We start from the raw sequence: 57,671 nt of genomic DNA on the forward strand, positions 1-57,671 counted from the left end.
TCCTATTGGTCCCTGTGGTCCCTGGTTCCCATCCGGTCCCTGGTTTCCGTCGGGTCCTTGTAACCCTACCGGTCCTTGTGGTCCCTGGTTTCCGTCAGGTCCTTGGTTTCCATCAGGTCCTTGTGGTCCTTGGTTCCCATCCGGTCCCTGGTTCCCGTCAGGTCCTTGTGGCCCCTGGTTTCCTATTGGCCCTTGCGGCCCCTGGTTCCCATCGGGTCCCTGGTTCCCGTCGGGTCCCTGGTTCCCGTCAGGTCCTTGTGGCCCCTGGTTTCCTATTGGCCCTTGCGGCCCCTGGTTCCCATCGGGTCCTTGATTTCCTATTGGTCCTTGCGGTCCCTGGTTCCCATCAGGTCCTTGGTTCCCATCGGGTCCTTGGTTTCCGTCAGGTCCTTGGTTCCCGTCGGGTCCCTGGTTTCCGTCAGGTCCTTGGTTTCCTATTGGTCCTTGTGGCCCCTGGTTTCCATCAGGTCCTTGATTACCGTCGGGTCCTTGGTTCCCGTCCGGTCCTTGATTTCCTATTGGTCCTTGTGGTCCCTGGTTCCCATCGAGTCCCTGGTTCCCGTCGGGTCCCTGGTTCCCATCGGGTCCCTGGTTCCCATCGGGTCCCTGGTTCCCATCGGGTCCTTGGTTCCCGTCAGGCCCCTGGTTACCGTCGGGTCCCTGGTTTCCGTCAGGTCCTTGATTTCCTATTGGCCCTTGTGGTCCCTGGTTCCCATCGGGTCCTTGATTTCCTATTGGTCCTTGTGGTCCCTGGTTCCCATCGGGTCCCTGGTTTCCATCCGGTCCCTGGTTCCCATCGGGTCCTTGGTTTCCATCGGGTCCCTGGTTCCCATCGGGTCCCTGGTTTCCGTCCGGCCCCTGGTTCCCATCGGGTCCCTGGTTTCCATCCGGTCCCTGGTTCCCATCGGGTCCTTGGTTTCCGTCCGGCCCCTGGTTTCCTATTGGTCCTTGCGGTCCTTGGTTCCCATCCGGTCCCTGGTTTCCATCCGGTCCTTGATTTCCTATTGGCCCTTGCGGTCCCTGGTTCCCATCAGGTCCTTGGTTCCCGTCCGGCCCTTGGTTCCCATCGGGTCCCTGGTTCCCATCAGGCCCTTGGTTCCCGTCAGGTCCCTGGTTTCCATCAGGTCCCTGGTTCCCATCAGGTCCTTGGTTCCCGTCCGGCCCTTGGTTCCCATCGGGTCCTTGGTTTCCGTCAGGCCCCTGTGGTCCCTGGTTTCCATCCGGTCCTTGGGGTCCTTGAAGTCCTGTTAAATCTGGTGAAGTGTAAACTGTTCCATTATCGTAATTGATGGAAAATGTACCATCTCCGTTGTCCACAAAAGTGAAGCCCACCAGATTGGAAGAAGTGCAAAGGTTTATCCATTGTGCTCCATTGTAGTAATGCACACAAGATGTTTCGATATTATATATCAAAGCACCATGCAATGGATCAATACTTTGCATTTGTGCCGATGTCAGGCGAGTTAAAACTAATGCTTTATCTGAACTTTCGAGTTCAATAATAGAGGCTGGATCAATTGTATTTGGATTGGATCCAACTTTGACCTGTGAGAAGATGAAAATGGGGCAAAGAAGTACAATGAGGTAAAAAAGAGACTTCAATTTCATTACGACCTAGATTTGATAACTTGTTAAAAATACCAGTGAGGTCGATGAAGTGCCAGTTTATGTTGTGTAGTTGCTTTTTAATGTTGCAAACAACGGTAAATGGTCCGCTAAGACATTATATTTAAGTTAATTACGCGAAATAAAAAAGAAGTAAATTCCTACAAAGTTATCTATCTAGAAACAAAAAACCTTGATATTCAAGTTCTAAATCATCTAGGATAACCAAATAATAATACACACCTTCTGGAAGGCCAATGTCTTGGCTCAAAATAAAGTTGCCCGTATTGGATTCGCCCCTGAATTCATCAACATAGTTGATTTGCTCAAATACCTTTTGACCAAAACGATTAAATAGTCTTAAACTGTTATTGGGTGATTCCGACATACCATCAATGATTAGAACGTCATTTACACCGTCTCCATTTGGACTCAAAAAATAGTTGCCTAGAGTAGGATTGTTGACTGAGAAGGTATCCGTGGGCAGGGGAATGGTTCCAAATGTAATCGCCGCAAATTCACTTGGAACAAAGGTATCAGAGGTAACAAAGCCTTGGGATAGATCACCGCTAAGAGCGCTGTTTCCGATTATAACCCATTGGTTAGCTGATTTACTCCATCCAACAACAATGATAGCAGCAACAGTAGCATTTGGAATAGCAGCTAGATCACTTCGCTCATTCCAACTGATGGTTACTCTTGACGGGATATCACTTTGAACAATCCAAAATTCCTTATCCGTAACAGTACCAATATCCCTGACCTTTTGACCAGTATTGAAATTTTGCGTAATTGAAAATGGGTCGGAGGGGTTTTCAAAAAAATATGCACAAACCGCTAAAGGAGTTATTGCATCAGAATCCAAAATCAAAGGACGTAATTGATCACGGTCACCAACCGGAAAGGAGAAAAAATCCCTATTGGTCGTTGCCGCAAAACCAGAAACTTTGGAAGCATCGCTTTCCCCGACAAAAAAACCGGTATCCACAAAATTAAGATTGATGGTTTGGTTATTCTGGGGTGTAAGTACGTTACCATCGATAAAGTTGGTATTGTTAAGCACATTGATCGATGTCCGCAGAAAAACATTGCTTGGTACCATAATCTCGGCATCGTTGAATGTTGGAGCAATGTTACCTGAAACTTGAATGACCGTGTTCCCATAAAACCCGACCAAACCCTGATTTTGGTCAAAAGCGGAATCATTGATTAAATTCGTATGGAAACCAATATTGCCGTTATCGTGGATACGGATATTACCGCTATTATATAGGGCGGGTTGGGCTTGGAGTATGCCCATGACAAGGAAAAATGATATGTATAGAAGTTTTTTCAAAGCTAAAAATCTGTAACCGTGAAATACCATTCTGAATCGATTGCTGTTCCTAAAGAATTAGTTATCTGAACGGTAAAATTGTTATTTGCTTGAGTAACAACTTCAATGGTTGCATTTGCTCCTGCATTCAGTAATGTAAGTTGAATTACATAATCTGCTGAAGATGCATTTGAAGAAAAATTTACTTGATAATTACCTGTTCCTAATGGTGTTATGGAGGTTATTCCATTTGAATTTGTAAGGGTAGAGCTATTCGCCTTTCCAATGGCATGATATAGAGTAATGGGGTTAGCCCATTCTACAGTTGTGCCAGTATTATTTGTTCTTAAAATCTGATTGGATGTTCCCTGTTGAATTTTGGCAGGTGTCACGTTAGCATCCAATATCTTGACTGTGGTAACAGCGTTGTTTGCAATAACGGTAGCACTGGTTGGTCCAGTTACATCTCCGGCAAGGTTGTCAACCGAGAATGTGGTCCCGGTGAGGCTTAGCCCCGTTCCGGCGGCATAGGTGGTATCATCGTCGCCGTCATCGATATCTGCGGGTATGTTGGTGATGTTGGCCCAGTCGGGCGCAATGTTGGCGTTGTCAACCGAGAATGTGGTCCCGGTGAGGCTTAGCCCCGTTCCGGCGGCATAGGTGGTATCATCGTCGCCGTCATCGATATCTGCGGGTATGTTGGTGATGTTGGCCCAGTCGGGCGCAATGTTGGCGTTGTCAACCGAGAATGTGGTCCCGGTGAGGCTTAGCCCCGTTCCGGCGGCATAGGTGGTATCATCGTCGCCGTCATCGATATCTGCGGGTATGTTGGTGATGTTGGCCCAGTCGGGCGCAATATTGGCGTTGTCAACCGAGAATGTGGTCCCGGTGAGGCTTAGCCCCGTTCCGGCGGCATAGGTGGTATCATCGTCGCCGTCAGCCAATCCAAGAGGTACGTTGATTAAAGTTGTAAAGTCTCCATCGTAAAAAGCCCCTCCATCTGTCCCGCTTGCCACAATTAGATTTCCGGTATCGCCACTAACAATTGTCTGTGTTGAAGCTAGGATTTCTGAATCCACATATGCCATCGTAGCAGCATCCTGAGGGTCGGTTGGGTCCACAACATTGATTAATTTATTTGTTCCAAGGTTAACGTCTGCTGTCGCAGCACCAAACCCACTTAGTGGAATATTGGCTTTGTCGAGCTTAACATTGGTAACCCCATTATCAGCAATTTGCACGCCGTTTACAGCATCTACTTCTATTGTTGCACCATCAACATTGACTTCAAGGTCCATGGCCACAAGGGCGGCATCGTTTTGAACCCCAGTAATGGATCCGTTGCTCGATGTTACATCTTCTCCCAAATTTGCTGCAAGACTTGCTGCATCTTGCCATTCAGGGTCTCCCGCAGCGTCTGTTCCCAAAATCCTATTCGCTTCGGCCAGTCCAGCTGTCCCAATTTTATTTGTGTCTACGGCATCGTCTGCGATATCAGGTCTTGTAATTTGACCATCTTGAACTTTGTCACTGGTTATAGCATCGGCAGCTAATTTGATATTGGTCACGGCCAAATTTGCAATGTCATCCGTACCGACAGCTCCGTCTTGGATTTTATCCGTAGTAACTGCATCGGTAGCCAATTCAGCATTGTCTATACCTCCATCACTTACATCAAGGGTGTAAGGGTCCACTTCTGTGCCTATACCGTTTCGTACCAATGAACCTCCGACGGTCGCGTCCAAAACTTCGTTACCGATTTCGCCGTCCACTTCTGTTACCACAAGGCCCGTTTCGTCCACCAATATCCATTCATTACCGTTCCACTGCAAAACCTCGCCGGTATTTTCTCCATCGGCAAGTTTGTCCAATGTGACCGTCGCATCTTGCAATAATCCACCTGTTATGGAGCTGGGCTGAATATGTACATCACCATTTATGGAAGTCGGAACGATGTTGTCACCCGTGATAAGATTTACCTCAAAATTATAGTTCTCATCAGTTTGGGTCACCACAACAGTACTATCCCTTGAGAATTGATTGAAAACGGCCTCAGTGCTTACTGTGAATGAATTGTCGAATGCCTCACAAATGTTTATCCAATCCGTCCCATTGTAATAATGAACACATTGTTGGTCAATGTTATACACAAGGGCCCCACGAAGTGGAGTTATGGTATTCATTTGAGCATCGGTGACTCTGGTGATTACGAGAACCCTGGAAGTACTTTCCAACTCAAGTACCGAAGACGGGTCTAAAGTTTGTGGATTATCACCAATTTTTATCTGTCCTTTTAAGGAGGTGATCATGAGTAGGCCAATGATCAAATGTACAATTTGCTTTTTCACAGTGTTTGTTATTTGAGGATTTCCAAACGTAAACAGCAAAACTACCTTAATGTTTGGATTATTCTAATAATTACCGTCAAAATACCCTAGTTCAAAGGTGAATGGAAAGGACCTTGGCAGGGATGAGCGGATAGAATTAACAAAAGTTTAGAACCTCATTATTTTTTTATGTGGGCTTCAAGAGTTTTCTTTAACTTCAACTAAACCTTTTCGTATATGAAAAACCTCACATTGATATTGTTTTTTGCGCTGTTCGCAACGGTTACCATTGCCCAGGAAACCAGACAGGCTCTTCGTGGCAAGGTTCTTTACAGGGGAACTAATGTGCCGAATGAGAACGTGATCAATGCGACTGCGGAAACGGCTACGATTACCAATGAGAATGGGGAGTTTTTGATAATGGTCAAAGAAGATGATCAATTGGTTTTTACAGCTGTGAATTATCAGCTTGAGGTAGTTAAAATTACTCCTGAAATTCTACGAAACAATAGACTTGTCGTTGAAGTGACGGAGAAGGTTACAGAACTTGATGAAGTAGTTGTAAGTCCCGAGAACCAAGAGAAGTTTTTGGAAATGCAAAATGAGGATTTCAAAGGGTTTGAATATGAAATAGACCGAGGCACGGAGGTTGAAAACATTGCGATGTCGAGAGCAGAGCGAGGTATGCGCGATGGGTTAAATATTGCAAACGTTTTCAAGCTTCTTTACAAATCGCTAGCGAAGAAGAAGGACGACGAGGGGGCAAACAACACCTTGAAGGTAAGTGAAGTACTAAGACATGTCTATGATGATGAGTTTTTTGTTGTTGACCTTAAACTTCCCCAAGATCAAATCGATGCTTTTCTCTTGTATTGTGATGACAAGGTTCCTTCAAAAACCTTATTGCGAAAAGAGAATGAATTTCAGTTGATTGATTTTTTGGTTACCCACAGCAAAACGTATTTGACGGAGTTGAATGAGGAATAAATTACTTTTTCCACTATTTAGTTTATTGGTCTTTACTGGGTTTGCGCAGCAAACAACCACAAAAATGCTGCAGGGTAGAGTTTATAGTTCGGATAAGGATGTTGTTGGAGTAGTGGTGCAGAACATTAGTTCAACCCGAGCCGTGATTACCGATGTAAATGGTAACTTTTCCATTCCTGTAAAGCGCAGCGACACACTTGTTTTTTCCGCAGTTCAATTCAAAAGAAAAATAGTGATAATAAATGAAGTGCTTTTCAATACCAGCTTCATATCCGTTCCTTTGGAAGAGTTTGTGAACGAATTGGAGGAAGTTGTGGTCAGACCCTATAATTTATCGGGGGACTTGAACCAAGATTTGGATGGCTTACAGCTTGAAAAAGATGTCAGCGCCGAAGCGCTTGGACTGCCGAATGCGCATGCAAAAATCCCAACTCAAAGTGAACGTAAATTACAACAAGCTTCATTTGGAAAGTTTAATGTTGGAATGATTCTCACTCCTCCACTGGATCCCATTATAAATGCGATTACCGGTCGAACCAAAATGCTCAAGAATAGGGTGAAAGTTGATGGAACTTATGCCCGAACCCAACGTGTTCAAGGTTTTTATGTGGATTCACTGTTTGTGACAACCTTGAAGATTCCTTTCGAAAAAATAGATGATTTTATGTATTTCTGTGAGGTGGATGAAGATTTTCAGACCGTGGTCAACTCCAAGGACAAACTGAAAATATGGGATTTTATGGTGGTAAAGAGCAGGATATATAGAGAAAATAACAATATCGATTGATGGTATTTGGCATATAGTTTGTTTTATCTATATAAGATATTGAAAATATCACTTGGCTTCGGTTACTTTTTTTAACATTTAAAACGTAACATAAATTGAATAACAAGGTCTATTACCATATAACAAACTTGAAAATGGGCAAGAAAGTTGCTTTTGTGCTTTTAGCTTTACTTTCACTTTCCTTCACTACCTCGCATAAATTCTATGTGAGCGTTACCAATATGGTTTATTCTGAAAAGGATGCGGCTTTTCAAATTACAAGTCGCATTTTTATTGATGACCTGGAGCAGGTACTCGAGGAGCGCTATGGTATAAAGGCAAAACTTGCTACGGACCAAGAATCCAAAATAGCGGATGAGTATATCGAAAAATATTTCAAGACAAAATTCGCCATCGAGTTCAACAACAAAAACGTTGCATATTCCTTTTTAGGTAAGCGCTACGACAACGATGTGGTAATCTGCTATTTGGAGCTTACGAATGTGAATCTTGCCGATTTAAAAACCATAACCGTTCAAAATGAAATACTGACCGATTTGTTTGAAGAGCAACAAAATATTGTGCATATCAAATGGGAAGGACATAAGAAGAGTTTTGTCCTAATCCGAGAGAATAATAAAGGAATGTTAAACTTATAACTTATCCTTAACAATTGGTTGAAAAAACCTATTTTTCACTGTTTAAAATCAAAAATAAAATGTTCAAAATCAAGTATTATTTTGCTTCCATGCTGTTCCTTTTTGGTGCTCTGGCCATAGCCCAAGAAGAAGGTAAGGAAGAACGCGAGCCTGGCCACTATAATCAGAGTAAGTTCAAACAATTATACGAGGAGTTCGCTACCCCCAATACCTATCGTTCTGCATCTGGAGCGCCAGGTCCAGACTACTATCAGCAGCGGGCAGACTATGTCATGAATATTGAACTTGATGATAAGAACGCCAAAATCTATGGCGAGGAGACTATCACTTATTATAACAATTCACCTGACAATCTCGAATTTTTGTGGGTGCAATTGGATCAAAACGTACGTGCTAAGGACTCAAAATCACCTTTAAGGAATGGTAACGGTGTAAACTTTGCATACACGGCCAGTAATTTTGCCAGCACTTACATTCAAGAACCGTTCGATGGTGGTTTCAATATTGACTTTGTAAAGGATGCCAACGGTCGACCTTTATCCTATACCATCAACCAAACCATGATGCGTATAAACATCCCAAAGCCACTTAAAAGCGGTGAGCAAATTTCGTTTTCCATCAAATGGTGGTACAACGTTCCAGACCACACGGTAAATAGAGCTCGTTCAGGTTATGAATATTTTGCCAAAGATGGGAACAGGGCGTATGTGATTGCGCAATTCTTCCCAAGAATGGCAGTATATAGTGATGTAGAGGGATGGCAAAACCATCAATTCTGGGGAAGTGGTGAGTTTGCCCTTCCGTTTGGTAATTATGATGTAAACATCACCGTTCCTGCGGATCATATTTTGGATGCTACTGGAGAACTTCAGAACAGGGATGATGTTTTCTCCAAAGAGATGATGAAGCGTTACAAGCAGGCTAAAAAGGCGTATGACAAACCTGTGTTGATCGTAACTCAAGAAGAGGCTGAAGCTGCCGAAAAAGGCTTCTCAGAAAAGAAAAAAACATGGAGATTTAAGGCAACCAATGTCCGTGACTATGGTTTTGCCACTTCCAGAAAGTTTATTTGGGACATGCAGGCCGTCAAAATTGGCGGGAAAGATGTAATGGCCGTTTCTATGTATCCCAAGGAAGGAAATCCACTATGGGAAGAACAGTCTACAAAAGCGGTTGTTCAGACCTTGAAGACCTATTCAAAGCACACTTTTGACTACCCATATCACAAGGCAATTTCAGTTCATGCCAAACAACAAGGTATGGAGTATCCAATGATTTGCTGGAACTACGGTCGTCCAAATGAGGATGGTACGTATTCCGATAGAACCAAATATGGTATGATCAGTGTTATTATCCATGAAGTAGGCCATAACTACTTTCCAATGATCGTTAATTCCGATGAGCGTCAGTGGGGATGGATGGACGAAGGCTTGGACACTTTTATGCAATATTTGACCGAGCAAGAATTTGGTAAGAACTACCCAGAGGTCATCGCACCAAATGATAAATACCCATCTCGAAGAGGTGAAGCTGCTAAAATAGTTCCTTACATGGCCGGAGACCAAAGCTATATTGCTCCAATCATGTCCAATCCTGAAAATGTCTATCAACTGGGACCAAATGCGTATGGTAAACCGGCTACTGCTCTGAACATCCTAAGGGAAACTGTGATGGGAGAGGAGTTGTTCGACCATGCATTTAAAACCTATGCGCAGCGTTGGAAGTTTAAGCACCCTACTCCTGAAGATTTCTTTAGAACGATGGAAGATGCTTCTGCTGTTGACCTTGATTGGTACTGGAGAGGTTGGTTCTATACCACTGACTATGTCGATATAGGCGTAAAAGGTGTCAAGAAATATTATGTTTCCAACAAGCCTACGAAGCAAATGGAAGAATATATGGCCAGTAGAAACCTAACGGAAGCTGATTTGCCTCCATTGGTATATTTGGCTGAGGAAGATAGTGAGGACTATGATGCCGAACTAAAAGGAAAGTCTCCAACAGAGTCTTCCCAGAACTTAAAGGAGTTTATGATGGACAACATGACCGAAGCAGAAAGAGCCCAAGTCAAAGAGCCCAAGTATTTCTACGAGATCACTTTTGACAAACCAGGTGGTATTCCAATGCCTTTGATTGTTGAATACACTTATGCAGACGGAAGCAAGGAAAACATTACTTATCCTGCCGAGATCTGGAGAAAGAACGATGCTGAGGTAAAACGAGTACTTTCTTCACAAAAGGAACTTGTAGGTATTGTGGTAGATCCAAAATTGGAGACTGCGGATATCGATACGGCCAACAATTCTTGGCCAATGAAGGACGAGAAATCTGACTTTGATAAGTTCAAGGAAAATATCAAAGGAAAATAATTAAGATAAAAGCAAAAAAAAGCCCTGTGATTTCACAGGGCTTTTTTTATTTACCAATCACTTCTCATTATATTTGTTCCATGCATTTTCTATTCATAAGCGGAGCCGAAATCTTTTTTATCCTCTTTATAGTGGTTATGGTATTCGGCGCAGATAAAATTCCGGGAATCGCGAAAGGTCTGGGCAAGGGTATGCGCCAGCTACGCGATGCTACGGACGATATAAAGCGTGAAATCCAGAAAAGTGCTGAAAAACAGGGTATCGATACCGACTTCACAAAAGATATCCGTAATGAACTGAACGAAGTAAAGAAGAACGTAGATGAAGTTACTGGTGCCGTTAAAAGGAGTACCAAGTAACCATGTTCGAAAAATTACTTCAATGGGACCAGGATACGTTTATTTATCTCAATGCCCTAGGTACGGCAAAGTTTGACGCCTTTTGGGTAACGGTTACCGAAATTAAAAGCTGGATTCCACTTTTTCTTTTGTTTTTTCTACTGTTTGTGATCAAATTTCCTCGGAAAAAAACCCTTATTCGAGTAAGCTTTGTTTCCTTATTGGCCTTATTTATCACCTTTTTGACGCAAATCATCAAAAATTGGGTGGAAAGGCCCAGGCCCTGTAATGATGAAAGCATAAACTCCTTTATTCGAATATTAAAGACCCCAACGGATTACAGTTTTTTTTCAGGCCATGCGTCAAGTTCTTTTGCAATTGCCCTCTTGGTCTATTTGTTGCTAAGGGAAAAGGCAAGATGGACATGGGTCTTCTTCCTATGGCCCTTACTGTTTTCGTACAGTAGAATATATGTTGGAGTCCACTATCCTTTGGATATTATTGTAGGTGCTCTTGTGGGTACGCTTATCGCATTGCTGTTCTATAGAATACATCAAAGAATTACAGCACGCGACATAGAGTTAGGCCATCTCTAATAGGTAGAATCACTGTTTCTACGCGAGAGTCATTTTTGAGTTTTTGATTATAGTCCAAAAGAGCTGCCGTAGCTTTGTCCGATTTGGCAATCGGTTCTACGACCTTTCCGGACCAGAGTACATTATCTGAAAGAATAATGCTTCCAGATGCTGTCTTTTGGATTGCAGCTTCAAAATAGGCGTCATAGTTTACCTTTTGCGCATCAATAAAGACCAAATCAAAACAAATATCCAATGAGGGAATAATATCCACCGCATCACCGGTATGCTGGATAATTTGGTCCCCAAAACCACTTCTGTCAAAATAAGTTCGTTGCATCTGATGAAGCTCCTCATTAATCTCTATAGTATGAAGTTCTCCATCCTTTTGCAGCCCTTCGGCCAAACAAATGGCTGAATAGCCAGTATATGTGCCTATTTCAAGGACGTTTTTAGGATTTATCAATTTAGAGAGCAGACTTAGCACCCGTCCCTGAAAATGACCGGTAATCATTCTGGGTTGAATTACTTTTAAATGAGTTTCCCGGGTTAACTCAGTCAACAAAGGTGGTTCCGTCTCCGAATTTTCAACAATGTAATTTTCCAATAAAGGGGAAAGGAAATGCATGCGTAAATTTTCGTAAAAATATAGAAAAGAACTACATTGGATTCTGATTTATTCAATGGTTTGATATGGCACATGCAGATTTTATCTTAAGAGAAGCGATTCCCGAGGATTTGCCTGTTCTCCTTCATTTTGAACAAGAACTGATAAAGGCTGAAAGACCCTTCGATGTAACCATCCGGGAAGACCCTGTGAGCTACTACGATATTGGGGCAATGATTCCAGATGATGATTCGTGCGTGGTGGTTGTGGAATGCGATGGAAAAATCGTGGCATCGGGTTACGCGCAAACACGACGTGCCCGACATTATTTAGATCATGAATACTACTCCTATTTGGGGTTTATGTTCACCCTCCCGGAATATCGGGGCAGGGGATTAAATTCCAAAATTATTAATTCGCTTAGGGATTGGTCCACCAAAAAAGGACTTCAGGAAATGCGCCTCACCGTCTATGATGAAAATGATCCAGCCATAAAGGCCTATGAAAAAGTGGGCTTTAAAAAGCATATTATCGAAATGCGGTTGGAATAATTTGGCCAGAAGGAGTAGCTTTACCAACATTCATTTGAAACCATTCTACATATGACATTTCAGAATTCCTTGGAATTTGCACAACAGTTAGATAACCAAGATGCCTTGTCCACATACCGGGATGAATTTCACTATCCCAAAGTAAACGGAAAGGAGGTTATTTATTTCACCGGAAATTCTTTGGGTTTACAACCAAAAAGAACCCAAAAATTTGTCAGTGATGTTATGCAGGATTGGAAGGAACTTGCCGTGGAGGGGCACTTCTATGCCGAAAAACCATGGTGGGACTATCACGAGCGTCTTTCTAAAGGATTGGCCAAAGTTGTTGGTGCAAAACCAGAGGAGATCTCGGTAATGAATACGCTTACCGTAAACCTTCATTTATTGATGGTGTCTTTTTACCGACCTTCAAAAAAAAGGTATAAGATTCTTTGTGAAGAGAAAGCTTTTCCTTCAGATCAGTATATGTTACAAAGCCAGGTTAGGTTTCATAGATATGATCCCGAAGATGCCATTGTTGAGGTTAAAAAGAGAGCGGGTGAGCACTTTTGGAGAAAGGAAGATATCCTTCAAAAAATTGAAGAACTAGGGGATGAACTTGCCTTGGTGCTCATCGGAGGAGTAAACTACTACAACGGTCAGGTATTCGATATGCAGTCCATAACCCAAGCTGGAAGATCGGTTGGTGCATTTGTGGGCTGGGATTTGGCCCATGCAGCTGGAAATGTAGCTTTGGACCTCCACAAATGGAATGTAGACTTTGCCGCTTGGTGTAGTTATAAATACATGAACAGTGGCCCGGGTAACGCATCCGGTGTTTTTGTACATGAAAGACATCTTGGCAAAAAAGACCTTCCCCGATTTGAGGGCTGGTGGGGGACGAAAAAAGAAACCCGGTTTTTGATGAAACCAGAATTCGACCCCATTGGGACGGCAGATGCGTGGCAATTGAGCAATCCGCCAATACTTTCAATTGCGCCTTATTTAGCTTCATTGGAACTGTTTGATGAAGTGGGAATGGAAGCCCTCATCAAAAAACAACAAAAAATTGTGGCCTATCTTGAGTTCATACTCCACGAAATTGATAAGGAGGTGGCAAGTTCCTTTGAAATTATTACACCAGAAGAAAGAGGTTGTCAACTCTCGGTGTTTTTACATGGAGAGGGTAGGGCCTTGTTCGATTACTTAATGAAAAATGGTGTTATCACCGATTGGCGGGAACCCAATGTTATCCGATTGGCTCCGGCGCCCTTTTACTGTTCGTTTACCGACATGTATAATTTTGGGCAGATTCTAAAGCAGGGTATCCTAAACAAGTGATTGACCGTATTTTGACTTCAAATAGGAACTCGGAGTCACACCTTGGTATTTTTTGAACTGTTTGGTGAAATAGGAAGCGTCATTGAACCCTGAATTGTACATGACCCCAGTGATCATGGTGTTGTTTTCATTGAATGCCTCAACAGCTTTTTCTATTCGGTACTCGTTTACAAAGTCGATGAACCGTCTATGGGTCATTTTTTTAAAGAATCGACAAAAAGAGTTAGCGGTGTAGCCTAATTGAGCGGAAATATCGGTTACTGAAATGTTCTTTGAATAGTTACTGTTTACATATTCAAAAATTTCTTCCAAGCGATCTATTTCATTTTTTTTGTACTTATTCACGAGATAGGTATCAAATAAGCTTACATACGATTTACACTTACTTAAATAGTCTAAAATCGAAAGCAGGTTGATTAGTTTGCCCTGATTATCCAAAGCATCAAATTCTTTAAAATTATCCCATAACTCATCTTTGGTGGCCGAATCGTAAACGATAACTTGCCGGGACTTTTGAATTAAATGCTTGATACCGGAGAGTTCTGGGAATACTCTTAATTTATCTGCCAAAAACTCTTTTCTAAACTGGATGACTACCTCCAGATTGTCCTCAAAATCCTTATTGCCAAAATCCGCATGTGGAATATTTCCACCCAAAAAAACCAAAGTACCATTGGTATAGGTCATTTTTTTAGGGCCAATGTTCAAACATCCGTTTCCGTTTTTCACAAATACCAATTCGTATTCTGGATGGATATGCCAACCCGCAGATTCGCAATAGCTGGAGTTGTTGTAACTCTCAACTTTTAGTGAGCTATCGGTTTTTAGATTGATCGCTTCCAATATAGGTTTCATATAGTAAAATTACCTTGTTTTAACCGAATATGATCCATAATTGAATAAAATGACTTATTTCTTGAATAAACTATCTTATGAATAATTGGTCGATCCTTAGTTATTTTGTGCTGATAATATGCCTTGTCAATGAAATCGTTACTGTTAATTCTTTCCAACCCACGGTATTTTGCACCAGCATTTGTTTTTACAAGCCTTAATATTTGGTTCGGTACATGGGCAATATATATACCATCCGTAAAGGAAAAACTTGGGATAGATAAAGCTGATCTTGGAATCGCAATTTTTTGTCTTTCCCTAGGTGTTTTTACCATTTTCCCACTTGCTCCAAAGATCATTAACAAACTTGGAGTAGGAAAAGCCACTTGGTATAGTGTCTTATTGTGCAGCTTCGCGGCTCTTTTTCCTTTGATGGCCCCGAACTACTACCTGTTGATGGCTTCCTTATACGTTTTTGGTTTGGCAAATGGACTCACCGATATCGCAATGAACACATTGGTGACCGAAATCGAGAAAGAGGACAAAGAGAATTTTATGTCTGCAGCCCATGGATTTTTCAGTTTGGGAGGTGTCATAGCCGGATTGGGTAGTTTCCTTATCCCGTTTATTGGAAGCCCAGCTTTACATATGGGCGTGACCGTGGTCTTGGTTTTTGCGATAAACTTGTATTTCCATAAAAATTACATCACAATTACTTCACCACCGGTTGATCAGGAGGAGTTTAGTCTAAAACTTTTGAAACCCCTGTTTTTATTGGGAATTATTGCTTTCGTTACTATGGGAAGTGAGGGAGCTATTGTGGATTGGAGCGGACTTTATCTCAAAGAGATAACATTGGCTCCCGAAGCTCTGATCGGTTCTGGATTTTTGGCATTTTCAGTGGCCATGACCTTGGGTCGTTTTTTGGGCGACGGTATCAGTGCAAAAATAGGATCCATCAACATTGTTGTTTTGGGGTCGATTATTGCAATTTTGGGATATGTACTGGTCCTATCCCAATTTACGCTATTGGCCATAATCGGATTTGCACTGAGCGGACTGGGATTCTCTGTGATTATCCCCGAGCTTTTTCGTATCGGCGGCAATGTCCAAGGTGTTGATTCTGCCAAAGGGGTTTCCTTTATTGCTGGTACGGGTTATTTGGGCTTTTTAATGGGCCCTGTCATATTGGGATTTGTTGCCGAGGAATTCACCTTAACGCATAGCTTTTACTCCCTCTTGGGTTGCGTGCTTTTGGTGTTGCTGGTGACATTCTTTCTAAAAAGAGGCAAATCCTAATGGATGACTACAGCTACTGAACTTTTAAATTGGTGAAATTCAAACTAAAGGAACCTTCCGCCTTTTTATGGTCTTGGGCAAGTTGCAATCCACCCATTTCAACATAGTCTTCCCAAGTGGTTACCGTTGAAGGTTCGGCTTGATTTTCCTTTCTGAAAACCCATTCCCGAAGGATGTAATCATCCCCAAAATAAAAATCATAGGCATCACCAGGTGTATATCCACCCTCATTGCCATATACAATGGTCAATTTTTGCATTTGTTTTTTGCTGATTGGCGCTTCTTCTTCTTGTAAATGCTCTGAAGTATAGTTGTTGGCATCCCATATAAGGTTGAACGGTGCCAAGATCCAATAACGGTCGTTGATAAATCCTGCATTTGCCTTGGTAGCAACGCTATCCATAGATTTTCTATGATAGACCAAGGTGTCATTTGCTGTAATCGCGGTCACCTCGTTGGTTTTAGGTTTCCAGACCCAAGTACGTTCAAAATGTGTACTGTCGCGATCTACGTTGAAGGTAAATGTAATTTCATTGACTGATTTCCAATTGTCATAGCCGTGGGCATGGGCAATTTTTTCCGCTATGGTTTGCTTAGGTGTTTCGTCTTTTTCAGCCTTTTTGGGTTCTGTCTTGCAGCTGATAAAAACGAAAAAAGAAGATAGTATGAAAAGGGAGATTGTCTTCATGGTACATTTTTTTTCAAATGTAATTTGATTTTAATTTATATTCAGGGATAATTCTGTTTCATTTTTAACCGATTCCGTAACCACAATCCATTTCGAGTGACTTTTCTCAAAAGGCTGTTTCTAATTCTTATAAATAACCTCGATAAGAAATCATTGGAAACAGACGACCCTTATGCCCATTTATCGGATGAGGAACTGGTGAAAAAGATTGTGGCCAACAACAATCCTTTACTGTTTGGCAAGCTGTACGACCGTTATGCAAAAATGGTGTATAACAAGTGCTATGGATTTGCAAGATCAGAGGATGAAGCTGAGGATCTTACACAAGACGTTTTCTTGCAGTTGTTCATAAAGTTGAAGATGTTCAAGGGAAAATCCAAGTTTTCAACTTGGCTATACTCCTTTACCTATAACTTCTGTGTAAACTATGTGAATAGGAACAAGCAGCGGAAAATGAGCGATAAATCAATTCCTGTGGAAGATTCTGAGTATAAGTTGACCGCCGAAGTGCCTGACGATAGTCTTTTTGAAATGAAGACAAATAAGTTAAAGGAGGCTTTGGAACTGGTTTCTCCAGAAGACAAGTCCATTTTGTTATTGAAATATCAAGATGGCGCTTCGATAAAAGATCTTGTTACCCTTATGGAAATAGGGGAGAGCGCAGTAAAGATGCGATTGAAAAGAGCAAAAGAAAAACTATTGGAAATCTATAACACCTTACCATAGATGGCAAAGAAGAAAAGAAATCCATTTAGAGAGTTGGAAGCCTCCTTGAAGGAGGTCCCACCTGGAATGAAGAAAAAGGTAATGAACGACATTGCGGCGGCAAAGTTGATTCTTGATCTGGCATCATTGTTTTCTTTCAATGTAGGCTCTGCGCTGCGGAAACTCTTTAGAACCTTGGGAAATAATTAATCTGAACACTTAAAAAACTAAACATATGGAAACTATAACTGAATGGAAAGACTTGACTTTCGACTCCCTTACCACCATGGGAAGGGACATAGCCATGGCATTGCCCAAAATCTTCGGAGCCCTTATTGTTCTTTTGATCGGATGGTTAGTGACCAAGATTATCCTCTTTATCCTTGGTAAGATTCTAAAATTGGCCAAAGCGGATGCGCTAAGTGAAAAAATCAACGACATGGATCTTTTTGGCAAAGGAGATTTTAAAATTGATATCATAAAGGTCATTCTAGGATTTGTAAAATGGTTTTTACTCCTGGTGTTCTTGATTGTTGCTGCAGATATTTTAAGTTGGGAGATCATTTCCACCGAAATAGGAAATCTGCTGCGCTATTTACCAAGATTGTTCAGCGCATTGGCCTTGATGATGATCGGACTTTATATTGGCAACTTTGTGAAGAAAACGGTCAAAAAACTGTTCGACTCCCTTGAATTTGGTGGATCCAATTTGGTGAGCAATATGCTGTTCTACATTATTGTGATCTTCATTTCGATTACAGCATTGAATCAGGCGGGAATAGATACTTCCATTATTACCAATAATATCACCATGATTTTAGGTGCGTTCTTACTGGCCTTTGCCCTTGGGCTTGGTTTGGGTTCTAGGGACGTAATTACAGATCTTTTAAGATCTTTTTATACCCGCAGAACCTATGCTGTTGGGGATAAGGTTGTTATCTCTGGGCATACAGGGACCATTGAGGCCATCGAAAACAATTCATTGACCTTGGTGACCAAAGATGGAAAGTATGTAATACCCATTAAAGATGTGGTGTCTGAAAAGGTAGAGATAAAGTCCTGATAACTTTATTTTGATGAAGAGAACGGGCTGTGCTCAGAACTTCTTTGGAATTTGATTAATTTTGAAACTTTCAAAAGCTAAAGAATGAGTTCAAAAAAAGGAAAGGTACAAGAGTTGGTCCAAGAGAAATTACTGGAAGAGCGCAAGGTGTTTTTATGGGGAATGGTTGATGATGATTCAGCAAAGCACGTTATAGACCGCTTGCTCTATTTGGATCTGCAAAACAACGAGGAAATTCAATTGATAATCAACAGTCCAGGAGGATATGTGACTTCAGGTTTTGCAATCTACGATACCATAAAACAGATTAAAAGCCCTGTTTCCACGGTTTGTTCAGGTTTGGCAGCTTCTATGGGTTCAATTTTATTGTCGGTAGGAGAAAAAGGCAGACGCTTTATACAGCCACACGCCCGTGTAATGATTCACCAACCGAGTGGTGGTGCACAGGGACAGGCTTCCAATATTGAGATTCAAGCCAAGGAAATCATTAAGACCAAAGAGTTGGGAGCTAAGATTTTAGCCGAAAATTGCGGACAGGATTACGACAAGATCATGAAAGATTTTGATCGTGATTACTGGATGGGAGCTGAAGAATCCATCGAGTACGGTATCGTGGACGGAATTCTAGAATAAGCATTTAGGTATAGGCTAAAAAGGGAAAAAGTCCTTCATAATTTTATGAAGGACTTTTTGCATATATATGGACGCCGAAGCGGAATATTTTCTATATATATGGCAATCATGATGCCAAAAGTCCGGGACAATATGTTAAAAAATGTGAAAACGTGTTGAAGGAGTCCAATTTTGTTAGATTCCATACAAAAAAGCAATTGTTTCAGTAGGTATTTGCTGTGGACTTGAAGAAGTGAATAGGACTTTATTGCTTACTTTTATTGTTTAACACCAATTGGCCCGCGGGCACCTATGAAACAGACTTCCAAAAATATTGCCATCATCGGTTCCGGGTTGGTGGGTTCACTTCTAGCAGTTTATTTAAGAAAGCAAGGACATGCCGTCACGGTATTTGACCGTAGACCAGATATCAGAACTGTTGAATTCTCGGGACGTTCCATCAATTTGGCCATGAGCAATAGAGGTTGGAGGGCACTTCGTGAGGTCGGTTTGGAAGATAATATTAAGGAAATAGCCATTCCTTTGGAAAAAAGGGCAATGCATGTCAATGAAAAGCCTGTTTACTTTCAAAAATATGGTAAGGATGGGGAGGCGATTTGGTCCATTTCCCGAGGTGTTTTAAATCGTCGGATGATTTATTTGGCAGAAAAGGCCGGAGCCGATTTCCGATTCAACGAGAAGGTTTGGGATATTGATTTGCCCGAAGGCAGACTATATACTGGAGATTCCGAAAAGGGGGAGTGGAAAGCATATCAATATGATCTAATTTTTGGTTGTGACGGTGCTTTTTCACGAGTTCGACATAAAATGCAGCGACGTAGTAGATTCGATTATTCCCAAAGTTTTATTGATGTCGGCTACAAAGAGCTTACTATCCCACCAAATGAGGATGGTTCCCACAAGCTGGAGAAAAATTCATTTCACATTTGGCCCAGGGGCAAGTTTATGCTCATTGCCATGCCCAATATAGATGGAAGTTTCACCTGTACGCTGTTTTTGCCCTTTGAAGGTCCAGTTTCATTTCAAAGCATAACCACTAAAAAAGAGGCAGAAACCTTTTTTAAGACCTATTTCCCAAATGTAAGGAAGGAAATAGAAAATCTTACCAAGGACTTTTTCAAAAATCCAACAAGTGCCATGGTAACCATGAAGTGCTACCCATGGACTTATTGGAATAAAGTAGCTTTGGTAGGTGATTCGGCCCACGCGATAGTTCCTTTTTACGGACAGGGAATGAATGCTGGTTTTGAGGATATTTTTGTGTTGAACGGCTTAATGGAGACCTATGGGGATGATTGGGATACTATCTTCTCTGAATATCAAAAACAACGCAAACCCAATGCAGATGCCATTGCGGAACTGAGCTATCGAAATTTTATGGAGATGAGCAGTAAAACTGCGGACCAGCAGTTTTTGCTTCAGAAAAAAATAGAAAAGAGATTCTCCGCAAAACATCCGGACAAATGGATTCCGGTCTACAGTAGGGTCACGTTTTCTGACAGGCCATATGCTGAAGCTTTGGCGATAGGGGATATGCAGGAAAAGATTATGCGGGAAGTAATGCAACTGCCCGACATTGAGAAGAAATGGGATTCGGAAGAAGTGGAAGCTAAAATATTGTCCTTGCTATAAGCATTAAAAGCGGTCGGGGGACCGCTTCTAACGCTGTGAGCAACAAACACTATGCAGATAAGGCTAAATTATCTGATTGTTGGACGGTACTTCGTTTGTTACTCAAAAAATAGGTTGTAAACAAAATGGCCAAACAAACCACTGCGGGGGCACCATTACCATATTTGGAAACATAATGGGCAATAATCGCGAATACCAAGTTTAGGATAAATCCTCCGTAAGCCCATTCCAAAAGCCTTTTACTTTTGTTGTAAATGATTATGGATAGTCCCAAAAATTGGGCAATGGCCAACGGTTTGACCAAATGTTCAGGGTAACCAAGTTTGGCATATTCCTGTACCATAACTTCATAGTAAAACAAATGCTTGTAAAGCGAGGCTAAGATCATCAATGAAAATAACCCCAAAAAAATGTAATAAGTAGTGTACTGTCTTTTCATGGCATTATTATTTAAGATTTGCGTACTTCAAGCTAGCATAATAACAAGGATTAATGCTGCATCTGAAGATGGGTGAAAAGAATCTGTAGGCAAATGGGTAAGTAATGCGGACGAGCTGAAATCTTACCCTTGGCATTGGGTTTCGAGGATAATTTAATCCCTTAAAACAAAAAAGCCACCTTTAAGGTGGCTTGTATTTTTTGTAAGCAATTCTTTAAATCTTGGAAAATAATTTTTGCATTTTGTCCTGCTCCTCTTCTGCAAGAAGGGGATCTACCAAGATTCTTCCACTGTGCTCATCAGTAATGATTTTTTTGCGGGAAGCTATCTCAACTTGAACCTGCGGTGGAATGGTGAAGAAAGAACCTCCGGAGGCACCACGCTCAACAGGAACAACAGCCAAACCGTTTTTAACGTTATGTCTGATTCGCTTATAAGCTTGGATTAAACGATCTTCGATTTTCTCCTCGAACTCTTCGGATTTCTTCAAAAGGGCTTTTTCTTCTTTTTCGGTCTCCGCAAGAATGGCATCCAATTCACCTTTTTTGTGCTTCAAGTGCCCTTCGCGCTCAGATAATTTCTCCTTGGTTTCGGAAATCACCTCTTTTTTCTGCTCTATTTGCGCCTTGAACTCCTTGATATTCTTTTCAGCCAATTGAATTTCAAGTTCTTGAAACTCGATTTCCTTGCTCAAGGAATTAAATTCACGGCTGTTTCTTACATTTTTTTGCTGTTCCGCATATTTTTTCATCAATGCCTTGGACTCTTCGATGAGGTTCTTTTTGGCAGCAATTTCAAAATTTACCGTTTCAACGTCAGTCTTTAATTTGTCCATACGGGTTTTAAGACCAAGTACCTCATCTTCCAAATCTTGTACCTCCAATGGTAATTCACCTCTAACATTGCGTATTTCATCAACCCTGGAATCAATTAACTGAAGGTCGTACAGTGCTCTTAGTTTTTCTTCCACGGTGTTTTCGTTCTTGTTCGCCATAAATTTTTATAAATACTTGATGGGATTTGTTATACTTTCCGATAACGCGACTGCAAAATTAGGAATTTTTTTGATAAGATAATCAACCAATAACTCTTTTGTAAACTGCTCTGTTTCAAAGTGCCCGATATCTGCAATGACCAATTGGCCCTCTGCTTGGTAAAACTCATGATATTTTATGTCCGAAGAGACAAAAACATCGGCTTTTACTTTCTTGGCTGCGTCGATGGCAAAGGCACCACTTCCCCCCAAAACAGCAACCTTTTTTACTTTTTTTCCGAGTAATTTGGAATGCCTCACAACGGAAGCGTTCATGCGCTGCTTTACCATTTTAAGAAAGTCCACTTCTGGCATTTCGGTTTCAAGGTCCCCGACCATTCCCATCCCAATATCCATATTGGTATTGTCAAGGGTCAAAATTTCATAGGCAACTTCCTCGTAGGGGTGACTTTCAAAAAGTGCCTTCAGAACACTTGATGTTTTTTCAAAAGAAAAAATCATATGGATCTGTACTTCTTTTTCCAGATGTACTTGTCCAACTTCTCCCAAGGTTGGATTGGCCCCATCACCAGGTTTAAAGCTGCCAACGCCTTCTGTGCTAAAACTACAATTGCTATAATGGCCCACTTCTCCAGCTCCAGCTTGGAACAACGCTGACCTCACTTGCTCTCCCGCTTCAACGGGTGCGTATGTAACCAGTTTTTTGATGGTATTGGATTTTGGAATAAGAATCTTTGGATTTTGAATACCTAAAACCTTACAGATTTTGGCATTCACGCCAACATTGCTGTTATCCAAGGCAGTATGCATGCTGTAAATGGCAATGTTGTTGGTTATGGCCTTGATTACCACACGTTCAACATAATTGACCCCGGTCAGCTTTTTCAATCCCTTAAATATTATAGGATGGAAGCTGACAATGAGATTGTGCCCTTTGGCTATGGCCTCATCTACAACCTCTTCCAAGGTATCCAGGGTTACTAAAATTCCCTTGACCACCATATCGGGATCTCCTACCAATAGGCCCACATTGTCAAAATCCTCGGCATGCTGCAGCGGTGCAAGCTCTTCCAGTATTTTAGTGATTTCCTTTACCTTCATTTGCTGTTTCTTAAGTTGGCTAAAGATAAAATATTATATTTTCGCTTTATGCTGCAATTGCTACGCAAAATCGCATTTCCATTTTCGTTGATCTATGCCTTGGTGGTTTTTATTAGAAACCGTCTGTTCGATATTGGTGTATTCAAGTCCAAATCGTACAATACACCTACAATCTGCATAGGTAACCTTAGTGTGGGTGGGACTGGAAAGACACCTATGATTGAATTTTTGATCCGTCTTTTGGATGGGCACCGAATTGCAGTGTTGAGTCGGGGATATAAAAGAAAATCCAAAGGTTTTTTGTTGGCTGGACCTAATAACACTGTTGAGGATCTCGGTGATGAACCATTTCAACTGCATACCAAGTTTTCCAATAGTACTGTCGCTGTTGATAGGGATAGACGCAATGGAATTGAACAACTTGAAGCTTCTGTTAAACCCGAAGTGATTCTTTTGGACGATGCGTTTCAGCATAGAAAGGTTAAACCGAAGTTTTCCATTTTATTGACGGCCTATGGTAATTTATTTATGGATGATTGGTATTTGCCCACGGGTAATTTGAGGGATAGCAAGGGTGAAGCGAAGCGCGCGGATGTAATCATTGTTACCAAATGCCCAGCTCATATATCTCGGGAAGAGAAAGAAAAGATATCCAAGAGGATAAATCCACAATCTCATCAAAAAGTTCTTTTTTCCACTTTGATATATCAAGAAAATGTAAGAAATGCTTCAGAAGTAATCGAATTGGATGCGCTAAAAGGAAAAAACTTTGCTTTGGTAACGGGAATAGCTTCACCCGAACCATTGGTGGCCCATTTGAAAAACTTGGGATTGGTATTTGAACATTTAGAGTATGGTGACCATCACTATTTTACGGCCAATGAGATTGATGGGTTTGCCAACTTTGAGTTGATATTGACTACTGAAAAAGATTTTGTACGGTTGGATGGGAAAGTCGAAAATCTATACTATTTGGAGGTCGCCCACAGTTTTGAGATTAAGGACCAAGCCACACTAAAAGAGGTTATTTTGACTCAAATTTAGACCAGTCCTTCTTCTTTTTTCTGAAAGATGTTTTCGCCAATTTTTTGGTAGAAAACTTCAGGTTTGAAAGGTTTGGTCACTACGTCGTTGCAACCTGCTTCGTAGAAGCTGTCCAAACTGTCGTCCAAGGAAATAGCTGTAAGGGCAATAATTGGAATTTCTTGATCGAACTTTCGTATTTGTCGTGTAGCTTCTTCACCGCTTATACCAGGCATATGGATGTCCATCAAAATGGCATTATAGGTATTTGTCTTCGCCAAGTCGATTGCTTCATTTCCATTGTTGGCAATATCGCAGGTAATTTCTTTTTTGGTGAGCATTTTTTTGGTGATGACCTGATTGATCTTGTTGTCCTCGACCACCAATAAATGCAATCCTTTAAAATCGAACTCTTCCGCAGACAATTCGAATGAAACCTCTTCAAGTGCTTTCGTATCGCAATTCAGGTCCATCTCAAAGAAGAAAGAACTTCCCTCGCCGAGTTCACTTTCCAAATGGATTTTACTATCAAATAGGCCTAACAAACTCTTCACAATGGTAAGTCCAAGTCCTGTGCCACCATACTCACGGTTTATTTGGATCGAACCTTGCTCGAAACTGTCAAATATGTTCTTCTGCTGATCTTCGGATATTCCTATGCCGTTATCTTTTACCTCAAAGTAGAGCTTCACTTTGTCCTCTTCTTTTTTGAGGAGCTTGGCAATAACCTCCACTTTGCCCTCTTTGGTGAATTTCAGGGCGTTGCCCACCAAATTCATGAATATTTGTGACAGTTTTATGGGGTCACCCAACAGCTGTAGCGGAATATTGGGGTCATAGTCAAGGATCAGATTGGTATTATTTTCATTGGCATTTTGTTGCAATGAATCGACAACATCCTTCAGGACTTTATGCAATTTGAACTCGATATTCAAAGGTTCCAATTTATCCGCATCAATTTTGTTGATTTGAAGGATATCGTTGATAAAGTTCAATAGGTAATCACCCGAAAACTTCAAGGATTTTAAATGTTCTTTTTGATGGTCTGCCGGATTTTCTTCCAATAATAAATGCGTGAGCCCCGTAACGGCATACAGTGGGGTACGGAGTTCGTGCGTCACGGTTGACAAGAAGTTGGTTTTTGCCTCCATGGCGGAAACCGCGGAATCCCTAGCTAGCTCAAGTTCTTTGTTCTTGGTGTATAAAAGATCATTGGTCTTCAGCTTGATCTGGTTATTTCTGAACAATGAAACAGCCAATAACGATATTATGGTCAAAAACGCAGAGGTCAATATCAATGTAATTTCCGAACGACTTTTAGATTCGCTTAGCTCTTCATTTTTTGCGGTGAGCTTGTTGATTTCGTTCATTTGATGCTCAAAACGTATTTTGTCCGCAGTCTTTGTTTCGAGTTTGGTCTTTTCAATGTTGAAAATGGAATCCTTGATCTGGATCAATGCCTTCTTATATTTCAGCGACTCTCCAAAATCCCCATTTTTCTCATAGATGGCCGAAAGACTTTCATTGGCAGTTTTAATGTCCTTGAAATAGCCATGTTTTTGTGCCAGTTCCAACGCTGCCTTGGAGTGGATTATTCCTTCCTCAAGGTCGTTGAGTTCAAGACTTATACTTGCTAATTGAAGGTTGGCCTTGGTAGCAAGATATGCCCTTTCCTTATCGTCGGAATTGACAATAAGGGCGTGTAAATTTTTAATGGCATCATCATATCGCTCAATATTGGTGAAGATGTATGCTTCGAGCAATAGAATGTTGTTACCTAGATTTCTATTGTTACTTAGTTTTCTAGACTCCTCTAGAAGTTTTAGCGATTGAAAATTGTTGCCTTCATCAAAACGAAGTGCGGCCTCAAGGTAATTGTGGGAAGCCTGCCCGTACGAATAGGAGAGGTCCTTTAAAAGAATACTGGCCCGGTCCAGATAAAAAATGGTGGTCTCCTGATCTCCTTCCTCCAAAAATATGCGTGCATATTGGTGATAGGTATCCAAGAGGAGTTTGGCATCTTCATTGTTTTCTGCAATTTTGGCGGCCTTGTCCAAGGTTTCCAATGCTTTGTCCATCTTATTTTGATGGCGGTACACCCTAAAACTGTCGAAAATGGACTGTACTTCTGTGGTGGAATTAACGTCGTTTTGACCAAAAGAAAGCTGGGCACATAGGAAAATGCACAGTACAACCCATTTTGCGCTGCAAATATGGTTATATATCGAGCTAGGCGTCAAACGTAGTTTTTCTTTATAAACAAAGCTATTAAATCAATAATTCTGGAGCAATACCCAGTTTCATTGTCGTACCATCCTATTATTTTCACCATTCTTCCAATAACGGAGGTCATCAAAGAATCAAACGTACAAGAATAGCAACTATTGTTTATATCAATAGAAACTATAGGGTCTTCCGTATAAAAAAGTACGTTTTTTAATTGGTTGTTGGCGTAATGTTCAAAAGTATGATTTATTTCGGCAATCGAAGTTTCTTTTTTTACGTTGAAGGTAATATCCGTCAATGACCCGTTTGGAACGGGCACCCTGATGCCACAACCTCCAATAACATCGGACAATTCTGGAAAGATTTTGGTCAAGGCCTTAGCCGCGCCTGTTGTGGTCGGAATAATCGATTGACTTGCCGCCCTGGACCTTCTCAAATCCTTATGAGGACGGTCGTGCAGACTTTGGTCAGAGGTGTATGAATGCACCGTTGTGATATAGGCCTGTTCTATTCCGCATAATTCGTTGACAACCTTAATCATGGGAGCGGCGTTGTTTGTTGTGCAGGAGGCATTGGAGACGATGTGGTCATCTAGCCCGATAGAGGTCTCATTCACTCCCATGACCACCATTTTAATGTCATCGACCTCAGGTGGAACCGAAAGAATGACCTTTTTGGCTCCATTATTAAGATGATGTGTTAAGCCCTCCCTGTTTTTGAACTTACCAGAAGCTTCAATAACTAGGTCAACACCATGTTTGGCCCAATCAATATCCTTTGGATGCTCGTGGTTGAGCACGGCTGCTTTTTCACCATTAACTACAATGCCATTGTCATCGGAATCCACTTGACAGTCAAATGTTCCATGTATGCTATCATATTTTAGCAGGTGGGCAAGGGTTTTGGCATCCGTTAAATCATTTATGGCAGCAACCTTTATGTTCGGGTGATTCTGCAGCAACCTGAACAGTGTTCTTCCAATACGTCCAAAGCCATTTATACCAATGTTGAGCTGTTTCATGAAAAAAATGTAGAGAGAGAATTAATCGATATGCTTGTGGGCCTTGTACGAAGAACGTACCAATGCTCCACTTTCTACGTGCCTAAAGCCCATTTCCAAGCCAATTTCTTCGTATTTCTTAAACTGCTCAGGTAAAATGAACTCTTTTACAGGTAGATGCTTTTTGGAAGGCTGCAGGTACTGCCCAATAGTGACCACATCAACATCCACTTTTCTAAGGTCTTCCATGGTTTGGATTACTTCCTCTTCCATTTCACCCAATCCGAGCATGATTCCGGATTTGGTCCTATTGGCCCCATTTTTCTTTAAATAGTCCAATACGCCCAAACTTCTTTCATATTTGGCCTGAATTCGCACTTCTCGGGTAAGACGCTTCACGGTTTCCATATTGTGGGAGATAACCTCCGGTGCCACTTCAAGAATTCTATCCAAATGGGTTTCAATCCCTTGAAAATCCGGAATTAATGTTTCCAATGTGGTTTCGGGGTTCATCCGTCGTATGGCCTTTATGGTTTCGGCCCAAATTATGGACCCCATGTCTTTAAGGTCATCCCTGTCCACAGAAGTGACCACAGCATGTTTTATGCTCATAATTTTGATGGATCTGGCCACTTTTTCGGGTTCGGCCCAATCCACACTTTCCGGTCTCCCGGTTTTAACACCGCAAAAACCACAGGAACGTGTACAGATATTCCCCAATATCATGAAGGTAGCCGTTCCTTCACCCCAGCATTCGCCCATATTCGGACAGCTACCTGAGGTACAAATGGTGTGAAGGTCGTACTTGTCGACCAATCCCCTTAGTTGGGTGTATTTTTTTCCTGTAGGAAGTTTTACCCTAAGCCATTTCGGCTTTCCTTTTGGTGGTAGAACATTATCAACAGTGGCTGTGCCCATAGTAAAAAATTGAAGTACAAAGATACGAAACTGGGAAGGAAACCATAGGGATTGTCCCAGGTCACTTTTTGGTGATTATTTCTGCCAAAAGTTTTTTGGCCCGAAGCAATTTTACCTTGATATTATTGATAGGTTCGTTAAGTTCCTTGGCAATTTCGGCGTAACTTAACTCGTTGAAATAGCGCAGGTTAATGACCTTTTGGTAGTGGGGCTTCAATTTTTTGATATCCTGAAGCAGATTGGCCAGATTTTGTTCCGTAATTAATTGATCTTCGACAGAAGGGGATTCGTCCAATACTTTTTTTACCTCATCTCCATCCGTATCCATTTCATCCAAAAGACTCCTTTTTCGCTTACGGATAAGATCCACATGCAGGTTTTTGGATATGGTGATTAGCCAGGTCTTGAATTCGTAGGTCTCGTCGTAGGAATTTATTTTGTCAAATGCCTTGGAAAATGTCCGTATGGTAATGTCCTCCGCATCATTTTCATTTTTGGTACGGGCCATTTGAAATGCATAAACATCATTCCAAAAGGTATCCAAGAGTATGCTAAAGGCTATTTGATTTCCATCTTTGGCCTTTTTGATGTTTTCTTGAATGGAATTTTCGGCTTTTAACAAAAAACTAGTTTTGTGGGACGTTCAAACAAGGGTTAATGAAGCTCCGGGACAGAATCTTTTTTGCATTCTTGCTCACTGGGAAGTTTTCCACAAAAACCGCAGGCTTCACCTTCTTTGTTCAGATACGGATTTTGACTGGCGCAAGTTCCTGCGAATTTCCCGTCTTTTTTGGACCATATCTTTATTGCAATTCCAGCAAAAGCAAGTCCCAAAAGACCAATGGTCAACAATGCTAACTTCATATCCCAAATTTTAGGCAAAGGTACAAAATACCTACCTAAAGCTGCCGAAGTTTGGCAATACTTTGACTATATAAATTAATAGGAAATGTTGGCTACAATATTCTTGACCGTAGGGGAAGTGTTTCCACCTTCTGGTTCAATAGTAATGTAACCCACGGCATTTTCGGCATAGGGTAGCGCCAAAAGCTTATCCTTATCATCAAATTGCTTGATAACACCTAGGTTTACAAGCTCGCCGTTGACCTCTGCCCACATTTGGAAACACTTGTTTTCCGGTAGGTTCGGTACATTGCTGACGTTGATGTAAGACAACTTCTTTACAGGATTGATATAAGCGATGGCCTTTAGTTCCTTACCTTCTCTTTTGCCGTTAACAGCATACTTTCTGGTAGCTGGGTTGTTCAGCACGATAAATTGGTTTCTAATGTCCTCCAGCTGATTTTGCATGTTTTGCTGCAGATTGTTCATCTGGGTAGTGACCAAGGTGTTTTCTTCCTGCAAACTCTTGTTCTGTTCCCATTGGAAATACGAGAATCCAGCAAACAGCAAAATGGCCACACTTGCAGCAACCGCGTAGCGGTAGAATTTCATTTTTACTGCCTTTTCCTTTTTGGCACTGTGAAGAATGATTTCTTTTAGCCCTTCGGGGGTCTTTCTGGCGTACATTTTGGCGAAAGCCTCCAGGTTGTCCTGTAATTGGTCATAAGTTTCCCTTACCTCAGGATACATGGCAATATAACGTTCCGCCTTAAGGGTTTCCTCCTTTGTAGTATCCCCCAAAAGGTATTTTTCCAGTATGTCGGAATCTAAAAAATGTTGTACTTTTTCTTTCATGACAATAAAATTATCAATAGGAGTTGTGCGATACCCGTACCATAAATCTTGCCTAATTCCCTTAGGCCAATTTTAAGTCTCGACTTGACCGTTCCTAACGGAATATCCAGTTCCTCACTTGCTTCTTGCTGCGTCATTCCCTCGAAAAACAGGGCCTCCAACACGATTTTGTATTTGGGCTCTATCTTGTCAAGATTTTCCTGGACGTCCATAAATTCAGGACGAATGTCACTGACTCCTAGGTTATATACGTCTGAAACGTCTATTTGGACTTCTTTATCCGATTTATTGTTTATACTTCGCAGTTTATCTATGGCCGTATTTCTTGTAATTCGAAAGAGCCAGGTAAAGAGTTTTGCCTTGGATGGATCATAAGTATCCGCTTTTTTCCAGATTTTGACAAAGCTTTCCTGCAGAATATCCTGTGCCAAATCTTCGTCTTTTACAACTTTATAAGCTACACCAAACAAGGTATCTCCATAGTTGTCATATAACAACGATATGGCCTTGTCGTCCTTTTCGGCAAGAAGTGAAACAATATGTCTTTCAATCAGTGTACTCATCAAAGGGTGGTTAAGGTAAAATTTTAGGGGGCTAAAATCTAAAATAATGTTTATCTCGTATATACTACAACGTTAAGTTAGAAAAACGATTATTTGTTGGATTTGTAAACTTATATAAAGCCAGCAATTATACATAAAGTATATACAATTTTGGTTAGTTTGGTTTGGTATAACCCCTGTTATCGTTGCGATGCGGGGGTTATTTTATGATGTTCACCTCTGGGGTGATTCGAATATTGAATTGTTCGTTGACCGTCTTTTGAACAAGTTCAGCCAATTTTAGCAGCTCTTCTCCACTTGCATTTCCATGGTTTACCAACACAAGAGCTTGTTTTTCATGAATTCCGGCATCTCCATAGCGCTTGCCCTTAAAACCGCACTGTTCTATTAGCCAACCTGCTGGAATTTTAAACTGATCTCCGTCCACTTCATAGGAGGGCATCTCCGGATTATGCTTTTTTAGTTTTTGATATGTTTTTTTGGAAACTACCGGGTTTTTAAAAAAACTGCCACTATTTCCAATCTCTTTCGGGTCGGGCAATTTGCTTTGACGAATCTTTATAACGGCGTTTGAAACATCGCGTATGGTAGGATAAACAATCCCATTTTCCTTAAGCTCACCCTCTATAGCTCCATAACCTGTGTTCAAAACGTGATTTTTCTTCGTGAGTTTTAGGGTCACAGAGGTAATAATGTATTTCCCTTTTGCTTCATTTTTAAAAATGGAATCCCTATACCCAAATTTACAAGCTGCTGTGTCAAAGGCAATGAGCTCACCGGTAGCAATTTCCATGGCAGCACAACTTTCAAAAACATCTTTAAGCTCCACACCATAGGCTCCGATATTCTGAATCGGAGCTGTTCCCACATTGCCTGGAATCAATGACAGGTTTTCCAGGCCTCCATATCCTTTTTCCAAGGTCCAAAGTACCAGATCATGCCAATTTTCACCGGCCATAATCTTTAAAACAACCTCTTCATCATTTTCCTCAACAACCGAAATGCCTTTAAGATTGATATACATTACAAGTGCGTCAATATCTCGGGTTAGCAACATATTGCTACCCCCGCTAATAATGAACTTTTCCGGGAACGCCTTTAATTCCAATACTTTTTGGAGTTGAGCCAATCCCTTTATTTCAACAAAAGCCTTGGCCTCGACATCTATACCGAAGGTATTGTAATTCTTAAGTGATATGTTTTCTTGAATATTCACTAAGGGTTATACGTTTTCAAAGCTTCGCCCAAAATTTGTACCGCTTTTATAAGTAGTTCTTTTTCAAGTACATAGGCAATACGTATCTGATTGGTTCCCAATCCTTTTGTGGCGTAAAACCCAGCAGCGGGAGCAACCATCACCGTATATCCATCAATCTCAAATTCTTCCAAAAGCCATTGGGCAAAATCGTCGGAATTTTCAATAGGAAGCTCCACAACACAATAAAATGCTCCTTGGGGAACGGCAACGCGAACTCCATCCAATTTTTGAAGCTCTGAAATAAGAATATTTCTTCGCTCCGCATATTCCTCTATTACGTCATCAAAATAGGATTGAGGCGTATCCAAGGCCGCCTCACTTGCAATTTGGGCAAAAGTAGGAGGGGAAAGCCGGGCTTGGGCAAACTTTAAGGCTGTTTGAATTACATTTTTATTTTTGGAAACAAGACATCCAATACGGGCTCCGCACATACTGTATCGTTTTGATACTGAATCCACAATAACTGCATGTTCTTCAAGTCCCTCTTCCTGCAAAATGGAATAATGCACCCTGCCTTCATAGGTAAACTCCCTGTAAACCTCGTCGGCAATTAAAAACAGATTGTGTTTTTTGACCAAAGTTGCCAACTGCTGAATCTCAGCCTCACTGTACAAGTATCCTGTGGGGTTTCCCGGATTGCATATCAGAATGGCTTTGGTTCTAGGGCCAATCAACTTTTCAAAATCCGAAATAGGTGGCAATGCAAAATTATCCTCAATGCGTGATACAATGGGCACTACTTTAACCCCTAAAGCGGTCGCAAAACCGTTATAATTGGCGTAAAAAGGCTCCGGGATGATGATTTCATCCTCAGCATCCATAATTGTACCCATCACAAAAGATAAGGCCTCAGAACCACCTGTGGTAACAATGATGTCTTCAGAAGCTACATGAATATCGTTTTTGGCATAATAGGCCGCTATTTTGGTTCTGTACGCTTCGGAACCCTCGGTCATACTGTACGCAAGTACGTCAATATTGTGATTTCTAACGGCATCCAGCGCAACCTTAGGTGTCTTTATATCGGGCTGTCCAATATTTAAATGGATTACGTGGGTGCCTCTTTTCTTGGCCGCTTCGGCAAAAGGCACCAACTTTCGGATTGGAGAAGCTGGCATCTGCCTCCCTTTTTTGGATATACCAGGCATGCATTAAATTTTAGCAAAAATGAGAAAACCAATACACGAAAACAACTCATTATGCTATTATTTGAATTGCAACGGAATGTTAAATAGAAGGAATTTTTTGCAATATTTTGTATCTTTAATAGAGATAACCGTTTAGAAGTAAGCAAATTGAAAAAAAACCTACATTTTTTTGTGATTCTTTTTGTCATGCTTCCCTTTTTGGTTTCTGCACAGGGATTCAAATTACCAAAGAACGAGAAGTATCAGAAAATTCGATTTGAACTGATCAACAATCTCATTATCATTCCTGTGGAAATCAATGGGGCGGATTTGACCTTTGTCCTGGATTCAGGGGTGAGCAAACCTATATTATTTAACCTTTCAGATCAAGATTCCATTCAAATCAACAATGTTTCCGAAGTAACCATTAGGGGTTTGGGAGAGGGAGAACCCATGAAGGCGCTTAGTTCCTTGCGGAATAAATTCAGGCTCGGTAAGGTTAGGAACTACAATCAAGACTTGTATGTGGTTTTGGACAAGAACATCAACTTCTCTACATCCCTGGGAATTCCTGTACATGGAATCCTCGGATATGATCTGTTTAGGGATTTTGTTGTGGAAATCAATTATAGCTCTCGACATATAAAGCTTCATAATCCCAATTTATATAAACGTGATAAACATAGCAGGTCCCAGACGCTGCCATTACATATTGAACGCAGAAAAGCCTATGTTGAAGGCACGGTGTTAATGAAGGACGAGGAAGACGTTCCGGTCAAACTGTTGGTGGATACGGGAAGTAGCGATGCTTTATGGCTCTTTCATCAACCTGAACAAGGATTGGAGATTCCGGAAAAAAACTATGAAGATTACTTAGGACGCGGACTCAGTGGGGATATTTTCGGAAAGCGCACCAAAGTGAGCGGAATCAGGATAGGGAATTTTGAATTAAAAGATGCAAAGGCGGCCTTCCCATATCGCGAATCCTATAGTTACCTCAAGAACTTAGGAGACCGAAATGGAAGTGTAGGGGGTGAGATTCTTAAACGATTCAACTTGATTTTTGACTATGCCAATGGCGAGGTAACCCTCAAAAAGAATGGCAATTATAGGGCTCCATTTCAATACAATTTAGCAGGTATTGCCTTGCAACATAATGGGCTTAGGTATATCGCGGAGAGTCTTGCCGATTTTAGGGGTATCATTCAAGATGATGAGGATACCTTTGGAAATGTCCAGATTTTGTTCGAAAACAAAACGAGACTAAGTCTGGTTCCTGAAATTGTGGTCTCGGGTATACGCGCAGGAAGTCCGGCAGCAGAAGCAGGACTGCAGGAGGGCGATGTGATTTTAGCAGTGAACGGAAAGAAAATCCACAATTATAAACTTCAAGAAGTTCTAAAGATGTTGAACGAAAGGGAGGGAAAACGTGTTCGCGTGCTTATCGAACGGTATAACCGTGATTTGTTGTTCTCCTTTGTTTTGAAAAATGTATTCGAATAAAAAAGCCTTCCCGAATCTTCGAAAAGGCTTTCTTCACTATAAATATTTACGTTTCTTTATTTAGCTCCTTCAGCTTTTACGGTTCCTTTGATTTTGAGAACCTTTGTAGGAGTATCTGCGTTTGAGGTCACTGTAATGGCCTTTCTGATGGGCCCGACCCTATTGGTATCATACTTTACCTGAATAGAACCTGTTTTACCTGGTAAAATAGGATCTTCAGGTTTCTTCGGAATGGTACATCCGCAGCTAGATTTTACATTGCTGATCACCAATGGTGCAGTACCTGTGTTGGTAAATTCGAAAATACGGACACCATCGCTTCCTTTGGCAATTTCCCCATAATCAATGGTCTCGTTTTTGAATTCAATTTTTGCCGTTGCTTCCTGGGCATAAATCCCTAGAGAAAGAAGCCCAACAAATAACATGAGTACAGATTTTTTCATCATTTCTAGTTTTGGGTGAACTTCAAATGTAAATGTTTTCACACCTGCATCCAAAATTCTTTTGTTATGTAATAACGTTACTTATTTTTGTTTCGTATTTCAGGATTGGCCTTTAGCCGAGGAATTACAATAAATTAATATTGCAAAACCACATCCAGACACCAATCCGGGTCAAAAAAGACAAAAACTATACCGAAAAATGGAAATTCCATCAAAATATGAGCCCAATAGGGTAGAAGAGCACTGGTACGATTACTGGACAAAACACGATTTTTTTAGTTCAAAACCAGATGAAAGGGAGCCCTATACCATAGTCATTCCCCCTCCCAACGTCACGGGAGTGCTACATATGGGCCATATGCTTAATAATACCCTGCAGGATGTTCTGATTCGTAGGGCCAGACTTCTAGGGAAAAATGCATGTTGGGTACCAGGAATGGACCATGCTTCGATTGCCACAGAGGCCAAGGTTGTTGCCAAATTGAAGGATGAAGGTATAGCGAAGGCCGATTTGTCACGTGAAGAGTTCCTAAAACATGCTTGGGACTGGACCAATGAGTATGGCGGAGTAATTCTGCAACAGCTTAAAAAACTGGGCTGTTCGTGTGATTGGGACCGTACAAAATTCACTATGGATGACGATATGTCAGCCTCAGTGATCAAGGTTTTTGTGGATTTATATGAAAAAGGACTCATTTATCGCGGATATCGAATGGTAAATTGGGATCCAGAGGCAAAAACCACGCTTTCTGATGAAGAAGTGATTTATGAGGAGAAACAAGGGACTTTATACTATCTGGCGTACCAAATTGAAGGTGCAGACGAGAAGGTTACCATTGCTACTACACGTCCAGAGACCATTTTGGGAGATACCGCGGTCTGTATCAATCCAAATGACGAGAGATACCATCATTTAAGGGGAAAAAAGGTAATCGTTCCCATTTGCAACCGTGTTATTCCTATCGTTGAAGATGATTATGTGGATATCGAGTTCGGTACGGGATGCTTAAAAGTGACGCCTGCACATGATGAAAACGATAAAAACCTTGGGGATAAGCACAACTTAGAGGTTATCGACATATTCAATGAAGATGCTTCCCTAAATTCCTATGGACTGCATTACCAGGGCAAGGATAGGTTTGTTGTACGTAAAGAAATCTCCAAAGAGTTGGAGGAAAAGGGCTTTTTGGTTAAAACCGAGCAACATACCAACAAAGTTGGTACTTCGGAACGCACCAAAGCTGTTATAGAGCCTAGATTATCCGATCAGTGGTTCTTGAAAATGGAGAATTTGGCCAAACCAGCCCTTGAAGGGGTGTTGAAGACAAATGATATCAAGCTTTATCCTAAGAAGTTTGAAAACACCTATCGCCATTGGATGGAAAATATCCGGGATTGGAATATTTCCCGTCAATTATGGTGGGGACAGCAGATTCCTGCTTATTATTATGGGGATGGAAAGAATGATTTTGTAGTTGCGGAAACACGCGAAGAAGCACTTAAAAAAGCGCAAACTAAAAATCCAGCGATCCAGGAATCCGATTTACGACAAGATCCTGATGTTCTGGATACTTGGTTTTCTTCGTGGTTGTGGCCGATAAGTGTTTTTGGGGGGATATTGGAGCCTGAAAATGATGAGGTAAACTATTATTATCCAACCAGTGATTTGGTAACAGGACCCGACATTTTGTTTTTCTGGGTGGCCCGAATGATTATTTCGGGATATGAATACAAAGGAAAACGACCTTTTGAAAATGTGTATCTGACCGGATTGGTTCGTGATAAACAGCGTAGAAAGATGTCGAAACAATTGGGGAATTCCCCTGATGCCCTAAAGTTGATTGAGGATTTTGGTGCCGATGGTGTTCGGGTAGGATTGCTATTGAGTTCTGCCGCCGGGAACGATCTGATGTTCGATGAGGCCCTTTGTCAACAAGGGAAAAACTTTGCCAATAAGATCTGGAATGCGTTCAGATTGGTAAAAGGTTGGGAAGTAGCTGATTTAACACAACCTGAAGCCGCTAAAATTGGTATCGATTGGTATACAAATAGATTTAACCAAGTCTTGTTGGAAATAGAGGACCATTTCTCCAAATATCGAATTTCTGATGCCCTAATGGCTATTTACAAGCTGGTTTGGGATGATTTCTGTTCCTGGTTGTTGGAAATTGTAAAACCTGCCTATCAAAAACCCATTGATAAGGCTACTTATGAGGCTGTAATCCATCTGTTCGAGCAAAATCTTAAGATTTTGCACCCGTTTATGCCTTTTTTATCCGAGGAAGTTTGGCAGCATATCGCAGAGCGTACCCCGGAACAGGCTTTGATTGTATCGCAATGGCCACAACAGGGAGAAATAGATGCTTCCATTATAGCGGATTTTGACTTTGCCACTGAGGTGATTTCTGGGATTAGAACGATTCGAAAAGAGAAAAACATTCCTCAGAAAGAAGCTTTAGAACTATCCGTTTTAAATAGCGAAAATGGAAGTGGTCAAATGGATGTGATCATCACCAAATTGACCAATTTGTCAAAAATAGAAACGGTTGATGCTACTTTGGATGGTGCATTAAGTTTTAGGGTGAAGAGCAACGAATATTTTATTCCGATAAGCGGTGCCATTGATATTGAGGCAGAAATCAAAAAAATCACGGAAGAATTAAACTATACCAAAGGCTTTTTACAATCCGTTCAAAAGAAATTGAGCAACGAACGTTTTGTGAACAACGCGCCTGAAAAAGTAGTGGCTATTGAAAAAAAGAAGGCTGCCGATGCCGAGGCCAAAATAGAGACTTTGGAAAAGAGTTTGGCGAGTTTAGGTTAATATATCAGAAGTCAGAAGTCAGAAGTCAGAAGTCAGAAGTCAGAAGTCAGAAGTCAGAAGTCAGATTTCAGAGTACTGACTACTGCCCACCGAAATCTTTTACCTCCTACGCCCACCCGAATACTGCATGGCTTCACCTTTTCCAAAACCATAGCTGAAACCAAAGGCAACAAACCGACCTCTTAGGCGACGATTGTACACCTCAAAATCAGCTTGCGCAATTTGACTTTCGCTGATTCTGGAGGCGAAAACGTCCCTAACACTCAGGTTCAAAATGGCTTTTCCTTTCATTAACTTCTTACGGACACCTAGATCCATAAAAAGGTAGTCATTGACCTCACCTTGCACAGTTTGATATCTAGATCTGTAGTTTCCGGTAGTTTCTAGGTCAATATCAGCAGGTAATTTTAGTTTGGTCATAAGTTTTGAAGACCAATTATCCGCATTAAAATCGAATACAACTTCCTCAAAAATTCCCTCTCGGCTAAACTGGTTGTAATTGAAATCAGCATTAAAAGTCAACCACCTTGCAGGGCTGTATTTTGTGTTGAACTCTATTCCATTGGTTTTATTGGTGCCAATATTTTCAGGTCTTGTCGTGTTCACGTTGTTTTCAAAAGTGGAGATACGTTCAATGACATCTGTGGTATACCGGTGATATATCCCAAGGTTCAGTGCAGTTTTTCCAATGAAGAAAATAGTGGTAACCTCATAAGAATCCGTGAATTCTGGAAGCAGGTCTGGATTTCCCTGGCGAATGCTAAAGTTGTTTCGAATATTGAAAAAGGGATTCAAGTCCCATAATCTTGGTCGGTAAATTCGCTTGGAGTACCCCGCTTGCAATGAAACTTTCTCGGAAAATTTATAGGAAGTATGAAGACTCGGGAACAGATTGGAATAATCTTGGGAATTATCTTCACCGGTGTTTGTCAAAAAGGTATTTAAGTTGGTCTGCTCCATACGTACCCCTCCTTTTATTCCCCACTTTTTTCCCTCGTAGGCACCTGTGGTATATAGACCCAATACTTTTTGGTCATATTCAAAAATGTTGGTTAGGCCTGGATCGATTTCAAATGCTCCGTTAATCAGATTTTGAACTTCATAATCGTTGCTGACGTCATTCAGCACATATTGTGCACCAGTTTCCAAAGTCAATTCCTTGGTAAAGGGTTTGGTATAGTCCAATTTAAAAGTGAAAACCGCTTCCTTGAAATCTGTTCTGGTCAGCTGTGAATCATCGTTGTCTGCCCCTGAAATGGTCGCGTCTGTAAACTCTGAAGATTGATCTTTACCAAAAAAGTTCCCTAAAGCGCTGAACAAAAGTGTATGGTCTTCATCTCCTTCAAAATCTTTTTTGTATTGCAGTTCGTATTGAAATTTAGGGTTTGTAGCCTCGGTAACCTCAGTTCGTTCCCATTGCGACGTAACAATATCACCATCGGAAATAGAAGTGAAGTTGGTCGTGGAAGGTTGGTCTTCAATTTCCAGTGCGAAATTTCCTGAAAGCGTCAAAACACTTGTGGGACTGAAGTAATAGTCCGTTCCCAACACAAAATTGTAATAGGCCTCATTTCTAAATTCTTCTCCAATGGACAAAATGGTTGTGTTGTTGATCAAATCGGTATTTCTACTTTCCCGATCATTGGGCAATTCGCGATAACCTGCACCCAACTGGGTGAAAAGATTGAATTTTTCCGTTCTACGATTTAAGCTGATGCCTACGCTATGGCTGTCCGGAGCACCGGTGTTGACAGAGACGGAACCATTTAATCCTCTTCTTTCCTCTTTTTTGATCACAATATTGATGATACCTGAAGTACCCTCCGCATCATATTTTGCAGATGGATTGGTGATAACTTCCACGCGATCGATCATGTCGGCCGTAATGGTTCCTAGTGCATTACTCTCATCACTGGCGATGATGGATGGTTTTCCATTGATGAGCACCTGAACCCCTTGACTTCCCCTTAAACTAATTTGTCCTTCAATGTTCACATTTACCGACGGCACATTGTTCAATACTTCCAGGGCACTTGCCCCTGTACTGCTCAAGTCCTTTCCAACATTGAATACCCGTTTGTCCAGCTTGAAAACTGTTTTGGAAACTTCGCCTTCAACCACTACTTCTTCCAATTTTTGGGCATCTTCCGCAATTTCAATAGTCCCTAAATCTACACTGGAAACATTGGAAGATGGAGGTTGGATTATTTTCTTTTCAAACCCAATAAAACTGATTTCAATATAATAGTTTGTCGCATCCGTTTTCAACGCAAAAGAACCATCTTCAAGGGTGGTGGTACCAACAATAGCTTTCTTCGTACTGTTATCGGCTACCATTACCGTGGCATAAGCGACCGCCTGCCCAGTTGATGTGTCTACTACCTTCCCGGTAAATTCAACGGTTTTTACCTGCGCTTCCATGGTCCAAAATGAAAGTAAGAGCGCTAAACTTAGTAACAAACTATGTTGTGGGACTTTAAAAATTGTCATGCGTAATTTGGTTTCTTCTTCAAAGATGGCATGGAACTGGAAAAAATGTGGGGTAAATTCTGTGAACAACATCCCTATTGCCCCAATCGACAAGGATTAAGAAAATTTAACATTTCCATTGTTGTTCAAGGCAGTAAAAATGTTGTTTACAGTATTGCATTTCTTTTGTTACCTTATGTCGAATAGCTTTGCGATCGCATAAAATTGAAAATTTGATTACCCGAAAGGAACTTGTCTTTCAGATTATACTGCACCTTCTGGTCTTTTTGTTCTATTCTTTTGACCGGGATCACCCCCATATTGATTTACCCGAAGTACTGTTCTTTTTAAGCTACGCCTTGGCGGCTGCTATTATTGCGTATTATTTGATGCCCAATTTTTTATACAAAAAGAAGCAATGGAAGTTTTTCGGCAGCGTGCTGTTGGTGATCATTGGGGTCATTCTACTGGAAGAACTTGTTTTAGAACAGATTTTTTATGCTGGCACTAGGCGGGCCAGGGTATTTCCAGGAATTTACTACGCCTTTTTTGACATTGTTCCGGTAATTGCAATTCTATCTGGATTTAAATTTGGATGGGATGCTTTACAAAAGCAAAAACAGATAGATGAACTAAAAAGTGCGGTACAAGAAAGCGAACTTCAATTTTTAAGATCACAGATCAATCCACACTTTCTGTTCAATAATTTGAACAACTTATATTCCTATGCTTTGGAAAACTCTCCAAAGACTCCAGAAATTATTTTGGAAATGAGCGGAGTACTGCGATATATGCTCTATGAATGCAAGGAAAAATTGGTTCCCTTAAAAAAGGAAATAGAACAGCTGGGTAACTTTATAAAGTTGTACAAATTGCAGATAGAGGAAAGGGGAAATGTGCAATTTGGAGCGAACCATATTCAATCGGGTTATAAGATTGCACCACTTATTTTGATTGTATTCATTGAAAATGCCTTCAAGCACAGTCAATCTGGGCAGTCTTCTGATATCGAAATTGATATTGAAGTTACCCAAAAGGGCGATCAATTGCAGTTTAGGTGTACGAATAACTTTGAACTTGTAGATGGTATGGGCTCCGTTGCCAAAGGAATTGGATTGGAGAATGTTAAAAAACGGCTACAATTGTTGTATCCCAATAAACATCAATTTCGGGTAGAGGAGGATAATAATCAATTTTCAGTATCCTTGACCATGGAACTGGAAAAATCTTAATCCTATGAGATGTATCATCATTGAAGATCAACCACCTGCCCAGCGCATCTTGAAAAAATTCATTGAAGATGTGAACACTTTGGAGCTCAAGGGAATATTTTCCGATGCCTTGCTCGCCATGGAGTTTCTTAAATCAGAAAAGGTTGACCTATTGTTTTTGGACATCAATTTGCCTAAAATTTCAGGACTTGATTTTTTAAAGACCTTACCAAACCCTCCCCATGTTATTTTGACAACCGCTTTTTCCGAGTATGCCTTGGAAAGCTATGAGTTGAATGTCGTTGACTATTTATTGAAGCCCTTTTCGTTCCAAAGATTTTTAAAAGCAATAGCCAAAGTTCCTTCGAACCAAAAACAGGACGTATCCCAACAAGCTGAAATGTCGCAAGAGGAGCAAAGAAGATACATCTATATAAAATCGGGTCATGAGCACATTAAGGTTGACCTAAATGCGATAGAACATATTGATTCAGATTCGGATTATACCGAAGTTGTGACACCTCAAAAAAAATACCTATCCCATGAACCGCTTCGATATTGGTTAGAATCTTTACCTGACCATCAATTTAAACGGGTACACAAATCACATATCATCAATGTGGATAAGATTGAAAAATTGATGGGAAATCAGGTGTACCTTGCGGGTGGTGGAAAAATCCCAATTGGAAGGGCTTATAAAGAAGCTTTTTTAAAAGAAATCCTTAAATAAACCTGTACGGGAGTAAAGACAATCGTATTTTAGTGATATGTCGAATTCCACAAAACGCAATATTTCGATTACTGGGAATATTGAATTTTCAGAAATAAAGGTTACCAAACCTTCAGATTATGCCGCAGGTATTCCAGGGGTAAAGGCAGCATTGGAACATGTAAGCAAGGAATCAGGCCTGTTTCGTTCCTTGAAGACCCTTTCGCGAATGAACCAAAAAGAGGGTTTTGATTGCCCCGGTTGTGCATGGCCTGATCCGGATACACCTTCCAAGTTGGGCGAATACTGTGAAAATGGAGCAAAGGCCATCGCTGAAGAATCCACTTTTGAGCGTGTCGACAGGGCTTTTTTTGAAAAATATTCTGTGGAAGAAATCTCTACCTGGACCGATTATGAAATCGGAAAAAGTGGCAGAATTACAGAACCTTTTATACTTAGACCGGATGCTGTCCATTATAAACCCATCTCATGGCCGGATGCTTTCAAAATTATTGCGGAGCAATTGCATGCGCTGGACGCTCCTGATGAAGCCATATTTTACACTTCTGGGCGCTCTAGCAATGAAGCGGCCTTTTTATATGGATTATTTGTGCGTGCCTTTGGCACGAACAACATGCCAGATTGTTCCAATATGTGTCATGAATCCAGTGGTGTGGCCCTTTCAGAGACTTTGGGCATTGGAAAAGGCTCTGTGGTATTGGAAGATTTGTACGAAGCGGACGTAATCATGGTGATTGGCCAAAACCCTGGTACCAACCATCCTCGTATGTTATCTGCCTTGCAAAAATGCAAGGAGAATGGAGGAAATATCATAACCGTTAATCCGCTCTCTGAAAGCGGGCTCAATCGATTCAAGAATCCGCAACAACTTGGTGGAATTCTAGGGAAGGGTACCCAACTGACAGATATTTTTCTTCAGGTAAAAATCAACCAGGATGTTTCGCTGCTCAAACTCATCATGAAGCGACTGGCAAAACGGGAAGCTCATGGGGAATCGGTTTTTGATCATGATTTTATCAAAGACAAAACCAATGGTTTCCAAGAATTTTTGGAGGATTTAAACCAATACTCCGAAGAACAATTGTTGGAATTATGTGGTGTGGATTCAGTCCAAGTTGATATGGCCGTTGATTTGCTGGCCAAAAAATCAAAAATTATTATTTGCTGGGCAATGGGGCTTACCCAACACAAAAATGGAGTGGAGAACATCAAGGAATGTGTGAATCTGTTACTTGTCAAGGGAAGTATTGGAAAAAAGGGTGCAGGTACATGTCCGGTTCGAGGTCATTCCAATGTGCAAGGAGATAGGAGTGTGGGAATCATGCACCATGTTTCGGAACCTTTGAATAAGGCCTTAAGGGAGGCATTTGATATCGAGCCTCCAAGTGAGGAAGGATTGGATACCGTAAACGCCATTCAGGCTATGCATCAAGGGAAGGCGAAGGTATTCATTGCCCTTGGTGGAAACTTTGTTTCCGCGGCTTCGGATACAGCCTATACAGCGGAAGCATTGCAGCAATGTGATCTCACCGTTTCCGTGAGTACCAAATTGAATCGAACCCATCTCACTGTGGGCAAAACAGCTTTGATATTACCCACTTTGGGAAGAACGGAGCAGGACAAAGAGCGTTTTGTGACGGTGGAAAATAGCATGGGTAAGGTGCATCAGAGCAAAGGAAGATTGAAACCCGTCAGCAAACATTTAAAAAGCGAGCCAGAGATTGTTGCTGAAATAGCCGATGCCTATTTTGGGAAGGATTCGAAAATAGATTGGAAAACACTGGGAACCGACTATGACTTGGTTAGAAAGAAAATTTCGGAGGTTTTGAAGGGCTATGAAGATTATTCAGGCCGTTCTAGGGGTTCGGGGTTTTACCTTCCCAACAATGCCCGAGAAGCGGATTTTTCAAAATTGCCGGGAGGAAAAGCTCAATTTTCCATTTGCAAGCTTCCGGAACATCATCTAAAGGATGACGAATTTGTGTTGATGACGGTTCGTAGCCATGATCAGTTTAACACCACGATATATGGTCTGAACGATAGGTATCGCGGTATTTATGGTGAGCGAAGGGTAATTTTTATGAATCCTGAGGATATGGAGGAAAAGGGACTGCAGCCCTTGCAAGTGGTTGATCTGACGAGTAACTATTCAGGAAAGCAGCGAAGGGCTGAGAATTTTAAGATAATTCCTTACGATATTCCGTCAAAAAACCTCTGCGCTTACTTCCCGGAAACCAATATCCTTGTGCCCATAGATTTATATGCTGATAAAAGCAACACCCCGGCAAGTAAATCCGTGATTGTCAAAATTGAAATAAAGTAAAAACAGCGCGAATTTTTTGTAGAATCAAATACTTAACTCGTACGTGGTGGTGCCGTATCATTTTTTTTCATACTTTCGGAGATAGAAAGTGTTAACGTTAACATCAAACAAAATAATCAACATGAAAGACATCAATCGACGTAATTTTCTGAAAAAGACTTCGCTGACTGCAACAGCGATATCAGTAATGCCCAGCTACCTTCAAGCTAAAGTGGAAAGACCTTCGCAATCAAGATATATGGGGGATTTTGCTGCCCCAAAACTGAAAAATGTTAGAGCCGCCTTCATTGGTGTTGGAGCCCGGGGTGGGGGACATGTAAGATTCTTTGCTTCACTTCCCAATACAGAAGTGGTTGCGATTTGTGATTTGTATGAAGATTTGGTAAAACAGAAGGTCGGATGGGTAAAAGAAGTTTCAAAACCCAACAGACATAAGAATATCAAGGAATACTGGGGTGATGAGGACAAATGGAAGGTGATGCTTGAGGAGGTAAAACCTGATGTGGTGTTCATTGCCACAAATTGGGTAAATCATGCTCCCATGGCCATCGAATCCATGAATAAAGGGGCTCATGCCTTTGTTGAGGTCCCTATTGCAGTTACCGTTCAAGAAATGTGGGATATTGTGGACGCCAGTGAGCGTACCCAAAAGCACTGCATGATGCTTGAAAATGTAAATTACAATCGTGATGAGTTGATGTTCCTGAACATGTGCAGACAAGGGGCTATTGGTGAAGTTTTACATGGTGAAGCTGCCTATATCCATGAGTTACGAGGACAAATGAACGAACAAAAAAGAGGTACAGGATCCTGGCGAACCTATCACTATGCCCACCGCAATGGAAATTTATACCCAACCCATGGTTTGGGACCAGTAGCTCAATACATGAATTTGGGTAGGGGTGAAGATAATTTTGGAAGCATAGTGTCCTTTTCAACGCCAGCAAGAGGACGAGCGGATTATGCCAAAAAGAACTATCCTGCGGACCATAAATGGAATCAATTGGATTATAAAGGTGGTGACTTAAACACCAGCATCATTAAAACCACGTTAGGACGTACCGTTATGGTACAGTGGGATGAGACAAGCCCTAGACCGTATTCCAGGTTAAACCTGATTCAAGGTACCAAAGGTACACTGGCCGGATTCCCAACTAGGGTTGCGTTGGAAGGCGGAGTTGATGGATTGACCAAAGACCATCATTCTTGGGTTCAGGGTGAACAATTAGAGGCACTTTATGAAAAATATGACCATCCATTGTACAAAAGATTGAACCAGGCTGCCAAAGGAAGTGGACATGGGGGTATGGATGGAATCATGATGTACAGAGTGGTAGAATGTCTTCAAAAAGGATTGCCACTCGACCAAAACATATATGAAGGCTGTTTCTGGAGTGCTGTGGCACCTTTAAGCGAACGTTCCGTGGCAAGTGGAGGCGCACCACAACCTTTCCCAGACTTTACCCGTGGTAACTGGAAGGATACAGCGCCATTGGCCATAGTGGAATAAAAAGTAGCATAGTTTGGAAAATTAAACTAAATTAACATCTGATCTCGCGCTGTGAAATTAAAATATGTGAGATATGGAAACCTACGCTACAGCTTTATTATATGCCATACCATTCTTTATAGTTTTGGTACTTGTTGAAGTGCTTTATGGGCATTTTGTCAAAAACCAAAAGCACAATGTAATGGATACCGTGAGCAGTCTTAGCTCCGGACTCACCAATATTATTAAGGACTCATTGGGATTGGCCGTTGTTCTAGTTACCTATCCTTATTTAGTGGAGCATTTGGCATTGATTCAAATTGAAGCGACTTGGGCCGTATGGTTGATCGCTTTCATAGCAATTGATTTTGCGGGCTACTGGAACCATAGACTAAGCCATCATATCAATATTTTCTGGAACCAGCATGTGATTCACCATAGCAGCGAGGAGTTCAATTTAGCTTGCGCTCTGCGGCAGTCTATCTCAAATGTGGTTGGTTATTTTCCACTCTTATTGCTTCCAGCGGCATTTTTGGGAGTTCCAGGAGAGGTAATCGCTATTTTGGCCCCGGCACATTTGTTTGCACAATTCTGGTATCATACCCAACACATTGGAAAAATGGGATGGTTGGAGTATATCATAGTGACGCCCTCCCAACATCGTGTGCACCACGCCATAAATCCGGAGTACATAGATAAGAACTTGGGCCAAATACTGTGTATTTGGGATCGTTGGTTTGGAACCTTCCAAGAAGAAATGGACGAGGTCCCGCCCCAATATGGTGTGTTAAAACCGGCAGCTACATGGAACCCAATCCTGATTAATTTTCAACACTTTTGGAGGTTGTGTGTAGATGCATGGCGAACAAAAAGCATAGGAGATAAATTCCGTATTTGGTTTATGCCTACGGGTTGGCGACCTGTCGATGTTGCGGAAAAGTACCCAATATCCAAGATTGAAGACGTCTATAATTTTTCCAAGTACAAACCGGAAACTTCGATACAACTGAAAGGATATGCAATTTTTCAATTACTGTTCAACACGGCACTCCTATTGTTTATGTTCTATAACTATTCCGAGATCGGGTTCAACAATCTGTTGCTTTTTAGTGGTTTTGTTTTTTTGGGAATCTATGGGTATACCAGCTTGATGGACAAAAAACCTTATGCTGCTTGGATTGAAACGATTAGAAGCACCGCAGGTCTGGTCCTGATTCTTTTGACTGGGGACTGGTTTGGACTAAATGCTTATCTGCCCTTTGGTAGTTACATTGTCGCTCTCTATTTTTTGATTTCTATAATTGCCGGGAATTATTTCAGTTTTTTTGAAAGGAAGCCGAAAGGTTCGGCCGCTTTTTGAGACTTAAGGATTACATCGAAATCCTTAACACCAAGAAAAAACAACACTGTGGTCGACGCTAACCAATCATACATCAAACAGTGCTTTCCCGTACTTGAGGAAAGACTATATCAAGAAATTGTAGAATCGTGCAGTTACCACGAGTTTCCTAGTAGCACTTATGTGGTAAAGCAGGGTGCATACCTAAACTTTTTACCCGTTGTTTTAAAGGGGCAGATTAAGATGTACGCAGAAGAAGAAGAGGTACAGTTCTTATTGTACTATATAAATTCTGGTGAATCCTGTATCCTGAGCTTCAATCATTTGTTTGACCCCAAACCTGTTCAATTTTCGGCCATAACCGAAGAAGATACCGTGGTTATGACCCTTCCTGTTAGCAAAGTGAAAGAGTGGTTTATAAAATATCCAACCTTTGCCAGAATTCTTATCAATGATTTTCAACGAAACTTTGAAGACTTGCTGCGTACGACCAAAGAGATAGTTTGTTTTGGGATAGAAGATCGCTTGGTAAAATACTTGGAAAACAAAACAAAAAGGGATAAGAGTAACCAAGTTCATCTTTCACACAAACAAATAGCGCTGGATTTGGGAACTTCCAGAGAAGTCATCTCAAGAATCACCAAAAAGCTTGAAAAGACTGGTGTTTTGATGCAACACAAGAGATATATTGAGTTGATAGACTGCCAGAATATCACAAAAGTGTAACGGCTTTTAATACAGATTTAACAGAAAACGGTGATTTTGATCACCGTTTTTCAGTTGTGCTCGAAAGTAGTTTTGGACCATAATTAATCTAAAAAAAATAATTATGAGAAGAAATCTATTCAAAGTACTGCTTTTTGCAGTTGTTTTAGCATCATGTAGTGATGATGACAATGACATCGTTGGCGAAGTGCCAACTGAACCGGAACCTACTGCTGAGGTAAATGTGAGACTGAACGAGGTCCAATACCTTGGTAACTGGGTTGAAATTGTGAATAACGGTCAGGCTACCGTTGATTTGAGCGATTATTTTCTATGTCTAGGCCCAGGAACCTATAGAAGAATTGGTGATCTAAATGTAAACGGTAATTTAGAATTGGCCGCAGGCAGTTTCTTATCCGTTTCTTATGAAATGCCTAATGCTGATGGTGGACTAGGTCTATATAGTAACAATTCTGATTTTACCGACGCATCAACACTTACTGACTTCGTGCAATGGGGTGCTGGGTCTTCCGCCAGGGAGAATGTGGCTGTTGAAGCTGGAGTTTGGACGGCCGGTGACTTTGTGCCGGTTATGGGCAATGCGGAAAACACCATAATCTATGATGGAGAGGGGACTGGAGCTGCAAATTGGGCAGAAACTACCACCGCGACCATCGGAGAGGCTAATGTATTGACCGTTCCCGAAGAAATTAGATCCATTGTGTTCAATGAAATTCAATATGGGAGCAAAGATTTGGTCGAACTTTACAACAACGGAAATGTTACTGTTGATTTGAGCCAATACTGGTTGTGCTTGGGACCGGGAAGATATAGCCAACTAAACGAAATTACACCAGAAAGTGGTGAATTCATGTTGGAGCCAGGGGCATTTTTAGTATTGCCATTTACCATGGGCAATAGCGAAGGATTGGGTCTTTATTCCAATAACTCCTTTACAAGTGCAGAGGCCATCGTAGATTTTGTACAGTGGGGTGCTGCAGGAAGTCCTCGTGAGAATGTAGCGGATGAAGCTGGAATATGGACAGCAGGCGATTTTGTGCCTACAGTAAGATTGGACAGTTATAGTATTGAATATGATGGAGAAGGTGATGCTGCTTCAGATTGGACAGAAGAAGTAAACCCATCTTTGGGCTTGGCCAATGATACCGAAGTAGCTAAAACTACCTTCAACGTAACCATCAGCAATGTAATCAATTATTTGAATGTTCATACGTTCACAACTCCAGTTGGAGCTTCTGACCCAGGCCCATTGACAACCAATGGTGCCCAATATCAAATATCATTTAAAGCGGTTCCTGGCACTAAGTTTACCCCTGTGACCATGATGGGGAACAGTAACGACTGGTTTTTGGCCCCTACGGATTTAAATGGAATTGATTTGTTTCCTAATGGACAAGCTTTGAACGGCGTGGATATTGCAGATCAACTTTCCTTGTATGATCTTGGTACTGAAGCGGACAATGATCCAGCCAGTTTTCCACCTGCAGGAACCGATGTGGGACCAGCAGATGCCAACACCTTGGTTAGATTGGTTGATGGACGCGATACAGGTGATATTTACGTAACAGCTGTTTTGGATTATGCCAATGGCGATGGAAACTCAGCGGGAACTTTTACATTCACCATTACTGCAATCAATGCACCTGACCCTGGACAGCCAGCCAGTTCTACCAATGGATTTGTAGTTACACCCGGTATCGCTGTACTTCATGCACTTCCAGAGCCTTTGTTCACCTTGGGAGAAGAAGATAGGGGAGTAGGTTTGGAAAGAATTGCTGAAGATGGAATGCCTGGAGAACTCTACGGATGGTTTACAGAGACCGGAAGCAATGGTTCACCCTTGCGATTGGCTTCATCCCTTAGTGTGTTCTCTCCTGGAATTGTGTATGCCTTTAATACAGCTAGCGACCCATTCTTTACCCAAGGTGAAGAAGTCATCACCGGAAGTGGATTGGAAGAGTTGTCGGAAGATGGCAATAATGCAGTTGCAGTATCCTATTTTAATGATTTGGGATTACCTGTAGCCGCAAGTAACGAGACTGCGCCTATTGGGCCTGGTGAATACTTGTCATTTAGTATTGATGTGCCACAAGGGCAAAACTATAAATTGGGAATAAGCACTATGTTGGTTCAAACCAACGATTGGTTTATTAGCTATAACAACAATGGTGTAGCCTTGTTTGACGAAAGTGGAACTCCATTCTCCGGTACTTCGGAAAGTGATGAATCTTATTTGTTTGATGCAGGTACCGAAGTAGATGAGCCGGTTGGTTTTGGAATCTACCAAGCGCCAAGACAGTCAGGACCAAATGAAGGTCCGGTAGATGCAAACACCATAATACGAAGAGTGAGTGAGCTGGAAGATGTTCAGTTTGGTAAAGGTGTTTATAATAATGGCCCTGGTGTTGTGTATCTCCAAGACCCCCGAGGAGGATACAATTTGGTTAGAATTGATATTCAACCACAATAGATCAGGACCGTTTTTGTTTTTTTAAATTGTGGAAGGCCGGAAAATTTATTTTCCGGCTTTTCTTATTTGAAAGGATTATTTTCTGATTTCAGAATCGACAAGTTGGATGTAGCTGCGCATGGCCTCTTCAACGCTAATGTTCTTTGCTTGGATAAGGGCGTTCGCCTTAAAGGCATTGATCAAAGGGGTTTTACTGCCGGGATTGTCGAAATTCTTACTGGCAATTTTGAAGTAGGCGTAGAGTTTGAGCAATAAATCGGCAGGCAAAGGTTCTGTATAGCTATTTACAAAAGCAACAGCTTCTCGAAACTGGGTATTTAAATCCTCATCAGTCATCTTTTTCCCGAAATGAAGCAATGCAGGTCTTGGCGCCAATCACCTTTTGGCCCAATTTTACCGCAATGTCACAATCCAAAGGTAAGAGTAGATCTACTCTTGAACCAAATTTTATGAATCCAGCATCCTGTCCCTGGGTAACTTGTTCACCCTCTTCAGCGTAGTTTACGATACGACGAGCCAAAGCTCCTGCAATTTGTCGATACCCTATTTCTCCAAATTTTGGGGTATGCAATACTACCGTGGTACGTTCATTTTCAGTACTTGATTTAGGGTGCCAAGCCACCAAATATTTACCTGGATGATATTTTGAATATGTTACGGTTCCACTTGCGGCATATCGCGTGACATGCACGTTTAATGGTGACATGAAAATAGAGACCTGCTTGCGTCTATCCTTGAAGTATTCGGTTTCCTCCACCTCTTCAATAACAACCACCTTACCATCGACCGGTGCTAAGATTTCATCAAAGTTCGGGGTGACCAACCGTCTTGGGTTTCTAAAAAATTGCAATATCAAAATCAAAAGAATCAGTGCTGCAATCTGAACAGCTATCCGTATCCATTCAATATCGATATAAAATTGTGCAGAAAGGACAATGGCTACCACAGAAAAAAATGTGATAATGATTATTTTTTGGCCTTCTCTATGAAACATATGAAAATATATTAAGTACTAAATATGCAAATGGAGCTGCAAATACGAGACTGTCCAGACGATCCCACATTCCACCGTGCCCCGGTAAAATAGCTCCGCTGTCCTTGACTCCGGCAACTCGTTTAAATTTTGATTCCAACAAGTCACCCAAACTTCCGGCAACCACAATTGTTGTGGCCAATATCATCCATTGGAATAGGGTTAGGCTGGTCTCATACTTGGCTAAAACATAAGCCGCAACAAGTGCAAAAATAAGACCTCCTAGAGAACCTTCCACAGTTTTTTTTGGAGAAACTGAAGGAAATAATTTTGTTCGGCCCAATGTTCGACCTACCAAATAGGCAAAAGTATCATTGACCCATATCAAAATAAAAATGCCCATGATCAAAAATTGGGCAAAAGCATTTTGTTTGTAGGGTATCATCGTCAAGAAAATACACCCTCCTCCTATGTAAAAAACAGCGATGATAAACTTTTGAAGACCAGTGAAGTGCTTATCTTTTTTAGAAAATAAAAACACCAATAGCGCTAAATCCACAGTGATGGTCAAAAGCATTAAGATGGTAATAAGGACACTGTCTTTAATCAGGTAAATAAAGATCCACCATAAGGCCAAATAGGCGACAAAGATGTAATAGTGCTTTAACCGGACCAATTTTTTGAATTCATACAAGCAGGCCAATCCAAACACCATAAAGAGAAAATCAAAGGCGTCGGAACTTAAAAAAACAGTGCCCAATAGGAGTACTGCGTAGATTACCCCTGTAATAGAGCGCCTTAGGATTTCTTTCATGTAGTTAGTAGTCTTCTAGCAGTAAAAGATATACATTTTTTGAGGCACTACCGTACGAAAGAAAGTCATTTTTGTTTTCTGGGGTTGGTTGAAAATGTTTTAGCGTGGTGATATTGTTGGGGATGTTCTTTTTATATTTTTCCTTGATGACCTTGAGTCCTTCGCTAATGGAATCGACCAATTGGCTTGTGGTCGCAAAAACAATAAGGTTGGAAGGGAGTTCATCCAACTTCTTTTCCTTGATTTGGTTGGAACAGACGAGTATCGACCCATTATGGGCGATAAGGTGTTCACAGGTGGTAAAGAAAATATTGCTTTCCTTCCGCTTTTCCGTGAAATCAATTTTTTCAGAAGAAAAACGACTTTTTAATCGTGGATCCATCACATAAAAAAGATGGTTTTGCCAATCGTTTTCTGAAATTATGTTCTTTAAAGCTTCTGAGACCTCGGCGTCATCCTCGCAGTAGATGAATTTTCCACCGTTTTTCTTAAAGTAGATGGTAAATTTCTCGTCAACAGGAATTTTTAGGTCCGGCATATGTTCGCCACGAGTTTCCAGTGTTTCCTTGGAAACCTTTTTGCCGCCACCAAAAAGTTTATCAAAAATTCCCATTTATGGTATCATGAACATTTTGTCCATTGAAATCCTTCGATATGGAAATATGCTATTCTGCAGTTTCCTTTTCTTCCTCCAATTCCTCTTTTTCGAAAGGTCTTTTTCCGAAAATCTTCTCCAAATCATCCTTAAAGATAACTTCTTTTTCCAACAAACGATCTGCCAGTTCAGTCAATTTATCCTTATGGTCGTCTAAAAGTTTAATGGCACGGCGATATTGCTCTTCTATAATTTTGGAAATTTCCTCATCGATTTTCTGGGCAGTTTCCTCACTGTAGGGTTTGGTGAAGCCATATTCACTCTGCCCCGAAGAATCGTAATATGTGATATTCCCCAATTGGTCGTTCAAACCGTAAATGGTGACCATGGCCCGTGCTTGCTTGGTCACTTTTTCCAAATCGCTCAGGGCTCCGGTCGATATCTTATTAAAAATTACCTTTTCCGCTGCGCGACCTCCCATGGTGGCACACATTTCATCCAACATTTGTTCCGGACGCACAATCAAGCGCTCCTCTGGCAAATACCAAGCAGCTCCCAGAGATTGTCCCCTAGGAACAATGGTAACCTTAACCAATGGAGCGGCATGCTCCAGCATCCAACTTACGGTAGCATGACCAGCTTCGTGAAAGGCAATGGTCTTTTTCTCCTCAGGAGTAATAATCTTGTTTTTCTTTTCAAGGCCTCCTACAATTCTATCCACCGCATCCAAGAAATCCTGTTTGTTTACAGCTTTTTTCTCTTTACGGGCAGCGATTAGGGCAGCTTCGTTGCATACGTTGGCGATATCGGCACCAGAAAATCCTGGTGTTTGTTTAGCCAAGAAATCGAGATCCAACGTTTCAGCCGTTTTAATTGGGCGAAGGTGTACCTCAAAAATCTCTTTTCGCTCCCTCAAATCCGGAAGGTCCACATAAATCTGACGATCAAAACGACCGGCACGCATCAGGGCTTTGTCCAATACATCGGCACGGTTGGTTGCTGCCAATACAATTACGTTGGTATTGGTTCCAAAACCGTCCATTTCGGTCAAGAGTTGATTTAATGTATTCTCACGTTCGTCATTTGAACCTGTGAAATTGTTTTTACCCCTTGCACGACCGATGGCATCGATTTCATCAATAAAGATGATGGCAGGAGCTTTATCCTTGGCTTGTTTGAATAGGTCTCTTACCCTTGAGGCACCAACTCCGACGAACATCTCAACGAAATCTGAACCTGATAAAGAGAAGAATGGAACCTTTGCCTCACCCGCGACAGCTTTGGCCAAAAGGGTCTTACCGGTTCCGGGAGGGCCTACCAATAAGGCACCTTTGGGTATTTTTCCTCCCAAAGAAGTATACTTGTCCGGATTTTTAAGAAATTCTACAATTTCTTGGACCTCTTCTTTGGCACCTTCAAGTCCAGCTACATCTTTAAATGAAGTACGCGTATCTGTTTTCTCATCAAAAAGCTTCGCTTTGGATTTTCCAATATTGAAAATCTGGCCACCTGCACCACCTCCGGCACCACCAGACATCCTGCGCATCAAATAAATCCAGATTCCGATGATAAGCGCAAATGGCAATAGTGAAAGCAACAGTTCGCCCAATACATTGGATTCGGTATCAAAATCTACAACCGTATCAAGATTGTTCTCCTTTTTGATACTTTTTATCTCGTCCTCAAAATTTTGAAGATCACCATAATCCAAAATGTACTGTGGAATTTTTCCTGTCGAAAAATTGAATGGTTTGTCGGCAACATTTCTATGCACATCTTTTTGGAGTGCTTCTTCCGTCAAGAATACCTTTGCCTGCCGAGCATTGGTAATTATCAAAATTTCCTTGATATCCCCATTTCTCAAGAACTCCTGTAGTTCGGAGGTTGTAGTTTTTTCGGTACTCGCCAGACTACTGCCTCCAAAGAATTGAAATCCTATGATCAAGGCCAGTACTACGCCGTAGATCCACCAGGAACTAAAACGTGGTTTTTTAGGGGTATTTGTATTGTTCTCTTTTGCCATTTTTTAAGAATTGTAGCTGCTCTCCACCATGGTTACTTTGGCATCTCCCCAAAGTCCTTCTATGTCGTAGAATTCCCTAATGTGTTTTTGAAATACATGCACAACAACATTAACATAATCCATTAAAACCCACTCTGCGTTTTCTGAACCCTCAACATGCCATGGTTTATCTTGGATGGCTTTGCTGACAGTTTTTTGAATGGACGAGACAATTGCGTTTACATGCGTGTTGGAAGTACCGTTGCAGATAATAAAGTAGTCACAAACTGTATTTTCTATTTCCCTTAGATCCAGTAGATTTATATCTACTCCTTTAACTTCTTCTATTCCGTGTAAAATTAAGGCAATCAGTTCATCTGCACTAGCTTTCGTTTTCTGCATTCAAAAATTTTAGTTTCTACAAAGTTATATTTTTTTTGTTTTCTTAGCCCTAGATTTTAACATATCATTGGACGCACCACTTTGGGAGAACTATCACAAATAATCAAACTTAATGCCACGGACTCTACCAACCTTTATTTAAAGGATTTGTTACAGTCCAATGAGGTGGGTGATTACACGGCTGTGGTGGCGGAATTCCAAACCAAGGGACGAGGACAAATGGGGGCCGGTTGGCAATCGGAACCTGGTAAAAACCTGACCTTTAGTATGTTAAAAAAGTTTGATGCTTTGCAAACGGTACAGCAGTTTAACCTGAATATAGGTGTTTCTTTAGCAGTATATGATATGTTGAGAGCGTTGGAGATACCCAATTTGAAGGTGAAATGGCCCAACGACATTATGTCAGGTTCTTTCAAAATTTGTGGCATTTTGATAGAAAATATACTGAAGGGAAAACAAATTCAAAGTTCCATTATTGGAATTGGACTGAATGTGAACCAAACTTCCTTCGAAAATTTGGCTAACGTAGCTTCGTTAAAATCCTTGACAGGAAAGTTTTTTGATTTGGATGAACTGCTGTCAAAGTTACTGGAACGACTTAAGTTTTATCTGGATGATCTGGAAACCAAAACAGTACCTCAGCTATTGCCTGCATATGAAAAACTGTTATTCAGAAAAGATAGGCCCTCAACGTTTACAGATGATCAAAACGAAAGGTTCATGGGATTTATTCGAAGAATCTCACCAACAGGCAAACTTGTTGTTGAGCTGGAAGATAAAATCCTCAAGGAGTTTGATCTAAAGGAAGTCTCACTCTTGTACTAGGGAATCCTATCCATATTGGAGGAAAGGGTCTCCATAAAGTTGGTGATCGGGGATTTGATCATCATGGCCATCATGGCATTAAATTCCCCTTCGAAACTTAGTGCTACCTGACTTTGATTTTCCCCAAAAGGAGTAATATCCCCTGTCAATGTAAATGGCAATTTGTCACTGGCAGCCCCAAGTACCACTTTACTATTGGGCGTTTGCTCTTTTAAACGCAATACGATTTCCGGCATGCCTTTTAGTGCAAATCGAAAGGTGGTATCGTCCAAAACCTCAAATTTGTCAATATTGTCAGGCATAAGGGTCTCGAAGTTTTTAACATCGGTCAAGAAATCAAAAACCTCCTTGTTACTTTTGGCTACTATCTTTTTGGGAGTTTCAATGTGCATGTTGTTCTATTGTTTCCATTGTTGCGGATTTGTTTTCCACTCCAATAGGGTTTGTTGATGCGATTCTTTTATATAACTGGTGTCTGAGGCCTGTTCAATTAAATGGTCATAGTCGGATAGGGTATTCAGGACTACATTTTCCGATTCAAAATTGGAAGTGGCCACTGAAAATCCGTAGGTGAAGATCGCGACCATCCCTTTTACGTTTGCGCCTTGCTCCCGTAGTGCCCTGATCGCATTTAAACTACTTTTCCCGGTACTGATAAGGTCTTCGATAACCACAACGTTCTGACCTGATTCCAGCTTACCTTCAATTTGGTTTTGTCTTCCATGTGATTTTGGTTCAGGTCGAACATAAATAAAAGGAAGACCCAACGCCTCGGCCACCAATATTCCAATCCCTATGGCTCCTGTGGCCACTCCGGCAATAACATCCGGTTTGCCATAGAGTGTTTCGACTTGTTTGGCCATTTCTTCCCGGACAAAATTTCGTATTTCGGGATAGGAAAGCATTATTCTGTTATCGCAATAGATTGGGGATTTCCAACCAGAGGCCCACGTAAATGGATTTTCTGGTTCCAACTTAATTGCATTAATTTGCAGCAGAAGTTCGGCAGTTTTTCGTGCGGTATCTTTGTTTAAAACCATTGCGCAAATGTATAAAGTTTTTGTTAATGAGTCTCCACTCATTTTAACAAATGAGCGCCAAGATAACTCAAATGGAAACCTCTTCTCTTTAGATGGGGATTCTATCTTGATGGCTATAGATTCGCTGGCAAAGGGAAGGTTGAAAGAGGCCTATATCTACCACCCAGACGAGGAAAAAATCCTAGACGTTTTTATGCACAAAATTCCGGTTGTGGTTGCGGGAGGTGGATTTGTCACCAATCCTAAAGGCAAGGTATTGTTCATTTATAGAAATGATAAATGGGACCTTCCAAAAGGAAAGGTTGATAAAGGTGAATCTATTGAAAAAGCTGCTATTCGGGAGGTCGAGGAGGAAACCGGCGTAAAAGATCTTGTTATCGACAAATTTCTCCGCACCACCTATCATGTCTTCAAGCGCAACGGAGAGTATCGACTAAAATTGGTGCATTGGTTTTCCATGTATACCACGTATTCGGGTAAACTGGTTGGGCAGCAGGACGAAGGTATAGAAAAGGTGAAGTGGAAAGGCCGCAAAAAAATAAAGAAGGCCCTAAAAAACTCTTACCATAACATTAGGGTCCTTTTTGAAGGTTGGCTTATTCCGGAAGAATAGCGGCCGCACTACTACCTTTTGCGATGCGATAAACAGGATATCTCAAATAAGGAGCTTCACGATATTTTGACCTTTGGTAGATCCAATCCAATTGGGCGTACCAATCCTCTGCAAAAGTTTCATCCAATTCCTTTTTGAGCAAAAAATTACCTCTTAGGGTTGAATCTTTTTTTAATAGGTCTAAGGCGACATCCTCAAAAACGTAGGGAGAGAAGCCTTCTTTTTGCTGGAGTATCATATCGAAGAAATTCCAGTTGAAA

Annotated in this window: 54 protein-coding genes and 1 pseudogene (1 of these 55 running past the window's edge); 26 read left to right on the top strand and 29 right to left on the bottom strand. The window is 41.2% G+C overall.

The window, feature by feature from the left end:
- The 3 genes and pseudogenes from ACULLH_RS15325 to ACULLH_RS15335 form a co-directional block, all read right to left on the bottom strand.
- Positions 1 to 1,608: pseudogene (locus tag ACULLH_RS15325) on the bottom strand (hypothetical protein); the annotation flags it as partial.
- Between the two features lie 166 nt (positions 1,609 to 1,774).
- On the bottom strand, positions 1,775 to 2,905 hold the full coding sequence (locus ACULLH_RS15330) for a gliding motility-associated C-terminal domain-containing protein (protein ID WP_454089643.1): 1,131 nt from the start codon (positions 2,903 to 2,905) through the stop codon (positions 1,775 to 1,777).
- A 38-nt stretch (positions 2,906 to 2,943) separates the two neighbouring features.
- Positions 2,944 to 5,268, bottom strand: a complete 2,325-nt coding sequence (locus tag ACULLH_RS15335; RefSeq protein ID WP_454089644.1) for a beta strand repeat-containing protein — start codon at positions 5,266 to 5,268, stop codon at positions 2,944 to 2,946.
- 216 nt (positions 5,269 to 5,484) lie between these two features.
- Between ACULLH_RS15335 and ACULLH_RS15340 the strand changes: the two genes are divergently transcribed.
- The 6 genes from ACULLH_RS15340 to ACULLH_RS15365 all read left to right on the top strand — a co-directional run bounded on the left by ACULLH_RS15340 (position 5,485) and on the right by ACULLH_RS15365 (position 10,962).
- Positions 5,485 to 6,234 (top strand): carboxypeptidase-like regulatory domain-containing protein, encoded by a 750-nt coding sequence (locus tag ACULLH_RS15340; protein ID WP_454089645.1) that lies wholly within the window; start codon positions 5,485 to 5,487, stop codon positions 6,232 to 6,234.
- A 64-nt stretch (positions 6,235 to 6,298) separates the two neighbouring features.
- On the top strand, positions 6,299 to 7,021 hold the full coding sequence (locus tag ACULLH_RS15345; RefSeq protein ID WP_454089646.1) for a hypothetical protein: 723 nt from the start codon (positions 6,299 to 6,301) through the stop codon (positions 7,019 to 7,021).
- Positions 7,022 to 7,155: 134 nt separating this feature from the next.
- Positions 7,156 to 7,659 carry a DUF6702 family protein gene (locus ACULLH_RS15350; protein WP_454089647.1) on the top strand — a complete coding sequence of 168 codons (504 nt, stop codon included), beginning with the start codon at positions 7,156 to 7,158 and terminating at the stop codon, positions 7,657 to 7,659.
- 59 nt (positions 7,660 to 7,718) lie between these two features.
- Entirely contained in the window at positions 7,719 to 10,028 is a 2,310-nt protein-coding gene (locus ACULLH_RS15355; RefSeq protein WP_454089648.1) for a M1 family metallopeptidase, read from the top strand.
- Between the two features lie 80 nt (positions 10,029 to 10,108).
- Positions 10,109 to 10,387, top strand: a complete 279-nt coding sequence (locus ACULLH_RS15360; protein ID WP_147740642.1) for a Sec-independent protein translocase subunit TatA/TatB — start codon at positions 10,109 to 10,111, stop codon at positions 10,385 to 10,387.
- A 2-nt stretch (positions 10,388 to 10,389) separates the two neighbouring features.
- Complete coding sequence (locus tag ACULLH_RS15365; protein ID WP_454089649.1) at positions 10,390 to 10,962, top strand: phosphatase PAP2 family protein; 573 nt, start codon at positions 10,390 to 10,392, stop codon at positions 10,960 to 10,962.
- Here the strand turns inward: ACULLH_RS15365 and ACULLH_RS15370 are convergent.
- Positions 10,928 to 11,569 carry an O-methyltransferase gene (locus ACULLH_RS15370; RefSeq protein WP_454089650.1) on the bottom strand — a complete coding sequence of 214 codons (642 nt, stop codon included), beginning with the start codon at positions 11,567 to 11,569 and terminating at the stop codon, positions 10,928 to 10,930. The two genes, ACULLH_RS15365 and ACULLH_RS15370, sit on opposite strands and share 35 nt — an antisense overlap.
- Positions 11,570 to 11,634: 65 nt before the next feature.
- Between ACULLH_RS15370 and ACULLH_RS15375 the strand changes: the two genes are divergently transcribed.
- Both ACULLH_RS15375 and kynU read left to right on the top strand, forming a co-directional pair.
- Entirely contained in the window at positions 11,635 to 12,099 is a 465-nt protein-coding gene (locus ACULLH_RS15375; RefSeq protein ID WP_454089651.1) for a GNAT family N-acetyltransferase, read from the top strand.
- A 51-nt stretch (positions 12,100 to 12,150) separates the two neighbouring features.
- Positions 12,151 to 13,419 carry a kynureninase gene (gene kynU, locus ACULLH_RS15380; RefSeq protein WP_454089652.1) on the top strand — a complete coding sequence of 423 codons (1,269 nt, stop codon included), beginning with the start codon at positions 12,151 to 12,153 and terminating at the stop codon, positions 13,417 to 13,419.
- Here the strand turns inward: kynU and ACULLH_RS15385 are convergent.
- Positions 13,408 to 14,274, bottom strand: coding sequence for an AraC family transcriptional regulator (locus tag ACULLH_RS15385; RefSeq protein ID WP_454089653.1), 867 nt, complete (start codon positions 14,272 to 14,274; stop codon positions 13,408 to 13,410). The two genes, kynU and ACULLH_RS15385, sit on opposite strands and share 12 nt — an antisense overlap.
- Before the next feature lie 129 nt (positions 14,275 to 14,403).
- On the opposite strand from ACULLH_RS15385, the gene ACULLH_RS15390 reads away from it, so the two are divergent.
- The gene (locus tag ACULLH_RS15390; RefSeq protein WP_454089654.1) at positions 14,404 to 15,552 is read left to right on the top strand and encodes an MFS transporter; all 1,149 of its coding nucleotides are present in this window, start codon (positions 14,404 to 14,406) and stop codon (positions 15,550 to 15,552) included.
- Between the two features lie 13 nt (positions 15,553 to 15,565).
- Here ACULLH_RS15390 and ACULLH_RS15395 read toward each other — a convergent pair whose 3' ends face one another.
- Positions 15,566 to 16,240, bottom strand: a complete 675-nt coding sequence (locus ACULLH_RS15395; protein ID WP_454089655.1) for a hypothetical protein — start codon at positions 16,238 to 16,240, stop codon at positions 15,566 to 15,568.
- Positions 16,241 to 16,393: 153 nt separating this feature from the next.
- Here ACULLH_RS15395 and ACULLH_RS15400 point away from each other — a divergent pair, with 153 nt between their 5' ends.
- The 5 genes from ACULLH_RS15400 (at position 16,394) to ACULLH_RS15420 (ending at position 20,273) form a co-directional block, all read left to right on the top strand.
- Positions 16,394 to 16,966, top strand: a complete 573-nt coding sequence (locus tag ACULLH_RS15400; protein WP_454089656.1) for an RNA polymerase sigma factor — start codon at positions 16,394 to 16,396, stop codon at positions 16,964 to 16,966.
- Complete coding sequence (locus ACULLH_RS15405) at positions 16,967 to 17,155, top strand: hypothetical protein (protein ID WP_454089657.1); 189 nt, start codon at positions 16,967 to 16,969, stop codon at positions 17,153 to 17,155. It abuts the gene before it with no gap.
- A gap of 25 nt (positions 17,156 to 17,180) precedes the next feature.
- The gene (locus ACULLH_RS15410) at positions 17,181 to 18,008 is read left to right on the top strand and encodes a mechanosensitive ion channel family protein (RefSeq protein WP_454089658.1); all 828 of its coding nucleotides are present in this window, start codon (positions 17,181 to 17,183) and stop codon (positions 18,006 to 18,008) included.
- 84 nt (positions 18,009 to 18,092) lie between these two features.
- Positions 18,093 to 18,641: a ClpP family protease gene (locus ACULLH_RS15415; RefSeq protein WP_454089659.1), complete on the top strand. Its 549-nt coding sequence runs from the start codon at positions 18,093 to 18,095 to the stop codon at positions 18,639 to 18,641.
- Positions 18,642 to 18,932: 291 nt separating this feature from the next.
- Complete coding sequence (locus tag ACULLH_RS15420) at positions 18,933 to 20,273, top strand: FAD-dependent oxidoreductase (protein ID WP_454089660.1); 1,341 nt, start codon at positions 18,933 to 18,935, stop codon at positions 20,271 to 20,273.
- Between the two features lie 49 nt (positions 20,274 to 20,322).
- Here the strand turns inward: ACULLH_RS15420 and ACULLH_RS15425 are convergent, their stop codons facing one another.
- From ACULLH_RS15425 to ACULLH_RS15435, 3 genes are all read right to left on the bottom strand, one after another.
- Positions 20,323 to 20,712 (bottom strand): DoxX family protein, encoded by a 390-nt coding sequence (locus ACULLH_RS15425; RefSeq protein ID WP_454089661.1) that lies wholly within the window; start codon positions 20,710 to 20,712, stop codon positions 20,323 to 20,325.
- Positions 20,713 to 20,926: 214 nt separating this feature from the next.
- Entirely contained in the window at positions 20,927 to 21,706 is a 780-nt protein-coding gene (locus ACULLH_RS15430) for a zinc ribbon domain-containing protein (RefSeq protein ID WP_454089662.1), read from the bottom strand.
- Positions 21,707 to 21,712: 6 nt separating this feature from the next.
- Positions 21,713 to 22,807 carry a Nif3-like dinuclear metal center hexameric protein gene (locus ACULLH_RS15435; protein WP_454089663.1) on the bottom strand — a complete coding sequence of 365 codons (1,095 nt, stop codon included), beginning with the start codon at positions 22,805 to 22,807 and terminating at the stop codon, positions 21,713 to 21,715.
- A 48-nt stretch (positions 22,808 to 22,855) separates the two neighbouring features.
- Here ACULLH_RS15435 and lpxK point away from each other — a divergent pair, with 48 nt between their 5' ends.
- Positions 22,856 to 23,851, top strand: a complete 996-nt coding sequence (gene lpxK, locus ACULLH_RS15440; protein WP_454089664.1) for a tetraacyldisaccharide 4'-kinase — start codon at positions 22,856 to 22,858, stop codon at positions 23,849 to 23,851.
- Here the strand turns inward: lpxK and ACULLH_RS15445 are convergent.
- The 9 genes from ACULLH_RS15445 to ACULLH_RS15485 all read right to left on the bottom strand — a co-directional run bounded on the left by ACULLH_RS15445 (position 23,848) and on the right by ACULLH_RS15485 (position 32,641).
- Positions 23,848 to 25,908, bottom strand: coding sequence for an ATP-binding protein (locus ACULLH_RS15445; RefSeq protein WP_454089665.1), 2,061 nt, complete (start codon positions 25,906 to 25,908; stop codon positions 23,848 to 23,850). The genes lpxK and ACULLH_RS15445 overlap by 4 nt on opposite strands.
- 158 nt (positions 25,909 to 26,066) lie before the next feature.
- Positions 26,067 to 27,077: a type I glyceraldehyde-3-phosphate dehydrogenase gene (gap, locus tag ACULLH_RS15450; RefSeq protein ID WP_454089666.1), complete on the bottom strand. Its 1,011-nt coding sequence runs from the start codon at positions 27,075 to 27,077 to the stop codon at positions 26,067 to 26,069.
- 21 nt (positions 27,078 to 27,098) lie between these two features.
- The gene (gene lipA / locus ACULLH_RS15455) at positions 27,099 to 27,974 is read right to left on the bottom strand and encodes a lipoyl synthase (RefSeq protein ID WP_454089667.1); all 876 of its coding nucleotides are present in this window, start codon (positions 27,972 to 27,974) and stop codon (positions 27,099 to 27,101) included.
- Between the two features lie 61 nt (positions 27,975 to 28,035).
- The gene (locus ACULLH_RS15460; RefSeq protein WP_454089668.1) at positions 28,036 to 28,596 is read right to left on the bottom strand and encodes an RNA polymerase sigma factor; all 561 of its coding nucleotides are present in this window, start codon (positions 28,594 to 28,596) and stop codon (positions 28,036 to 28,038) included.
- A 32-nt stretch (positions 28,597 to 28,628) separates the two neighbouring features.
- Positions 28,629 to 28,838 (bottom strand): membrane or secreted protein, encoded by a 210-nt coding sequence (locus tag ACULLH_RS15465; RefSeq protein ID WP_454089669.1) that lies wholly within the window; start codon positions 28,836 to 28,838, stop codon positions 28,629 to 28,631.
- 75 nt (positions 28,839 to 28,913) lie between these two features.
- Entirely contained in the window at positions 28,914 to 29,672 is a 759-nt protein-coding gene (locus ACULLH_RS15470; protein WP_454089670.1) for an anti-sigma factor domain-containing protein, read from the bottom strand.
- Positions 29,669 to 30,235: an RNA polymerase sigma factor gene (locus ACULLH_RS15475; protein WP_454089671.1), complete on the bottom strand. Its 567-nt coding sequence runs from the start codon at positions 30,233 to 30,235 to the stop codon at positions 29,669 to 29,671. Before ACULLH_RS15475 ends, ACULLH_RS15470 begins: the two co-directional genes overlap by 4 nt.
- 199 nt (positions 30,236 to 30,434) lie before the next feature.
- Positions 30,435 to 31,451, bottom strand: a complete 1,017-nt coding sequence (gene murB / locus ACULLH_RS15480; protein WP_454089672.1) for a UDP-N-acetylmuramate dehydrogenase — start codon at positions 31,449 to 31,451, stop codon at positions 30,435 to 30,437.
- Positions 31,451 to 32,641: a pyridoxal phosphate-dependent aminotransferase gene (locus ACULLH_RS15485; RefSeq protein WP_454089673.1), complete on the bottom strand. Its 1,191-nt coding sequence runs from the start codon at positions 32,639 to 32,641 to the stop codon at positions 31,451 to 31,453. The genes murB and ACULLH_RS15485 overlap by 1 nt, the downstream gene beginning before the upstream one ends.
- A gap of 147 nt (positions 32,642 to 32,788) precedes the next feature.
- On the opposite strand from ACULLH_RS15485, the gene ACULLH_RS15490 reads away from it, so the two are divergent.
- Complete coding sequence (locus ACULLH_RS15490; protein ID WP_454089674.1) at positions 32,789 to 34,123, top strand: aspartyl protease family protein; 1,335 nt, start codon at positions 32,789 to 32,791, stop codon at positions 34,121 to 34,123.
- Positions 34,124 to 34,179: 56 nt separating this feature from the next.
- Here ACULLH_RS15490 and ACULLH_RS15495 read toward each other — a convergent pair whose 3' ends face one another.
- On the bottom strand, positions 34,180 to 34,569 hold the full coding sequence (locus tag ACULLH_RS15495; RefSeq protein WP_454089675.1) for a DUF1573 domain-containing protein: 390 nt from the start codon (positions 34,567 to 34,569) through the stop codon (positions 34,180 to 34,182).
- Between the two features lie 196 nt (positions 34,570 to 34,765).
- On the opposite strand from ACULLH_RS15495, the gene ACULLH_RS15500 reads away from it, so the two are divergent.
- On the top strand, positions 34,766 to 37,390 hold the full coding sequence (locus ACULLH_RS15500; RefSeq protein WP_454089676.1) for a valine--tRNA ligase: 2,625 nt from the start codon (positions 34,766 to 34,768) through the stop codon (positions 37,388 to 37,390).
- A gap of 99 nt (positions 37,391 to 37,489) precedes the next feature.
- Here the strand turns inward: ACULLH_RS15500 and ACULLH_RS15505 are convergent, their stop codons facing one another.
- Positions 37,490 to 39,880, bottom strand: a complete 2,391-nt coding sequence (locus ACULLH_RS15505) for a TonB-dependent receptor domain-containing protein (protein WP_454089677.1) — start codon at positions 39,878 to 39,880, stop codon at positions 37,490 to 37,492.
- 212 nt (positions 39,881 to 40,092) lie between these two features.
- On the opposite strand from ACULLH_RS15505, the gene ACULLH_RS15510 reads away from it, so the two are divergent.
- The 7 genes from ACULLH_RS15510 (at position 40,093) to ACULLH_RS15540 (ending at position 50,147) form a co-directional block, all read left to right on the top strand.
- Complete coding sequence (locus ACULLH_RS15510) at positions 40,093 to 41,091, top strand: sensor histidine kinase (protein ID WP_454089678.1); 999 nt, start codon at positions 40,093 to 40,095, stop codon at positions 41,089 to 41,091.
- Between the two features lie 4 nt (positions 41,092 to 41,095).
- Positions 41,096 to 41,800, top strand: a complete 705-nt coding sequence (locus ACULLH_RS15515; RefSeq protein ID WP_454089679.1) for a LytR/AlgR family response regulator transcription factor — start codon at positions 41,096 to 41,098, stop codon at positions 41,798 to 41,800.
- 37 nt (positions 41,801 to 41,837) lie between these two features.
- Positions 41,838 to 44,123 (top strand): FdhF/YdeP family oxidoreductase, encoded by a 2,286-nt coding sequence (locus ACULLH_RS15520; protein ID WP_454089680.1) that lies wholly within the window; start codon positions 41,838 to 41,840, stop codon positions 44,121 to 44,123.
- Between the two features lie 121 nt (positions 44,124 to 44,244).
- Positions 44,245 to 45,633: a Gfo/Idh/MocA family protein gene (locus tag ACULLH_RS15525; protein ID WP_454089681.1), complete on the top strand. Its 1,389-nt coding sequence runs from the start codon at positions 44,245 to 44,247 to the stop codon at positions 45,631 to 45,633.
- Positions 45,634 to 45,706: 73 nt separating this feature from the next.
- Positions 45,707 to 46,972: a sterol desaturase family protein gene (locus ACULLH_RS15530; protein WP_454089682.1), complete on the top strand. Its 1,266-nt coding sequence runs from the start codon at positions 45,707 to 45,709 to the stop codon at positions 46,970 to 46,972.
- A 48-nt stretch (positions 46,973 to 47,020) separates the two neighbouring features.
- The gene (locus ACULLH_RS15535) at positions 47,021 to 47,677 is read left to right on the top strand and encodes a Crp/Fnr family transcriptional regulator (protein ID WP_454089683.1); all 657 of its coding nucleotides are present in this window, start codon (positions 47,021 to 47,023) and stop codon (positions 47,675 to 47,677) included.
- A 103-nt stretch (positions 47,678 to 47,780) separates the two neighbouring features.
- Positions 47,781 to 50,147: a spondin domain-containing protein gene (locus tag ACULLH_RS15540; protein ID WP_454089684.1), complete on the top strand. Its 2,367-nt coding sequence runs from the start codon at positions 47,781 to 47,783 to the stop codon at positions 50,145 to 50,147.
- Between the two features lie 75 nt (positions 50,148 to 50,222).
- Here the strand turns inward: ACULLH_RS15540 and ACULLH_RS15545 are convergent, their stop codons facing one another.
- The 6 genes from ACULLH_RS15545 to rsfS are packed head-to-tail and all read right to left on the bottom strand — an operon-like array spanning position 50,223 to position 54,933.
- Entirely contained in the window at positions 50,223 to 50,483 is a 261-nt protein-coding gene (locus tag ACULLH_RS15545) for an acyl-CoA-binding protein (RefSeq protein WP_454089685.1), read from the bottom strand.
- Positions 50,476 to 51,141 (bottom strand): phosphatidylserine decarboxylase family protein, encoded by a 666-nt coding sequence (locus ACULLH_RS15550; RefSeq protein WP_454089686.1) that lies wholly within the window; start codon positions 51,139 to 51,141, stop codon positions 50,476 to 50,478. Before ACULLH_RS15550 ends, ACULLH_RS15545 begins: the two co-directional genes overlap by 8 nt.
- Positions 51,131 to 51,934 (bottom strand): phosphatidate cytidylyltransferase, encoded by an 804-nt coding sequence (locus ACULLH_RS15555; RefSeq protein ID WP_454089687.1) that lies wholly within the window; start codon positions 51,932 to 51,934, stop codon positions 51,131 to 51,133. The genes ACULLH_RS15550 and ACULLH_RS15555 overlap by 11 nt, the downstream gene beginning before the upstream one ends.
- 4 nt (positions 51,935 to 51,938) lie before the next feature.
- Positions 51,939 to 52,547, bottom strand: coding sequence for an LUD domain-containing protein (locus ACULLH_RS15560; protein ID WP_454089688.1), 609 nt, complete (start codon positions 52,545 to 52,547; stop codon positions 51,939 to 51,941).
- A 52-nt stretch (positions 52,548 to 52,599) separates the two neighbouring features.
- The gene (gene ftsH / locus ACULLH_RS15565; protein WP_454089689.1) at positions 52,600 to 54,552 is read right to left on the bottom strand and encodes an ATP-dependent zinc metalloprotease FtsH; all 1,953 of its coding nucleotides are present in this window, start codon (positions 54,550 to 54,552) and stop codon (positions 52,600 to 52,602) included.
- 3 nt (positions 54,553 to 54,555) lie between these two features.
- The gene (gene rsfS, locus ACULLH_RS15570) at positions 54,556 to 54,933 is read right to left on the bottom strand and encodes a ribosome silencing factor (RefSeq protein ID WP_136466322.1); all 378 of its coding nucleotides are present in this window, start codon (positions 54,931 to 54,933) and stop codon (positions 54,556 to 54,558) included.
- 81 nt (positions 54,934 to 55,014) lie between these two features.
- Between rsfS and ACULLH_RS15575 the strand changes: the two genes are divergently transcribed.
- Positions 55,015 to 55,758, top strand: a complete 744-nt coding sequence (locus ACULLH_RS15575) for a biotin--[acetyl-CoA-carboxylase] ligase (protein ID WP_454089690.1) — start codon at positions 55,015 to 55,017, stop codon at positions 55,756 to 55,758.
- On the opposite strand, the gene ACULLH_RS15580 is transcribed toward ACULLH_RS15575, so the two are convergent.
- Positions 55,755 to 56,150, bottom strand: coding sequence for an SRPBCC family protein (locus ACULLH_RS15580; protein WP_454089691.1), 396 nt, complete (start codon positions 56,148 to 56,150; stop codon positions 55,755 to 55,757). The genes ACULLH_RS15575 and ACULLH_RS15580 overlap by 4 nt on opposite strands.
- A 6-nt stretch (positions 56,151 to 56,156) precedes the next feature.
- Positions 56,157 to 56,798, bottom strand: coding sequence for an orotate phosphoribosyltransferase (pyrE, locus tag ACULLH_RS15585; RefSeq protein ID WP_454089692.1), 642 nt, complete (start codon positions 56,796 to 56,798; stop codon positions 56,157 to 56,159).
- Between the two features lie 7 nt (positions 56,799 to 56,805).
- Between pyrE and ACULLH_RS15590 the strand changes: the two genes are divergently transcribed.
- Positions 56,806 to 57,411, top strand: a complete 606-nt coding sequence (locus ACULLH_RS15590) for an NUDIX hydrolase (RefSeq protein ID WP_454089693.1) — start codon at positions 56,806 to 56,808, stop codon at positions 57,409 to 57,411.
- On the opposite strand, the gene ACULLH_RS15595 is transcribed toward ACULLH_RS15590, so the two are convergent.
- Positions 57,395 to 57,671: the end of a M14 family metallopeptidase gene (locus ACULLH_RS15595; RefSeq protein WP_454089694.1), read on the bottom strand. It continues 1,496 nt past the right edge of the window; 277 of the gene's 1,773 nt are visible here — the last part of the coding sequence; its start codon lies off the right edge, out of view; its stop codon occupies positions 57,395 to 57,397. The two genes, ACULLH_RS15590 and ACULLH_RS15595, sit on opposite strands and share 17 nt — an antisense overlap.

This window comes from Flagellimonas sp. 2504JD4-2 (assembly GCF_053642935.1).

Coding starts and splice junctions, on each gene's coding strand:
- ACULLH_RS15330 (WP_454089643.1), bottom strand. CDS start 2,905: ATGGGCATACTCCAAGCCCAACCCGCCCTATATAATAGCGGTAATATC.
- ACULLH_RS15340 (WP_454089645.1), top strand. CDS start 5,485: ATGAAAAACCTCACATTGATATTGTTTTTTGCGCTGTTCGCAACGGTT.
- ACULLH_RS15345 (WP_454089646.1), top strand. CDS start 6,299: ATGCTGCAGGGTAGAGTTTATAGTTCGGATAAGGATGTTGTTGGAGTA.
- ACULLH_RS15350 (WP_454089647.1), top strand. CDS start 7,156: ATGGGCAAGAAAGTTGCTTTTGTGCTTTTAGCTTTACTTTCACTTTCC.
- ACULLH_RS15355 (WP_454089648.1), top strand. CDS start 7,719: ATGTTCAAAATCAAGTATTATTTTGCTTCCATGCTGTTCCTTTTTGGT.
- ACULLH_RS15360 (WP_147740642.1), top strand. CDS start 10,109: ATGCATTTTCTATTCATAAGCGGAGCCGAAATCTTTTTTATCCTCTTT.
- ACULLH_RS15365 (WP_454089649.1), top strand. CDS start 10,390: ATGTTCGAAAAATTACTTCAATGGGACCAGGATACGTTTATTTATCTC.
- ACULLH_RS15370 (WP_454089650.1), bottom strand. CDS start 11,569: ATGCATTTCCTTTCCCCTTTATTGGAAAATTACATTGTTGAAAATTCG.
- ACULLH_RS15375 (WP_454089651.1), top strand. CDS start 11,635: ATGGCACATGCAGATTTTATCTTAAGAGAAGCGATTCCCGAGGATTTG.
- kynU (WP_454089652.1), top strand. CDS start 12,151: ATGACATTTCAGAATTCCTTGGAATTTGCACAACAGTTAGATAACCAA.
- ACULLH_RS15385 (WP_454089653.1), bottom strand. CDS start 14,274: ATGAAACCTATATTGGAAGCGATCAATCTAAAAACCGATAGCTCACTA.
- ACULLH_RS15390 (WP_454089654.1), top strand. CDS start 14,404: ATGAAATCGTTACTGTTAATTCTTTCCAACCCACGGTATTTTGCACCA.
- ACULLH_RS15395 (WP_454089655.1), bottom strand. CDS start 16,240: ATGAAGACAATCTCCCTTTTCATACTATCTTCTTTTTTCGTTTTTATC.
- ACULLH_RS15405 (WP_454089657.1), top strand. CDS start 16,967: ATGGCAAAGAAGAAAAGAAATCCATTTAGAGAGTTGGAAGCCTCCTTG.
- ACULLH_RS15410 (WP_454089658.1), top strand. CDS start 17,181: ATGGAAACTATAACTGAATGGAAAGACTTGACTTTCGACTCCCTTACC.
- ACULLH_RS15415 (WP_454089659.1), top strand. CDS start 18,093: ATGAGTTCAAAAAAAGGAAAGGTACAAGAGTTGGTCCAAGAGAAATTA.
- ACULLH_RS15420 (WP_454089660.1), top strand. CDS start 18,933: ATGAAACAGACTTCCAAAAATATTGCCATCATCGGTTCCGGGTTGGTG.
- ACULLH_RS15425 (WP_454089661.1), bottom strand. CDS start 20,712: ATGAAAAGACAGTACACTACTTATTACATTTTTTTGGGGTTATTTTCA.
- ACULLH_RS15430 (WP_454089662.1), bottom strand. CDS start 21,706: ATGGCGAACAAGAACGAAAACACCGTGGAAGAAAAACTAAGAGCACTG.
- ACULLH_RS15435 (WP_454089663.1), bottom strand. CDS start 22,807: ATGAAGGTAAAGGAAATCACTAAAATACTGGAAGAGCTTGCACCGCTG.
- lpxK (WP_454089664.1), top strand. CDS start 22,856: ATGCTGCAATTGCTACGCAAAATCGCATTTCCATTTTCGTTGATCTAT.
- ACULLH_RS15445 (WP_454089665.1), bottom strand. CDS start 25,908: ATGGACAAAGCATTGGAAACCTTGGACAAGGCCGCCAAAATTGCAGAA.
- gap (WP_454089666.1), bottom strand. CDS start 27,077: ATGAAACAGCTCAACATTGGTATAAATGGCTTTGGACGTATTGGAAGA.
- lipA (WP_454089667.1), bottom strand. CDS start 27,974: ATGGGCACAGCCACTGTTGATAATGTTCTACCACCAAAAGGAAAGCCG.
- ACULLH_RS15465 (WP_454089669.1), bottom strand. CDS start 28,838: ATGAAGTTAGCATTGTTGACCATTGGTCTTTTGGGACTTGCTTTTGCT.
- ACULLH_RS15470 (WP_454089670.1), bottom strand. CDS start 29,672: ATGAAAGAAAAAGTACAACATTTTTTAGATTCCGACATACTGGAAAAA.
- ACULLH_RS15475 (WP_454089671.1), bottom strand. CDS start 30,235: ATGAGTACACTGATTGAAAGACATATTGTTTCACTTCTTGCCGAAAAG.
- ACULLH_RS15485 (WP_454089673.1), bottom strand. CDS start 32,641: ATGCCTGGTATATCCAAAAAAGGGAGGCAGATGCCAGCTTCTCCAATC.
- ACULLH_RS15495 (WP_454089675.1), bottom strand. CDS start 34,569: ATGATGAAAAAATCTGTACTCATGTTATTTGTTGGGCTTCTTTCTCTA.
- ACULLH_RS15500 (WP_454089676.1), top strand. CDS start 34,766: ATGGAAATTCCATCAAAATATGAGCCCAATAGGGTAGAAGAGCACTGG.
- ACULLH_RS15505 (WP_454089677.1), bottom strand. CDS start 39,880: ATGACAATTTTTAAAGTCCCACAACATAGTTTGTTACTAAGTTTAGCG.
- ACULLH_RS15515 (WP_454089679.1), top strand. CDS start 41,096: ATGAGATGTATCATCATTGAAGATCAACCACCTGCCCAGCGCATCTTG.
- ACULLH_RS15520 (WP_454089680.1), top strand. CDS start 41,838: ATGTCGAATTCCACAAAACGCAATATTTCGATTACTGGGAATATTGAA.
- ACULLH_RS15525 (WP_454089681.1), top strand. CDS start 44,245: ATGAAAGACATCAATCGACGTAATTTTCTGAAAAAGACTTCGCTGACT.
- ACULLH_RS15530 (WP_454089682.1), top strand. CDS start 45,707: ATGGAAACCTACGCTACAGCTTTATTATATGCCATACCATTCTTTATA.
- ACULLH_RS15540 (WP_454089684.1), top strand. CDS start 47,781: ATGAGAAGAAATCTATTCAAAGTACTGCTTTTTGCAGTTGTTTTAGCA.
- ACULLH_RS15545 (WP_454089685.1), bottom strand. CDS start 50,483: ATGACTGATGAGGATTTAAATACCCAGTTTCGAGAAGCTGTTGCTTTT.
- ACULLH_RS15550 (WP_454089686.1), bottom strand. CDS start 51,141: ATGTTTCATAGAGAAGGCCAAAAAATAATCATTATCACATTTTTTTCT.
- ACULLH_RS15555 (WP_454089687.1), bottom strand. CDS start 51,934: ATGAAAGAAATCCTAAGGCGCTCTATTACAGGGGTAATCTACGCAGTA.
- ACULLH_RS15560 (WP_454089688.1), bottom strand. CDS start 52,547: ATGGGAATTTTTGATAAACTTTTTGGTGGCGGCAAAAAGGTTTCCAAG.
- ftsH (WP_454089689.1), bottom strand. CDS start 54,552: ATGGCAAAAGAGAACAATACAAATACCCCTAAAAAACCACGTTTTAGT.
- rsfS (WP_136466322.1), bottom strand. CDS start 54,933: ATGCAGAAAACGAAAGCTAGTGCAGATGAACTGATTGCCTTAATTTTA.
- ACULLH_RS15580 (WP_454089691.1), bottom strand. CDS start 56,150: ATGCACATTGAAACTCCCAAAAAGATAGTAGCCAAAAGTAACAAGGAG.
- pyrE (WP_454089692.1), bottom strand. CDS start 56,798: ATGGTTTTAAACAAAGATACCGCACGAAAAACTGCCGAACTTCTGCTG.
- ACULLH_RS15590 (WP_454089693.1), top strand. CDS start 56,806: ATGTATAAAGTTTTTGTTAATGAGTCTCCACTCATTTTAACAAATGAG.